The organism is Ruegeria hyattellae, from assembly GCF_041537925.1.
Classification (GTDB): Bacteria; Pseudomonadota; Alphaproteobacteria; order Rhodobacterales; family Rhodobacteraceae; genus Ruegeria_C.
This window is the reverse complement of record NZ_JBGOSH010000002.1, coordinates 57,140-113,811: the sequence shown is the minus strand read 5'-3', so window position 1 is coordinate 113,811 and position 56,672 is coordinate 57,140. Positions and strand designations below refer to the sequence as shown.

The 56,672-nt window shown below is 60.5% G+C and carries 52 protein-coding genes, 1 tRNA gene and 1 pseudogene (2 of these 54 running past the window's edge); 19 read left to right on the top strand and 35 right to left on the bottom strand.

From position 1 onward, the window contains the following. Positions 1-1,545, bottom strand: the 5' portion of a protein-coding gene (locus tag AB1E33_RS04500; RefSeq protein ID WP_372576068.1) for a heparinase II/III domain-containing protein. It extends 615 nt beyond the left edge of the window; the window shows 1,545 of its 2,160 coding nt (coding positions 1-1,545); it begins with the start codon at positions 1,543-1,545; its stop codon lies beyond the left edge, outside the window. A gap of 30 nt (positions 1,546-1,575) precedes the next feature. Between AB1E33_RS04500 and AB1E33_RS04495 the strand changes: the two genes are divergently transcribed. From AB1E33_RS04495 to AB1E33_RS04485, 3 genes are all read left to right on the top strand, one after another. After that, positions 1,576-2,589 (top strand): type 2 periplasmic-binding domain-containing protein, encoded by a 1,014-nt coding sequence (locus tag AB1E33_RS04495; protein ID WP_372576067.1) that lies wholly within the window; start codon positions 1,576-1,578, stop codon positions 2,587-2,589. Positions 2,590-2,664: 75 nt separating this feature from the next. Beyond that, entirely contained in the window at positions 2,665-3,297 is a 633-nt protein-coding gene (locus AB1E33_RS04490; RefSeq protein WP_372576066.1) for a TRAP transporter small permease subunit, read from the top strand. 12 nt (positions 3,298-3,309) lie between these two features. Continuing rightward, entirely contained in the window at positions 3,310-4,710 is a 1,401-nt protein-coding gene (locus tag AB1E33_RS04485) for a TRAP transporter large permease (RefSeq protein ID WP_372576065.1), read from the top strand. Positions 4,711-4,807: 97 nt separating this feature from the next. Here the strand turns inward: AB1E33_RS04485 and AB1E33_RS04480 are convergent, their stop codons facing one another. Further along, complete coding sequence (locus tag AB1E33_RS04480; RefSeq protein ID WP_372576064.1) at positions 4,808-5,350, bottom strand: winged helix-turn-helix transcriptional regulator; 543 nt, start codon at positions 5,348-5,350, stop codon at positions 4,808-4,810. Positions 5,351-5,389: 39 nt separating this feature from the next. Between AB1E33_RS04480 and AB1E33_RS04475 the strand changes: the two genes are divergently transcribed. Continuing rightward, positions 5,390-5,767: a VOC family protein gene (locus AB1E33_RS04475; RefSeq protein WP_372576063.1), complete on the top strand. Its 378-nt coding sequence runs from the start codon at positions 5,390-5,392 to the stop codon at positions 5,765-5,767. A gap of 120 nt (positions 5,768-5,887) precedes the next feature. Here the strand turns inward: AB1E33_RS04475 and tssK are convergent, their stop codons facing one another. From tssK to tssA, 20 genes and pseudogenes are all read right to left on the bottom strand, one after another. Then, positions 5,888-7,228 (bottom strand): type VI secretion system baseplate subunit TssK, encoded by a 1,341-nt coding sequence (gene tssK / locus AB1E33_RS04470; protein WP_372576062.1) that lies wholly within the window; start codon positions 7,226-7,228, stop codon positions 5,888-5,890. Positions 7,229-7,266: 38 nt separating this feature from the next. Continuing rightward, the gene (gene tagH, locus AB1E33_RS04465) at positions 7,267-8,727 is read right to left on the bottom strand and encodes a type VI secretion system-associated FHA domain protein TagH (protein ID WP_372576061.1); all 1,461 of its coding nucleotides are present in this window, start codon (positions 8,725-8,727) and stop codon (positions 7,267-7,269) included. Between the two features lie 10 nt (positions 8,728-8,737). Continuing rightward, entirely contained in the window at positions 8,738-9,040 is a 303-nt protein-coding gene (locus AB1E33_RS04460) for a PAAR domain-containing contractile injection system baseplate protein (RefSeq protein WP_372576060.1), read from the bottom strand. 2 nt (positions 9,041-9,042) lie between these two features. Further along, positions 9,043-9,645, bottom strand: coding sequence for a DUF6931 family protein (locus AB1E33_RS04455; protein ID WP_372576059.1), 603 nt, complete (start codon positions 9,643-9,645; stop codon positions 9,043-9,045). Positions 9,646-9,656: 11 nt separating this feature from the next. Next, positions 9,657-11,816: a type VI secretion system Vgr family protein gene (locus AB1E33_RS04450; protein WP_372576058.1), complete on the bottom strand. Its 2,160-nt coding sequence runs from the start codon at positions 11,814-11,816 to the stop codon at positions 9,657-9,659. Between the two features lie 31 nt (positions 11,817-11,847). Next, entirely contained in the window at positions 11,848-15,399 is a 3,552-nt protein-coding gene (locus AB1E33_RS04445) for a type VI secretion system contractile sheath domain-containing protein (RefSeq protein ID WP_372576614.1), read from the bottom strand. A 1,116-nt stretch (positions 15,400-16,515) separates the two neighbouring features. Beyond that, a pseudogene (gene tssB, locus AB1E33_RS04440) lies at positions 16,516-17,007 on the bottom strand (type VI secretion system contractile sheath small subunit); the annotation flags it as partial. Further along, positions 17,000-17,857 (bottom strand): ion transporter, encoded by an 858-nt coding sequence (locus tag AB1E33_RS04435; protein WP_372576057.1) that lies wholly within the window; start codon positions 17,855-17,857, stop codon positions 17,000-17,002. The gene AB1E33_RS04435 and the pseudogene tssB (AB1E33_RS04440), both read right to left, overlap by 8 nt. A 76-nt stretch (positions 17,858-17,933) precedes the next feature. Next, positions 17,934-19,172 carry a hypothetical protein gene (locus AB1E33_RS04430; RefSeq protein ID WP_372576056.1) on the bottom strand — a complete coding sequence of 413 codons (1,239 nt, stop codon included), beginning with the start codon at positions 19,170-19,172 and terminating at the stop codon, positions 17,934-17,936. A gap of 41 nt (positions 19,173-19,213) precedes the next feature. Continuing rightward, complete coding sequence (locus AB1E33_RS04425; protein WP_372576055.1) at positions 19,214-20,461, bottom strand: hypothetical protein; 1,248 nt, start codon at positions 20,459-20,461, stop codon at positions 19,214-19,216. Between the two features lie 212 nt (positions 20,462-20,673). Further along, on the bottom strand, positions 20,674-22,251 hold the full coding sequence (locus AB1E33_RS04420) for a hypothetical protein (protein WP_372576054.1): 1,578 nt from the start codon (positions 22,249-22,251) through the stop codon (positions 20,674-20,676). Between the two features lie 49 nt (positions 22,252-22,300). Then, positions 22,301-25,042, bottom strand: coding sequence for a type VI secretion system ATPase TssH (tssH, locus tag AB1E33_RS04415; RefSeq protein ID WP_372576053.1), 2,742 nt, complete (start codon positions 25,040-25,042; stop codon positions 22,301-22,303). Between the two features lie 59 nt (positions 25,043-25,101). Next, positions 25,102-26,133, bottom strand: coding sequence for a type VI secretion system baseplate subunit TssG (gene tssG, locus AB1E33_RS04410; protein ID WP_372576052.1), 1,032 nt, complete (start codon positions 26,131-26,133; stop codon positions 25,102-25,104). Next, on the bottom strand, positions 26,097-27,974 hold the full coding sequence (gene tssF, locus AB1E33_RS04405; protein WP_372576051.1) for a type VI secretion system baseplate subunit TssF: 1,878 nt from the start codon (positions 27,972-27,974) through the stop codon (positions 26,097-26,099). The genes tssG and tssF overlap by 37 nt, the downstream gene beginning before the upstream one ends. Positions 27,975-27,976: 2 nt before the next feature. Next, entirely contained in the window at positions 27,977-28,471 is a 495-nt protein-coding gene (gene tssE, locus AB1E33_RS04400) for a type VI secretion system baseplate subunit TssE (RefSeq protein ID WP_372576050.1), read from the bottom strand. Beyond that, complete coding sequence (locus AB1E33_RS04395) at positions 28,464-29,282, bottom strand: type VI secretion system accessory protein TagJ (RefSeq protein ID WP_372576049.1); 819 nt, start codon at positions 29,280-29,282, stop codon at positions 28,464-28,466. The genes tssE and AB1E33_RS04395 overlap by 8 nt, the downstream gene beginning before the upstream one ends. An 87-nt stretch (positions 29,283-29,369) precedes the next feature. Continuing rightward, complete coding sequence (locus AB1E33_RS04390; protein ID WP_372576048.1) at positions 29,370-29,867, bottom strand: Hcp family type VI secretion system effector; 498 nt, start codon at positions 29,865-29,867, stop codon at positions 29,370-29,372. Positions 29,868-29,982: 115 nt separating this feature from the next. Next, on the bottom strand, positions 29,983-31,479 hold the full coding sequence (gene tssC, locus AB1E33_RS04385; RefSeq protein ID WP_372576047.1) for a type VI secretion system contractile sheath large subunit: 1,497 nt from the start codon (positions 31,477-31,479) through the stop codon (positions 29,983-29,985). Between the two features lie 3 nt (positions 31,480-31,482). Continuing rightward, positions 31,483-31,998 (bottom strand): type VI secretion system contractile sheath small subunit, encoded by a 516-nt coding sequence (gene tssB / locus AB1E33_RS04380; RefSeq protein WP_306196183.1) that lies wholly within the window; start codon positions 31,996-31,998, stop codon positions 31,483-31,485. Between the two features lie 65 nt (positions 31,999-32,063). After that, complete coding sequence (gene tssA / locus AB1E33_RS04375) at positions 32,064-33,104, bottom strand: type VI secretion system protein TssA (protein ID WP_372576046.1); 1,041 nt, start codon at positions 33,102-33,104, stop codon at positions 32,064-32,066. Between the two features lie 148 nt (positions 33,105-33,252). Between tssA and AB1E33_RS04370 the strand changes: the two genes are divergently transcribed. From AB1E33_RS04370 to AB1E33_RS04345, 6 genes are all read left to right on the top strand, one after another. Then, positions 33,253-34,275 carry a hypothetical protein gene (locus AB1E33_RS04370; protein WP_372576045.1) on the top strand — a complete coding sequence of 341 codons (1,023 nt, stop codon included), beginning with the start codon at positions 33,253-33,255 and terminating at the stop codon, positions 34,273-34,275. Between the two features lie 27 nt (positions 34,276-34,302). After that, positions 34,303-34,728, top strand: coding sequence for a hypothetical protein (locus tag AB1E33_RS04365; protein WP_372576044.1), 426 nt, complete (start codon positions 34,303-34,305; stop codon positions 34,726-34,728). A gap of 3 nt (positions 34,729-34,731) precedes the next feature. Further along, positions 34,732-35,352 (top strand): MotA/TolQ/ExbB proton channel family protein, encoded by a 621-nt coding sequence (locus AB1E33_RS04360; RefSeq protein WP_372576043.1) that lies wholly within the window; start codon positions 34,732-34,734, stop codon positions 35,350-35,352. Positions 35,353-35,364: 12 nt separating this feature from the next. Continuing rightward, entirely contained in the window at positions 35,365-35,796 is a 432-nt protein-coding gene (locus AB1E33_RS04355; RefSeq protein WP_372576042.1) for an ExbD/TolR family protein, read from the top strand. Then, entirely contained in the window at positions 35,793-36,203 is a 411-nt protein-coding gene (locus AB1E33_RS04350) for an ExbD/TolR family protein (RefSeq protein ID WP_372576041.1), read from the top strand. The genes AB1E33_RS04355 and AB1E33_RS04350 overlap by 4 nt, the downstream gene beginning before the upstream one ends. A gap of 98 nt (positions 36,204-36,301) precedes the next feature. Next, positions 36,302-37,675 carry a DUF4384 domain-containing protein gene (locus AB1E33_RS04345; RefSeq protein WP_372576040.1) on the top strand — a complete coding sequence of 458 codons (1,374 nt, stop codon included), beginning with the start codon at positions 36,302-36,304 and terminating at the stop codon, positions 37,673-37,675. A gap of 761 nt (positions 37,676-38,436) precedes the next feature. On the opposite strand, the gene AB1E33_RS04340 is transcribed toward AB1E33_RS04345, so the two are convergent. The 4 genes from AB1E33_RS04340 to AB1E33_RS04325 all read right to left on the bottom strand — a co-directional run bounded on the left by AB1E33_RS04340 (position 38,437) and on the right by AB1E33_RS04325 (position 40,252). Next, positions 38,437-38,958, bottom strand: a complete 522-nt coding sequence (locus AB1E33_RS04340; RefSeq protein WP_372576039.1) for a GNAT family N-acetyltransferase — start codon at positions 38,956-38,958, stop codon at positions 38,437-38,439. 9 nt (positions 38,959-38,967) lie between these two features. Then, positions 38,968-39,225 carry a YjhX family toxin gene (locus AB1E33_RS04335; RefSeq protein ID WP_372576038.1) on the bottom strand — a complete coding sequence of 86 codons (258 nt, stop codon included), beginning with the start codon at positions 39,223-39,225 and terminating at the stop codon, positions 38,968-38,970. 332 nt (positions 39,226-39,557) lie between these two features. Beyond that, positions 39,558-39,633: transfer RNA gene (locus AB1E33_RS04330), tRNA-Val, on the bottom strand. Between the two features lie 94 nt (positions 39,634-39,727). Continuing rightward, positions 39,728-40,252: a CBS domain-containing protein gene (locus AB1E33_RS04325; RefSeq protein ID WP_372576037.1), complete on the bottom strand. Its 525-nt coding sequence runs from the start codon at positions 40,250-40,252 to the stop codon at positions 39,728-39,730. A 117-nt stretch (positions 40,253-40,369) separates the two neighbouring features. Here AB1E33_RS04325 and AB1E33_RS04320 point away from each other — a divergent pair, with 117 nt between their 5' ends. The 3 genes from AB1E33_RS04320 (at position 40,370) to nqrM (ending at position 41,899) form a co-directional block, all read left to right on the top strand. Beyond that, positions 40,370-40,558: a hypothetical protein gene (locus AB1E33_RS04320; RefSeq protein WP_372576036.1), complete on the top strand. Its 189-nt coding sequence runs from the start codon at positions 40,370-40,372 to the stop codon at positions 40,556-40,558. Positions 40,559-40,624: 66 nt separating this feature from the next. Further along, the gene (locus AB1E33_RS04315; protein ID WP_372576035.1) at positions 40,625-41,650 is read left to right on the top strand and encodes an FAD:protein FMN transferase; all 1,026 of its coding nucleotides are present in this window, start codon (positions 40,625-40,627) and stop codon (positions 41,648-41,650) included. Positions 41,651-41,662: 12 nt separating this feature from the next. Further along, positions 41,663-41,899: a (Na+)-NQR maturation NqrM gene (gene nqrM / locus AB1E33_RS04310; protein WP_372576034.1), complete on the top strand. Its 237-nt coding sequence runs from the start codon at positions 41,663-41,665 to the stop codon at positions 41,897-41,899. Between the two features lie 3 nt (positions 41,900-41,902). On the opposite strand, the gene AB1E33_RS04305 is transcribed toward nqrM, so the two are convergent. The 7 genes from AB1E33_RS04305 to AB1E33_RS04275 form a co-directional block, all read right to left on the bottom strand. After that, positions 41,903-42,244 (bottom strand): hypothetical protein, encoded by a 342-nt coding sequence (locus AB1E33_RS04305; RefSeq protein WP_372576033.1) that lies wholly within the window; start codon positions 42,242-42,244, stop codon positions 41,903-41,905. Next, positions 42,241-43,173 carry a DnaJ C-terminal domain-containing protein gene (locus AB1E33_RS04300; RefSeq protein ID WP_372576032.1) on the bottom strand — a complete coding sequence of 311 codons (933 nt, stop codon included), beginning with the start codon at positions 43,171-43,173 and terminating at the stop codon, positions 42,241-42,243. The genes AB1E33_RS04305 and AB1E33_RS04300 overlap by 4 nt, the downstream gene beginning before the upstream one ends. A gap of 240 nt (positions 43,174-43,413) precedes the next feature. Beyond that, a complete protein-coding gene (locus AB1E33_RS04295; RefSeq protein WP_372576031.1) occupies positions 43,414-43,758 on the bottom strand; it encodes a RidA family protein in 345 nt (114 codons plus the stop codon). 18 nt (positions 43,759-43,776) lie between these two features. Then, complete coding sequence (locus AB1E33_RS04290) at positions 43,777-44,520, bottom strand: SDR family NAD(P)-dependent oxidoreductase (protein ID WP_372576030.1); 744 nt, start codon at positions 44,518-44,520, stop codon at positions 43,777-43,779. 9 nt (positions 44,521-44,529) lie between these two features. Beyond that, positions 44,530-46,176 (bottom strand): hydantoinase B/oxoprolinase family protein, encoded by a 1,647-nt coding sequence (locus AB1E33_RS04285; protein ID WP_372576029.1) that lies wholly within the window; start codon positions 46,174-46,176, stop codon positions 44,530-44,532. Further along, positions 46,173-48,245: a hydantoinase/oxoprolinase family protein gene (locus AB1E33_RS04280; protein ID WP_372576028.1), complete on the bottom strand. Its 2,073-nt coding sequence runs from the start codon at positions 48,243-48,245 to the stop codon at positions 46,173-46,175. Before AB1E33_RS04280 ends, AB1E33_RS04285 begins: the two co-directional genes overlap by 4 nt. Positions 48,246-48,251: 6 nt before the next feature. Beyond that, positions 48,252-49,526, bottom strand: a complete 1,275-nt coding sequence (locus AB1E33_RS04275) for an NAD(P)/FAD-dependent oxidoreductase (RefSeq protein WP_372576027.1) — start codon at positions 49,524-49,526, stop codon at positions 48,252-48,254. A 102-nt stretch (positions 49,527-49,628) separates the two neighbouring features. Between AB1E33_RS04275 and AB1E33_RS04270 the strand changes: the two genes are divergently transcribed. Further along, complete coding sequence (locus tag AB1E33_RS04270) at positions 49,629-50,033, top strand: rhodanese-like domain-containing protein (protein ID WP_372576026.1); 405 nt, start codon at positions 49,629-49,631, stop codon at positions 50,031-50,033. 13 nt (positions 50,034-50,046) lie between these two features. On the opposite strand, the gene AB1E33_RS04265 is transcribed toward AB1E33_RS04270, so the two are convergent. Further along, positions 50,047-50,478 (bottom strand): hypothetical protein, encoded by a 432-nt coding sequence (locus tag AB1E33_RS04265; protein WP_372576025.1) that lies wholly within the window; start codon positions 50,476-50,478, stop codon positions 50,047-50,049. Positions 50,479-50,601: 123 nt separating this feature from the next. Here AB1E33_RS04265 and AB1E33_RS04260 point away from each other — a divergent pair, with 123 nt between their 5' ends. From AB1E33_RS04260 to AB1E33_RS04250, 3 genes are all read left to right on the top strand, one after another. Next, positions 50,602-51,138, top strand: a complete 537-nt coding sequence (locus tag AB1E33_RS04260; RefSeq protein WP_372576024.1) for a gluconate 2-dehydrogenase subunit 3 family protein — start codon at positions 50,602-50,604, stop codon at positions 51,136-51,138. 4 nt (positions 51,139-51,142) lie between these two features. Then, the gene (locus tag AB1E33_RS04255) at positions 51,143-52,723 is read left to right on the top strand and encodes a GMC family oxidoreductase (RefSeq protein WP_372576023.1); all 1,581 of its coding nucleotides are present in this window, start codon (positions 51,143-51,145) and stop codon (positions 52,721-52,723) included. Positions 52,724-52,975: 252 nt separating this feature from the next. Next, complete coding sequence (locus AB1E33_RS04250; protein WP_372576022.1) at positions 52,976-53,752, top strand: hypothetical protein; 777 nt, start codon at positions 52,976-52,978, stop codon at positions 53,750-53,752. Between the two features lie 57 nt (positions 53,753-53,809). Here the strand turns inward: AB1E33_RS04250 and AB1E33_RS04245 are convergent, their stop codons facing one another. Next, on the bottom strand, positions 53,810-54,550 hold the full coding sequence (locus AB1E33_RS04245) for a glutathione S-transferase N-terminal domain-containing protein (RefSeq protein ID WP_372576021.1): 741 nt from the start codon (positions 54,548-54,550) through the stop codon (positions 53,810-53,812). A 159-nt stretch (positions 54,551-54,709) separates the two neighbouring features. Between AB1E33_RS04245 and AB1E33_RS04240 the strand changes: the two genes are divergently transcribed. Together AB1E33_RS04240 and AB1E33_RS04235 are read left to right on the top strand one after the other, a co-directional pair. Then, a complete protein-coding gene (locus AB1E33_RS04240; protein ID WP_372576020.1) occupies positions 54,710-56,377 on the top strand; it encodes an NAD-dependent malic enzyme in 1,668 nt (555 codons plus the stop codon). Next, on the top strand, positions 56,377-56,672 hold the beginning of the coding sequence (locus AB1E33_RS04235) for a hypothetical protein (protein ID WP_372576019.1). The gene runs 952 nt beyond the window's last position; only the first 296 of its 1,248 coding nucleotides appear in the window; it begins with the start codon at positions 56,377-56,379; its stop codon lies beyond the right edge, outside the window. Before AB1E33_RS04240 ends, AB1E33_RS04235 begins: the two co-directional genes overlap by 1 nt.

The window sequence follows — 56,672 nt, the reverse complement described above, 5'->3', positions numbered from 1 at the left end:
AGTGAAGTAGCCCGGCAGGTCGTAATTCCCCAACCCCAGATCAACCGCCCACCGCACCCCTTTCGCATCAATCACAAACGTGCCCGCATCGAGGTTGTTGTGATGGCTTTGCAGCGGCCCGGCCTTGAACCCCACATAGGTTGCGTCGGCGTCATTCCAGGCCGAGCGCATGGCGACCAGACCCCGGCCCCCGAACCACAACGCTTTCGGTTCGCGAACTTGCGGGCTGACACCCGCGCCATAACGCCAGAGCAGGTTGAGCGCGGGATGGGACGAACCCGGCGCGCCGGTCTTGCTCCAGTCGTAATCGGGCCGTCCGAATCGGTGCGACAGCCATGGCAACACCACCGGATCGGTCGCCGTGTCACTGTCCCCATAGTTGAACAGCAGGCCGGTGGGGCCGGTCATATGAATCAGGTAGTCGCCGAAACCCGGCAGGCCAGCGGCCTCGGACAGGTCGAAATCATGGCCCAAAACGCTGTCTAGCGCGGTGACGAGAATCGCGGTGTCGCGCGCCGACAGGGCACCATACATCGGGCCTTCGGGCCATGCACCGTCGGGCGCAAATAGCGCCAGCCCGTTTCGCAGCGACAGCTGCGCGCTTTCGATCACACGCGCAGCCAAATCCGGCTCGGCCCCCGAGACCGCCAACGCCGCGACGATCAACCCGGTGTTACATACGATGTTCCAGTTGAACGAGGCGACTGGCCAGCTGATATCCGCCGTTGCGGTCCCGTCGGGCAATGTGTCGGGCACCTTGACCGGCGGCAACCAGTCATGCGGCCGAACCCAGCCGGTATCGAAATACTGCCGGTCCTTGTCAAAGATGGCTATACCCGGCTTCAGTGCCTTGTCGACAAGCGCTGTGCGGATGATCTCGTGGTCCTGCGCCTCAAGCACGCCGCTCAGCCAGCTATATCCCAGTGCCACTGCCAGTGTGATCCGTGTCAGGCCCAGAAAATGCGCAGGGTACCAGCTGTCTATCTGTGCAAGTCCCAGCAACTCCTGCCTGCCGCGCGCGGCATAGCGCGCCTCTTCAGTCACCCGCCAGGCCATGGCGATCGTCGTCAGACGTTCGACCGCCTCCTCGCTCAGCCCGTGCAGCGCGCTTGGATCGCCCTTGTAGTCGGTGCGGAACTCTTCGGCGATCGTCGGTTCGTTCAGATAGGCCCGCGCTGCTGCAATCAGTACCTCATGATCCTGCGCAATTGCGGGATCGGTCTGGCGCAGCGCCTTTAGCCGCGCCAGCACCTCGTCAGTGAGTATTATCTGCGGAACAATGACGCCATTTCCGGGCGTCGAACTCTGAGACACGGTCTGGGCCCGTAGACGCGATGCCGCTCCTGCAACCGACAGCACATGTATCACGACCAAGAAAGCGATCAAACAGGTGCGAGACATCGGGGGTTCCTTGCTTTGAGCGTCAAAAATACCGGCGGAGGACACCCCGTCAATGCTCCTGCGGATTTCCGCAGGGATCGGCACGCGGAACGCGCGGATTCCTTCATTGCCAAGCCGGAATGTAAAGGCGATGCTTCGTGCCATCGCATTCCAGCGCTTCTGGGAGGAACCATCATGCGCAATTATCTCACCGGGACGGCTGTTGCCGCCCTGACCCTTGCCTTTGCAGGCGAAGCTCTGGCCACCGAGTGGAATGTCTCGCTCTGGGGCAAACGGCGGGCCTTTACCGAGCATGTCGAGAAACTGGCCGAACTGGTCAATGAAAAAACCGGCGGCGAGTTCACGCTGAATATCAGCTATGGCGGGCTGTCCAAAAACAAGGAAAACCTCGACGGGATTGAGATCGGCGCGTTTGAGATGGCGCAGTTCTGTGCCGGATATCACCGCGACAAGAACCCCTCGATCACTGTTCTGGAGTTGCCCTTTCTGGGCGTGAACTCGCTGGAGCAAGAGATCGAGCTGTCGATGGCGGTCTATCAGCATCCCGCTACGGTCGAGGATCTGGGTCGCTGGAACGCGACGCTGCTGATGCCTTCACCCCTGCCGCAATACAATCTGGTCGGTGTCGGTGACGCCCCGGCTTCGCTGGCGGATTTCGAAGGGCTGAACGTGCGGGCCACCGGCGGTATCGGCAAGGCGATGGAAACCGTCGGCGCGGTGCCGACCTCGATGTCGGCCACCGAAGTGCGGCAGGCTATGGATAGCGGTGTTATCAAGGCTGTGGCCTTTGCGCCGCACGCGCATATGTCCTTCGGCACGATTGAAAACGGCGCCTGGTGGACCTCGAACCTGAACCCCGGCACGGTGAACTGCCCGGTGGTGGTAAATACCGACGCGCTGAATGACCTGTCGGATGAACACCGCGAAGCGCTGTTGGGTTCGGTCGAGGAATCTCTGGCCTATTACGTTGACAACTACAACTCGAACACGATGACCGCCTGGGGTCCGGCGTTGGAAGAACGCGGGATCGCGCAGGTGACCTTCTCGGACGGTGACATCGAAGCGTTCAAGGCAGCCGCGGCCGCTCCCGCCGCCGCGGCCTGGATTGAGGAAAACAACGCCCGCGGCCTGCCCGCGCAGGAGCTGTATGACCTCGTGACCGGCATGATTGCGCAGGACAACAGCTAAGCCCGCCACCCCGCGCCCCTCAGCCAGGCGCGGGGCTGTGCCCAGCCAATACTTCAAATGGAAGGAGCGTCCGCCATGGCCGGTTCATCTCTGGTGCTTTCCGATGACAGTCTGCTCAGCCGGGTGGATCAGCGCCTGTACCGTCTTGAGGGGGTGCTGGCCCTGCTCAGCGGTCTGGCGGTGTTTTCGCTGATGCTGCTGGCCGTGGTCTCGGTTGGCGGGCGCAACCTGTTAAACCAGCCGCTGCCGGGCTATGTGGACTGGATCGAACAGGCGATGCCGCTGATTGCGTTCATGGGGATTTCTTACACCCAGCGCGATGGTGGCCATATCCGCATGGACATGATCGTCGGCAAGCTGCGCGGGCGCACGCTGTATCTGGTCGAGTTCATCACCACGCTGGCGATCCTGATTCTGATGGCGCTGCTGGTCTGGGGCAGCTGGGCGCATTTCGCCCGCAGCTTCGATTTCGGCGCGCCCCTATGGAGCCGCGACAGCTCGATGGATATTGCGCTGCCGATCTGGCCCGCCAAGCTGCTGGCGCCGGTGGCGTTTGGGGTGCTCTGCCTGCGGTTGGTGCTGCAACTGATCGCCTATGGCCGGGCGTTCCGCGACAACGAACCCAGACCGGTGGCAGTGCCGCTGGTCGCCGATGCCGCGACGCAAGCCGCGATGGAGGCCGAGCATGTCTCGGCCCACGATAAATAGGGATAGCTGAGCATGGAACCGATTGAAATTGGCCTGATCGTTTCAGGCGGCATGCTGGTGCTGGTCGTGCTGGGAATGCGGGTGGCCTTTGCTGCCGGGCTTGCAGGGCTAGTCGGCCTGATCTGGATCTTCTGGGCCAAGTTTGACTACGACCCCGGACGCTTTGGCAAGGCGGTCACCGTTGCGGTCAAGACCGCAGGCCAGGTCCCGCATTCCAAGATCTCGTCTCAGGCGCTGTCGCTGATCCCGACCTTCATCCTGATCGGATATCTGGCCTATTACGCAGGCCTGACCAAGGCGCTGTTCGAGGCCGCCAAACGCTGGCTGGCCTGGGTACCGGGAGGGTTGGCCGTGTCCACCGTCTTTGCCACCGCAGGCTTTGCGGCAGTGTCCGGCGCCTCGGTCGCGACCTCCGCAGTTTTTGCGCGTATCGCCATTCCGGAGATGCTGAAGATCGGCTATGACAAGCGCTTTGCCGCAGGTGTCGTAGCCGCAGGCGGTACACTCGCCTCGCTGATCCCACCCTCGGCTATTCTGGTGATTTACGCGATCATCGTCGAACAGGATGTGGGCAAACTGCTGCTGGCGGGCTTCATCCCCGGCGCGTTTTCGGCTGTGATCTACGGGCTGCTGATCATCGGCATGGCGCTGATGATCAAAGGCTTCGGCCCGCCGGTCTCGGGCTTTACCTGGCGCGAGCGGTTTGTGTCGCTGCCCCCGGCGCTGCCCATCCTCTTTGTTGTCGTGACCATCATCTTCTTTGTCTACAACCCCTTTGGCGGCGATGCCTGGGGGACCCCCACCGAGGGCGGTGCTATCGGCGCCTTCGTGGTGTTCCTGATGGCGCTCTATCGCGGCATGCGGTGGGCCGAGTTGAAGGACGCGCTGCTGGAAACCGCCAAGCTCAGCGTGATGATCTTCACAATCATCTGGGGCGTGCTGATCTATGTGCGCTTCCTGGGTTTTGCCGATCTACCGGGCGCGTTCTCCGACTGGATCACCTCGCTGACCATGTCTCCAATGCTGATCCTGGTCTGCATCCTGCTGGCCTATGCGGTGCTGGGCATGTTCATGGACGCCATCGGCATGCTGCTCTTGACCCTGCCCGTGGTCTATCCGGCGGTGATGGCATTGAACGGCGGCGAGGCTGTGTCAGCGGTGGACAGCACCTTCGGCATGAGCGGGCCGATGTGCGCGATCTGGTTCGGGATACTGGTGGTGAAAATGGCCGAGTTCTGCCTGATCACCCCGCCGATCGGGCTCAACTGCTTTGTGGTGGCAGGCGTACGCGACGATCTGAGCGTGCAGGACGTGTTCAAGGGCGTAACCCCCTTCTTCATCGCCGACGCGATCACAATCGCCCTGCTGGTGTCCTTCCCGGCCATCGTGCTGTGGCTGCCCAGCCAGGTGTGAGGAGAAACAGGGTCTTTTTTGGTCAGGTTGGCTATGTGTAGGTCCGATATGCGGACAAAGCGACAATTCGCCACTTCTAAACGAACGTCCGGTCTTGCTAGACGAAACTGATTTCTGGTGCAGTTGCCTGACTTATCACTGCGCCAGCATTCACAGCAGCGTAGATTGATCTAGGCGGGCGAGCAGCCTCGTCGACGCTACGGCACACCCAGCTTCTGACTTCCATCGTTTTCAACGATTGCGACAATGCTCGATCCGTAATTGACGGCAAATTCCGCTTGATATCATTGAAGCGGCTAGGTGTGTGAAGCGACGTCAACACTGGCAGCGTCCATGACCGACGGAGCAAGTCTTGATCTTCATCACAGGCTACACTTTGAATTTTGTTGGCAATGGCAGCAGCGGAAATTCCTAACGATGTGAGCCGGAATTCCGGACGCAATGGATGACCATAACCGGGGTTTCGTTCTAGCAACCCCACCGTGATTAAGTGATCCATGCTTTGGGCGAAAGCGGTTCTACTCGCGCCAGTTGCTGCCAATAGAGGTGCCTGCCGTCCAGCAACACCTGCGTGCAGCTTCGATAAAATGGATAATGCCCAAGCTCTTGAAGTGATGTTGACAAATAAATCTATGTTCATAAAGTATAGTTAATATATTTAGAGAAAGAAGGAAAGGCCATGTCTCTTATTTCGCCCGATGAAACCATCAATATTTCTCTGTCCGTCAAGGATCGCCACGTAAGCGCTGAATGGTACGGCAGCATGTTGGGATTTGAGACCATTTATCATGCAGACGACGCAGGTTGGTCAGAACTTCAAACGAATACAGTCGGCGTAACAATTGGCCTTGGCGAGCATACCGAACCTGCACCGGGCAACTGCGTACCCGTCTTTGGGATAGCTAACTTGGACTCTGCGAGGCAGAAATTGGAACAAGCCAAAGTTAGATTCGATGGCGAAACTGATGTAGTCGAAGGTATGGTTAAAACAGCAACTTTTTATGATCCAGATGGGAACGCACTCATGCTCGCAGAAGATTTGACAGGCGGGTCATGAACAATCCCGATAGGCGATAGTTCATATAGCAGTCATTCGAAAATTCCACGGCATCCGTAAAATGGGCTCGAAGCCGCCTTTCGAGACGGAAATTGCCCATTGCGGCTCTGACATACAGAATCACTGGTTGCGGATCGCCCAGAGCTCCATTTTCAGCCCCGGATACTGGCCCGAGACATGCACCGCGATACCGCCCGAAGTGGTCATCTTGTTCCAATAGGGGCTGGCCGCATCCAGTTCGAAATAGACCACGCCCGCGTGATAGGGGATCTGGCGCGGGGCGACGGGCAGCGGGCGCAGGGTGATGCCCGGCAGGGCCGAGTTGACCAGCTGTCGGATTTCCTCGACCGGACCGGTCTTGGCCTGACCGGCGAAGTGGCGGCGGATATCCTCGGCGGGAATGTCGGCATTGACCGCCAGCACGAAACCCGCGTTACCCACCAGCTTACGATCGGCGATGACGCCGACGCTGATGCCGTATTTGCGCTCCTCCAGCGGGATCGACACGGCGGTCTGTTCCAGCACCGAGCTCAGATATTGCCGCAACACCCGGATCACCGGTGCGAAACTGTCGGTCAGGTTGTCATGTGAATAGGCCGGGAATTGAGGTGCGGCCTTGTCAGCGCTCATGAAGGTCGCCAGCTCTCCGGCCAACCCGGCGCAGACACGATAGGCATGTTCAGGATGCACATTCTCGATATGCGCGAAATGCCGCACCAGCGGCAGGTTGCGGTTGATCAACATCAGCAGCAGGAAATCGGATATTTCCGCCGCGCCCTTCGCCGGTCCGCCCTCGCTGAGCCGCCCGGCCAGTGCCTGCATCCGGTGCGACAGCATGCCTTCAAGCTCGTTCAGGAATCCCGATAGCGGTGGCGCGGCGCGCACGTCCAGCGCGGAAGGGATAAAGCCCCGATCCAGCACGATTTCCTTGTCGGGGCGCACCTCGATGATCTTGGCGATGGGGATGGCCAGCCGGTCGGCAAGATCGTCCACTTCCAGGGCGAATTGCAGGCGCAGCTTGCCGACGCCCAGAGTGACCGGCTTCTTCTGCTGGCTCATCACATCGGTGATCTCCAGCTCGGCTGGGCGCAAGCGGCTCAGCGATTGTTCCGCTCCGGTCAGATCGACTTCGGCCGCGCCCTGACGACGCTGCGGCACGGTCAGGTAGACCACGCAATCCTTGATCGTTTCTGGCACTTCCAGCGCGGGTGGGTGGTCATCCGATTGCGGCACCCGGAACACCGTGCCGTCATGGGTCAGCCCGGCGCAGGATTTCAGCGCAAACTGCCCAACCTTGAGCACCTCGTCGTCGATCTCAAGCGCGCTGACGCCCCATGCATAGGGCGTTACCCGGCGCGCCAACCCTGCGACCAGAGCCTCGCCGTAGCGGTCGGCCTGCTGGAAGTGGTGCGGTTGCAGGAACAACCCTTCCGTCCATAGCACCTTGCTGTCCCAGGACATGCCCTGCCCTCCCTTATTCGCACCGTTTGTCTACGGCGTTATTTCAGTTTCTCCAGCTGTTCCTTGTAAGCGCGTGCAAATTCGCGGCTGAACAGGTCGTGGAATTCGTTTTCTGCCTGATCCGAGATCTCGGCATACATCTTTTCATAGACTTCCCAATAGCGCGCCTTCTTTCCCCGGAACAGCGAGCCAAGTGCACCCGAGGTTTCGATCTTGCCCGCCACCTGTTCGGGGTCCAGCCGGGCCAGCACGCCTTTCAGCGCAGCCTCCATGCCTGTAATCATCGCCACCTGATGCGCCTTTATATCATCAAGCGCCTCTTTGGTGGCTTCCTCGGAGCCGAGATAACCGCGCACGCGAGGCTTTACCATCGCCTCGATGGCCTGTTCCGCACTGATCGAGAATTTCAGCGGGTTGTTGCCCCCTGCCCCGATCATAGTCTGGTCGATGCGGAACTCGGACTTGATCGAGGTACGCGTCATCAGGATCTCGCGCAGGCCCGAGATCATCGCCCGCAGCACCCGACCCATCCGGCCCATCGTGGCGGGCAGATCGGCGTCGTCGATCTGAATGTCGTCCAGTTCCAACGCCTCAAGGAAAGCACGCGCGGCGGATGTATCGCCAACAGCCACAGGTGCCGCCGGGGCAGGCTTCGCGCCCGGTGGCAAAACGGGCGGTGTGCGCTCGGGCTCCGGGGCAGTCGAGGGTGGCAGGACGGTCTGTTCTTCGGAAGGCGGCGGCGCGGGCGGCTTTTGTGCGCCCGGTTTCGGCTTGGCCACAGGAGCGGGCTTGGGTGGCTCAGGCTCGGAGGGGCTGAGCAGATCGTCGTCCCAGTCATCGGGAATGAACGACCCCCCATCCGAGGACGGGGCCGCAAACGCATCCGTCGGTGACGGGTTGTGCATCGCATCGCTGGCGCCTTCGCCTTCCATCCCGTCGCTGGGTTTCTGGAAGAACGGGTCGTCATCCTCCATCGGCGGTAAAAGGTCGTCGATTGGATCGGGGATGTCGATCTGGCCTGGCCCCTTCGGCGTTTCGTCACCCAGCAGATCGTCAAGAAAATCTCCCCCCGGCGGGGCATCATCCAGCAGTGCCAGCGGATCGGGCGCGTTGCCCGCGACACCGTGGCTGACGCCACTTTGAGCGGCAGGCGCCGGGATCATCTGTTCGAAACTGGGCAGATCAGCGCCGATCTCGATCACCATCTCATAGCCACCTGCGACCAGAACGTCACCATTGCTGAGCGGGGTCGGGGTGCGACCCAGCGGGATCTTGGAATAGTTCAGGAAGGTGCCATTGGTCGACAGATCGACCACCACCACATTGCCCGCGTTATCCTCGATCACAAAATGACTTTTCGACAGGGTCTTGTCGGGGTCGGGTAGCACCAGATCATTCGCGGGGCCACGCCCAACGGTCAGAGAGCCGCCCTGCATCGAAACAGGACGGCCATCACCGGGCACCATCCCGGTGGATTGGAATTTGAGCGTTACGCCCATGGGTCTTTCTTCATCCTCCGGTCAGGACCGTAAATTCGCCCTTCAGGATCGCGCCGCCGCAGGCACCGAGATCGCCGATCCGGGCGGCAGGCAGTTTCTGGATAAAAACCGTCATCGACCCTTTCACGATCGGGTGCGGCGAGGGCGCCGCCGCGTGCATGTCGGTGACCCGCGCCGCCGGCAGCTTGCCCACTAGCACCGTGGTACAGCAGGGTGGTATGATCGGAATCGGCGCAGGCACCGGAGGCACCGTTGGCGCGGGCACGTTGCACAGTTGCATGTCCGACACTCTGGCCTGTGGCATTCCTGGCATGTTCAGCCCTCCTTCTCGGCCTCGGCTTTGACTCGTCCGTTGCCGCCGCGGGCGATATCCACGGCGCGGTCGACAAGTTCCTGAGTATAGGCTTCAAAATCGCCTTCATACGCGTCCATTGCAATCACATTTACCGCAAAAGCCATCACTTCCGAGCCACCCGGCGGGGCTGGATGGTCGTCCAGCTCGCCCGGCCCCAGCGAGCCTTCAGCATAGATCGCGCTCAGAGCGCATTTGACGGTTTCGTCGTCAGGCTCGGCCATGTCAATCGCCTGCATCAGCTTTTCGCGGTTTTCGGGGCTTGGGCGAAACACCCAGGCCTCGGCCGCCTCAAGCGAGGGCGTGTTGTTATCCGGCGCAGGACCCACGAAATCACGCGCCGCCAGACAGGCCCACCAGACCCGCTCGCGCGGCGGCAACACGATCGACAATACACGCAGCATGTCGATGGGCTTGCCCTTGGCGTCCAGCTCTGCCAGCACCGCATCAGTGGGTGCGCTGGCAGGCGCCTCCAGTTTCAGGCTGAGTTTCGTATTGACCTCAGCCAGCATCCGCGCAGTGGGAAGGGCCGGAATTTTCGTCATTTTTTCAAAACGCTGTGTCATGACGGCCCCCATCAGTTAATCATCACTACGCCGCCCTTGAGGGTCAGCATGCCGCTGCCCTCAACGGTTGTGAGCGGACTTTTCACATCACATTTCGCATCGCCGGTAACAGTGATCATCGGTCCCTTGATGGTCACCCCCTTGGGATCGATCTTGACCGATGAACCGGCCACTTTCAGTTCGATCGACTGCGCAGCGGTCATGGTGATCTTGCCCGCATCGGCATCGACCGTGATGTTGCCCATGCTAACCGTGGTCGCCTTGTTGCCCTGCTTGATCGTTTCGGTATTGTTGCCGGTTACCGTGCGGTCGGATTTGCCCTCGATCGTTTCAGTCTGATCCGTCTTGATATCGACCACCTGACTGCCAGTTGCGATGGTGAAGGTGTGATCGCCTTCCTGAATGGTCTCGGTGACATGTTGGTTGACGGTCCGGGTGATGCTTTTCTCGTCCCCCTTTCCAACCTCGACCGCCGAAGCGTCCAGACCGACTGTTTCCACAATCCGGTCCTTGACCAGTCTCTCGTGGTCTTTCTGCGCCTGGAAACGGACCAGTTCTTCGCCCGCTTTGTCCTCGAACATCAGCTCGTTATATTCGTCGGCCTTACCTTTTTTGGTGCTTTTGGTCTTGAGGCCGGACTGCGTCTTGTTGTCGGGCAGAAGCCATGGATGGACCGGGGCGTTTTCAGTGACTTTTTCGCTCGGGTTTTCGTTATAGAGCATGCCCGTGCAGATCGGCCTGTCGGGGTTGCCCTCTTCGAACTGAACGATGACCTCCTGTCCGATCCGAGGGATATGGATCATCCCCCAGTTCTTGCCGGACCACGGTGTTGCGACCCTGATCCAGCAGGTGGTCTTTTCGTCATTTTTGCCTTCGCGGTCCCAGTGGAACTGCACTTTGATCCGGCCCTGAATGTCAGTGTAGATTTCTTCGCCCGACGGTCCGGTCACAATCGCCGTATGCAGACCCGGGATTTCGGGCCAGGGCGTGTCCATCGGCGCGCGGTACTGGACCGTGGCCGGGATAACGGTGAATTCGACCCGGTAGAGATCCTTGTTGTCCTCTTCGAATTCCAGCGCGCCAGTGTCCAGATCGGTCTCTCGCTTGACGAATTCGTAGCCTGACGTGGTCTGCAGGTAATGCGTCGCGCTGGTGGTCAGATACTCGATATTCATCGCGTCATCGTCATGCTCGGTCAGCTTGAACTTCTCGCCAGTGGCCATTGTGCGAACCGTCGCGCGGCCCCGCAGATCCTGATGTTCGAGCTCCTCGATCTCCATCCTGACCTGGGCACGTTTCTTGCCGTCATTCTTTTCGGAATAATAATGGCCGGGATAGTCGAAGACTTCATAGTCTTTGTGCGAATGCTTGGGCTTCAGGACGGTTTTTTCACGGATTTCATAGGTTTCCGGCTTTGGTTTCAGGAAATCGAAATCGCGCAACACCACATTGCCCGAGACCACCGCCTCGCCGTAACCCCACTCGGTCACACGCTCATCGGTGCGCTGCTTGCCATCTTCGGCGGGCCAGAATTCAAGGGTCGAATTCTCTTTGATGCTTGAATGCGAGCCCTTGTCGTCGGTCAGGACGAGCTTTTCATATTTCTTGTCGGCATCACTGTGGTCGAAATAGAAATAGATCCCCTCCTCTTCGGCCAGACGGCAGACAAAGTCATAATCCGTTTCGCGGTATTGCACGCAATAATCCCGCTTCGGCAAGGTGCCGCGAATGGAGAATTTATAATCCGAAAACCCCAGATCATCGAACACCTTCTTGATGATCTCGTCGGCCTTCATTTCCTGAAAAATGCGGCAATCGGTTGTTTTGGTCAGCATCCAGAACCACGGGCGCAACTCGGCCAGCAATTGCAGGTAGCCATCGCGATAGGCGAGCCGCTCGACCGAGACCACGGTGCCGGTGAACAGCCTCTCGTTGCCCTCACCGGTCTGCATATGCACCGTCATGATCTTGCCCAGCATATCCTCAAGCTTGACCTTGACATCGCGCGACAGGAACTCGACCGATATCTCGGTGAGCTGGCTCAGACCTTCTTTGACGATGGCGCGCCGTATCACCAGCGGATCGACACTATCGCCTTCGACCACCGCCGGCTTGAGGCCGAAGGTGTTTGTCTGCCAAAGCACCTGTTTTTCATGCATCTTGGGAGGCATCAGTTAATTCCTTTTTCCTCTGCCGACGCCATCACAGGTCCGCCAGCAGCGCGGCAAGTTCCGCATCCATTTCGTCATCATCCCCGTCTGAATCATCGTCGTCACTGTCATCGCCGAACCCGGCCAGCAGCGCGTCCAGATCGTCATCCCCGTTGTCGTCATCATCCCCGCCAAAATCCATATCGAGGTCCAGATCGTCCCCGTCATCACCCTCCTCGTCCGCCGCAGGCGGTTCGGGCTGTGGTGGCGAGGGCTCGGGCGCTGGAACGCCCGTCCATGGCCCCAGAACCTCGTTTCCCGCAAGCGCGTTGAACGTGCCCAGCCGGATTTCGTCGCGCCCCTTGGGTGACAAGATCGGCATATAGCCGCGCTGCACCGTCTGTTCATGCTGCGCCATGGTCAGGTTGCGCTCGGTGCAGGGCAAGGCCACCTGATCACCATGGCGGTCGTTGACAAAATGGAACGGCATGCCGCCCAGCGACATCACGCTGCCCAGCCCCATCGAGCGGCCATTTTTGCGGAATGATTGCGCCAGCAGGATCGTCACCAACACGACCGGATTGGCCCATAGCATGCTGCGCAGCCCTTCGGCCATTGTGAATTCCTCGAAGTCGAACTCATAAATCGGCTCGGATTTCACGCCATAAGGCCGCCGCAGCAGGAACCGGGGGGAAGCGAGCCCCAGATGCCCAGCCTCGGGCATGGCGCGCAGCGTGTCCCAGGCCTCGGCCACCAACGGGTGGCGGTCCTTCTTGGCCACATCCAGATAGGAGGGCGTGATCGCGCTGAAGAACGGCGCGTCCACATGCGCCGCAACCCGCGCAATCCGGCCAAGAATCTCGGCGTGGGGCGGTGTTTCCTCGAAAGTGTACATGCCGATCAGAGCGGAGTAGCCGCCACGCCCGTTTTCCTCGTTCAACGGTTCTTCGGTCAGCAGCCGTACCAGACCCGTTTTGGCCAGATCTTCTTCGGCCGCCAGATCAGCGGCGATTTCCTCGGCGCTGACATCATAGAGCATGATCTCCAGAGTATCGTCGACCTCGACGCTGCGCGCGATCAGATCCAGACTGCGCCATTGCGCCTCGATCGACTGGAATTCCGGGTGGTGCAGCACCATCCGCATCGCCGCACTCAACGCCTCATCGACAGCATTTTGCATGGCGGCAGTGTCAGCGTCGGGCAGCTTGCGGATATGCGGGCCAACGATACGTTTGAGCAGATCGTCCAGCGGCGAGGCCTGCGCGAGTTCGCCACCCGTATCCCCGATCAGCTTCTGGAAATCGCTCAGCTTCAAATCGGCACGCACAGTGTTGCCGGATGAGGTCCGACGCGGCGGCACCACGGCCTGACCAAACTCCTCACCCCAGCCGATCAGCTGTTTTGCGGCGTTTTCGGCAGTGGCCCCGGCGCTCAACTGGCTTTTTAGACCGGCGAGCCCTTCGAACAACGCAACCTTTTCAAACAGCTCGTCGGGATGCAGATCGTCAAGTTCCTTCAGCTCCACCTCGATCCCGGCCCCCTCCTTGCCGATGGGTAGGACAAGTTTCGTCGCGAAACCTTCGATGATCTCTTCGACTGTATCAGGGTCCAGCAGTGTTGCCTTGCGGCTGGCCAGACCCTCACCGGTTTCGACCAGCCCACGCGCCGAACGACCCGAGAAATCGCCAAACATCGCGATCCGGAACCGCTTGCGGTCCAGCCGCTGCGGTTCGGGTCGTTCGGCGCTGATCGTGCCAAAGGCCAGTTCGGGATCATCGCTCATTTCTGCGTCTGCCTCAGCTTGAGTCTCGGTTTCCGCGCTTTCACTCTCTGAATCGTCATCAAGACCCGCCAACAGTGCGTCCAGGTCATCGCCGTCGTCGTCAGCATCATCGTCGCTCAGCAGCGCATCCAGATCGGCGGGTTCATCGCTTTCCAGATCCGAGAGCAAGGCGTCAAGATCGTCCTCTTCCCCGCCATCCGCCTCTCCGGCCTCATAGTCGGTGTCGAGACCGGCCAGCAGGGCATCCAGATCGTCCAGCCCGTCACTCTCATCTTCATCCTCTTCGGCGTCCAGATCGGCCAGCAGGTCGTCAAGCTCATCGCCGCTATCGTCGCTCTCGAGATCGGCCAGAAGGGCGTCCAGATCGGTGTCATCCTCTTCCTCTCCGGCCTCAGCCACTGCGTCGCCCATGTCCGACAGATCGTTCAGCAGCGCATCCAGATCATCATCCGCAGTTTCCTCTTCCGCATCTGCGGCAAGGGTAACTTCGTCTGCGTCCAGATCGCCAAGCAACGCGTCGAGATCATCCTCCGTACCCGCCCCGACATCCGAGTCCTCAATACCCGCCAGCAGATCATCAAGCTCGCCGCTATCCGCGTCACCGCCGGAAACCTCATCTCCGACATCCGACGCGTCTAGTTCGCTTAGCAGTTCGTCCAGATCATCGCTTTCGGCATCGGAGCTGTCATCGGACAAATCGTCAAGCAGCGCATCCAAATCGGAATTGTCCGCGCCAGCATCGTCGGGATCGTCGGTTACCTCCCCTTCACCGGGCTCATCTTCCCCAAGATCCGCCAGCAGCGCGTCGAGGTCGTCGTCGACCGTATCCTCGTCAGACTCAGACGTGTCATCAGACAGGTCCGATAGCAAGGCATCCAATTCGGTATCATCCGCATCGGCGCTGTCGGGAACATCGGGTAGGTCAGCCTCCGCAGGCTCATCTGCCCCAAGATCGGCCAGCAGCGCATCAAGGTCGTCATCATCCGCATCCTCGTCGGCCTCCGACATATCATCGGACAGGTCCGCAAGCAGTTCGTCCACGTCAGTATCGTCCGCGTCTACCACCTCGGGGCTTTCCAACCCATCCAGAACGTCCGCGACCGAGACGTCCTCCGTACCCGATGGTTCCTCGGACAGGTCAGCGTCCGCCAGATCATTCAGAATTTCTCCGGAAGTCTCGGGGTCCGCCACCTCTACTGGCGCGTCCTCGGCCAGGTCGGCCAGCAGCGCGTCCAGATCGCCGTCATCTTCCTCGGCGACTTCCGTTTCGGACAGACCAGCCAATGCATCATCCGCGCTGGTATCTTCAACCTCGTCCGGCAGGTCTTCGGCCAGATCAGCAAGCAGCGCATCAACATCGTCATCGGGCGCATCCTGCTCGGGTTCATCCGTGGCGAGGCTGCTCAACACGTCATCAGTGCCATCCTCTTCGCCTCTCTCGTCCGCCTCGGGGAGCGAGGCCAAGGCATCCTCCAGCGTATCATCTGGGCCTTCTTCCGGCGCCTCGTCCGCAAAATCGGCCAACAGCGCGTCCAGATCTTCGTTGTCGGTGTCTTCAACCGGGGCCACGTCGGCAAGCTCGCCCAGAACATCCTCGCCACCGTCGTCGGTCGACTCAACAGGCGCTTCCGGCAGAGTGGAGAGCGCATCGTCCAGCGCGGTATCCTCAGCATCATCCTCGTCAGGGGCCGCGCCGGCGAGATCGGCGAGCAGGTTGTCCAGATCATCCTCTGACGCCTCGTCGCTGGGCGCGGCCTCGGCCAGATCGTCGAGAATGTCTGCAGTTCTGTCCTCGTCACCCGCATCGTCGGTCTCGGGCACCGAGGCGAGCGTGTCGCTGACGCTGCTATCAACCCCCACCAGATCACCGGGCGCTGCTGCCGCCAGATCATCCAGCACGTCCGGGGCGGTATCGAGCTCATCCGGCACTTCCGCTTCGGGGATCGAGGCCAGCGCATCGGCAACTGCCGTGTCATCCTCGTCCTCGGGGGCTGACTCTGGCAACGACGCCAAGGCATCGGACAAGCTGCTGTCCGCCTCGGGTTCGTCGGGTTGTTCGGTGGCAAGATCGCTGAGTATATCGGCGCTGTCATCTTTATCGGGCTCGGTGTCGGCCTCGGGGAGCGAGGCCAGTGCATCGGTGAGCGCGCTGTCCTGCGGGGCGCCATCTTCAGAGGATTCGGGTAGAGAGGCGAGCGCATCGGATACCGATGAATCATCGGCCTCGATATCGGGTGCTGTGACCGCTAGCCCGCTGAGCACATCATCGGATGCATCTTCCTCGACCGTGGCGGTGGTCTCGGGCAAAGAGGCAAGCGCGTCAGCAACCTCGCTATCGTCTTCGGCCTCGTCCGGTTGCGTTGCGGCTAAATCGCTCAGTACCCCGGCTGTGCTGTCATCTTCGACTTGGACCTCGGCCTCGGGGATCGATGCCAGCGCGTCAGCGACAGAACTGTCGTCCTCTATCTCTTCGGGCGCTTCTGCGGCAAGACCGGTCAGGATATCGTCAGATGTTTCAGTCTCTTCGCGGTCCTCGACCTCGGGCAACGACCCAAGCGCATCGGCAAGCGCGCTGTCTTCTGCAGGCGCTTCGGGAGCAATGCTGGCCAGATCATCGAGGACACTGGCGGCGCTATCTTCTTCTTCGGGGTGCTCGGTTTCGGGTAGGGACGCCAGAGCATCCGCGAACGAGCTATCAGGCGCCTCTGTCTCCGCCGGGGCGGCGGCGGCCAGATCGCTGAGGACATCCCCCGATTTGTCGTCTTCAACCGGTATGTCGGCCTCGGGCAGCGAGGCCAGCGCATCGGCGACCGTGTTGTCGTCGGGTGCGTCCTCGGGGGCCGCGGCGCGCAGTGCGTCCAGTATCCCGGTATCATCCTCGTCTTGTGTTTCGGTGACTTCGACAGCGCGCAGGGACTCGAGCGCCGAATCCGTGTCACCGGAAAGTTCGGAGGTGGCCACCGCCGAAAGCAGGGTCGGATCTGCGAGGATCTTTTCGATCAGCGTCTCGGCCCCGGTTTTGCCATCCATATAGGCCATCAGATTGTCGAGCTGGGTCCGCGCCTCAAGCAGGGCGCGCAGCGGTTCGATCTTGGCGGCGATGGCGGCGGGATTGAAATCGCTCATCTTCTCGAAGGTCAAATCGACCGGCAAGTTGCCTTCGCCCGTCACCGTGTTGGGGACGCTGAATTCGACGCGCGGGGCCATCGCTTTCATCCGGTCATCGAAATTGTCGACGTCAATCTCAAGAAACTTGCGGTCTTCAATACCGGGCTGCGCCACATTGGACTTGCCCGCCAGATCGCTCATCACTCCCATCACGAAGGGCAATTGCACCTTCTTCTCGGCCCCATAAAGCTCCACATCATATTCGATCTGGACCCTTGGCGCGCGGTTGCGGGCGATGAATTTCTGTGAGCTATCAGCCATCGCGCCCTGCCTTCAATTCTGCCACTTCCTTGCGCAGGGCGCGCAATTCCTCGTGCAGGGCCAGCACGTGTTCGTCCACGACATCCGTCTCGGTCCGCACCAATTCGCGCAGTTTCTCGAACTCAAGCTCGGATTCGTCTTCCACCGCCGATTGCATGGTGTTGACCAGCAGACCGATGAAGAGGTTCAGAACCGAAAACGCTGTGATGACGATGAAGGGGACGAAGAAGGCCCAGGCGGTGGGGTATTCCTCCATCACCGGTCGGACAATGCCCATGGACCAACTTTCCAGCGTCATGATCTGGAACAGCGAATATAGCGATCGACCCAGCGTACCGAACCAGACATCGAAGGCGGGGCCATACATCAGCGTGGCCATTACGGCGAAAACGTAGAACACGATCGAGATCATGATGATCACCGCGCCCATGCCAGGCAGCGCATCCAGCAGTGCCTGCACAACCGCGCGCATCTGTGGAATAACGGAAAGCAACCGCATCGCCCGGATCACCCGCAGCCCCCGTAGCGCCGACAACCCGTCGCGATCCGGCAGCAGGCCAAGGCCGACAACGATCAGATCGAATACGTTCCAGGCATTGGTGAAGAACCGCAAACGGTACGCGTAGAACTTGATCAGAAGCTCGATCACAAAGATGCCCAGCACCACCCGGTCGAACACCGCCAACAGATCGCCAACCTGGGCCTGAACCGCCGCAGAGGTCGACAGGCCCAGCGTGATCGCGTTGACAATGATGACTCCCAGGATCGCATTCTGGATCGACCGGCGCTCGATGAACTCGCGCGCGCGCTCTTGCATCGTCATGGCTCCTTCTGCGCTGCTGCTGTCCATCGGATCTTTCCTTTGCGGGTCTTGAATGCGCCGGGCACGGCATCTGCGCCGCGCCCGGTGACGTGATTAAGGGCCGTCAGGCGGCGATATCGCTGATCTCATCCACCAGTTTGTAGATGCCAGAGACCGAGGTCACCATGCTCTTGGCCTCCTTCAGCACGGTTTTCTTGTCCAGCGCCTTGATCTTGTCGACGATCGTGGTGTCGTCGACCTTCATGCCATTGCCCTCCATCAGGGTCTGCATCTCGCCTAGAAATTTCTGGCGCTCCTCCAGCTTGGCAGACAATGCGCTGGCCTCGCGCTTGAGGGTCATGCATTCGGCCCCCAGCTTGATCCCTTGCTTGAGGGTTTTCTGCGCTTTCGCCGCCTTCATCAGCTTGTCTGCTGCCACGCCCAGTGAATCGACCTTCTGCCGCGTCTTGGTGGTGTGTTCGCGATATTGCTGCCGCTTCTTGTCAGCGTCCTTGTTGTAGACGGCGATACCTTTGATGGTGAAGTCCAGCAACTCCTTCGCGATCTTCTTAGGGTCGCGCCCCTTGGTGACCTCGTCGCCCATCGCGACGGCCTTGCCGGTCAGCTTCTTGATCGCCTCCATCGGTTTCTTAACCGATATGCCGGACGTGTCGGTGATGCCCTGACGTTCCGCTGCCTGCATGATCGTGGTGCCGCGCAGAGTGATGTATTTCTGGATTGCACCATAGAGATCCTTGCGCAGCTTTTCCTCACCCTTGAGCTGCTGCTGGATTTCCTTGCCCAGGTTATAGACCTGCTTGACGATGGTCTTGTAGGCCATCACATCCGCACCAGAAGAGCCCACCAGACGCGCCACGGCCGTCCCGATCTTGATCACGCCCATGCTGACCTTGAGCGTGGTCTTGACCCGCGCCTCTTTCAGCAGCTTGTCCTTGTTGGCCTCGACCTTGAGCTGTTTCTGGATCGCAACCTGTGCCGCGCCCTCGGCCGATGCCATGGCGTTCTTGATCGACTGGTTGGTGCCCTGGATCAGCTTTTCGGCAGCCGCCTGGCCCTTTTCGCCGGGATTTTTCTTGAGGATTTCAGCGACCTTGGCATCAAGCTTAACAGCCTCTTCGGTGATGACTGTCTCATAGCGCTCAAGCTCTTTCATCCCCGCCGCTTCGAGCCGCTTCAGCGCGGTCGAAGGCACCGGGTCGGGCTTTTTCAGCTTACCGGATGTGGTGATCTCGAACTTGACATCGACCTTGTATTTGGGAAGTTCGATATATTGCAGCTTGGGCTTCGACCGGATCAGGTCGACGACGCCAAACTTATGCGGGGTAACGGTGGTTTTTGCCATATTGGACTGCTCCAAGTTCTATTATTACGAGTTTTCTCAGGTCACGCCGCGTCGAAGACTGTGCCGTCGAGCGCTTTGCTGGTGATCTTGTCATAAGCGTATCCACCCGCCGCACCGCCAACGCCAAGCGCCAGATCCTTGGCCCCGGTCGCGATCGAGTTTCCATCGATGGGTGCGGTGGCCAGAGCCGCAAATTTCAGCGCTTCGCGGAACACTTTCAGACCCTTGGGATCTTTCAGCTTCAGTTCGCTGACACGCTTCATCAGGTCCTTGATCGTATTGGCCCATTTCCGCGTATCGGCATACATCATCTGAACCTTGGTGATGCCGTTATCGACCGCCTTGTAGTTGTCGGCAAGCGCTGTATCGAGCGCCTTGCTAATCATGGTCAGCTGCGCCTTCTTGTCCTTGACGGGGTGCTTCTTTAGCTTGTTGCCCACCTCTTTCAAGAACTGCGCCTTCAACTTGTCCTGCTCTTTGAGGATCTTGTTCAGCGTCTTGGACAGGTCATGCACCTTGACGATCATCTGGGCATATTTCGCCTTCAATGTATCCGCTGCGTCATCCACGGATTTGATCGAGGGTTGCGCGATCCCGATGAACTCGTTCAGCACGGCCGCCGTCACTTCGTTGGCGGCATAAAGCCCTTTGTTTTGGGCCGCCTTTTCAACAACCTTCAATTCCACAACCAGATGTTTCTTTGACGTGTCGATATCAGAAGCCAGCTTGCCGATATCCTTGGCCAGCGATACGCCCGATTTGATCAGGCCCAGAATGCCAAAGGCCGCACCAGCTCCGCCTGAAAACGGCGAAGTCGCCATAGCGGCGATGGACACCGCCAGCCCGGCGAGCGTGCCCGCAATCGAGACACCGACCTTGATCTTGAACTTTTTCCATTCCTTCTTCTTGGCCTGCAGTTTGGTCCAGGCCTTTTGCGCTGCAAGCTCCGCCGCCTTCTGCGCAACCGCCATGTCCTGCTTGACCGCGTTGTTCAGCCCCTTGAGTTGCTTTTCCATGTCTTTTTCGGAGGCACCCTTGTTGACCATCCCGACAAACAGCTTGTCGAACACCTTGCACTTCTGTTCGATGGTGGCTTTGGTCTGGTCCAGCACCTCGCTTGCCGCGGTCTGGAATTCCTGCTGGAGAAGTGGGTCCTTCTCGACCCCTTTCTCCATCTTTTTGTCCAGTTCGACCACAACCTTGAACGACAGTTTCGGCGGATCGACCATTTCGAGGCCAGTCTTGTTGATCGGGACATTCTTCATGTCCATGACGACGTGCTTGACCATTGTGTTATCCCCTATGCGTTTGTGGTGGTGCTCATATCAAACACACAGTCGAGAGCCTCATCTGTGAATTTGTTTCCAGAGCAGTCGAAAAAGTTACCCAAGGTCACAAGTACATGGAACAGAACGTGCGGCGAACCCGGTGGCGCATTTGGTACGACCAGATGGCCGGAGGTTTTATGGGTCAAGCACCTCCTTCGTCGGGATGCGTCCCATCAGATTTTCTCGGCGGCGAAATCTGCCGCTTCCAGACCCAGATCGGCAACCAGACCGACGCCGGTGCTCACCCAGTCCGCGACCGAGCTGGAATCGGCAGCGCCAGTGCCAAAGCCCACACCGGTCAGCGTCAGGCTGACGACCGTGGGGAACACTTTGTCGAAATACTTGTTGAAATCGGTGTTTTTGTCCTCGAGCACTTTCATCATCTGCTTGAGCTTCGGCATGTTCTTGTCGAGCTTGGTCATCCGCGCCCCGAGATCCGAGCATTTGTCCAACGCCTTGGACAGCGCCGCACGAGTTTTGACCAGCTTGTCAAAAGCCTTGCGCACCTTGGCAGCCTTGACGCCCTTGAGTTGCTTTTCCAGATCCTCGGCCTCTTTCATGGCCTTCAGGATCGATTTCGACAATTTGCGCGTTGCGACCGCTATACCGGCAGTCTTGTTGCCCAACAGTTCGATATTGTCCCGGCATTTCGGAATAGTGGCCAGAAACGGCGCATCGGTTCCAAGAAGGCCCTTTAGCGTCGTCGCACCCGTTTCGGCCGCGACTTTCTTGACCGCGCTCTTGTACCGGTTCTGAAGGGTATTAAGATCACTCTTCAGAACCTTTTCAACCTTCTCGGCGCTGCGGCTGAGGTCGACAAGCTGCTTGGTCATCGCGGCACAGGACCGCAACGTGCCAGCAAGGCCGGCAACCAGACCCGGGATCGCAAGAGCCAGCGAGCCGCCCATCGTGGGCACCGCGCCCGCCGCCGCCGCAACGCCCAGCCCAAGCCCGCCAAGGCCCGCAACGATGCCGAAGGTTCCGGTGGTCAGCTTGACGCCCGTCTTGACCTTGTACTTGGTGTATTGCTTTTTCTGCGCCTTGAACTTCTTCCAGCGCGCCTCGGGTAGTTTCTCAAGCTTGCCCTTGGCAACTTCCATCTTCGATTTCAGCACTTTCAGCAGCAGCGCCTCGATCTTCTTGGTGTCCGCCTGCTTGCCTGATTTAATCAAGGCGTCGATCTGTTTAAGATCTTTGGTGACTTCCGAGATCACCATCTGGCCAATCGCTTCGGAATCGTCGACGATCTGCTGAGGGGTGACGTAGTCGCCCTCTTTCTCGAACACATCGAGAATGTCGTCATTCAGCTTTTGTTCCAGCACAAATCCGTCAATGCCATCAAGCCATTGCAGCTTGATCTTCTTGAAGACTTCCTTGCCGATATCGCGCTTCCAAATAACGACATCCTTGCCCATCTTCTGGACCGGAACCGCCGCTGGCGCGGCAGCGGCCTTTTTCTGCTCATCGGTGATCTTCTTTTTAAGATCGTCATCGGCTTTCTTGATGACGGTGTCGTATTTGCTAAGAACCTCCTTGGTAGTCTTCTGGGTTTTGTCACTGCATTTCTTGGTCGCAACATCGACCTTTTTTCGGACGTCGATCAGCGCCTTGCGCGCCGCTTCATAGTCAAACTTATCCAGTGCGATGGCGTAATCCTTGAGTGCATTGCCAAGCCCGGTTTTTCCCAGAAATGTAGGTTTGTTCTTGGACCACCATTTATGGTCCAGTTGCGGTGTCATTCCTTTTTTCATCAGTCATAACTCCCAGAATTTGGCGCCGCGACGTGCAGCGACTGCCGCTTTAGTCAAACCCGTAGGTGAACTCGCCGTCTGTAACGTCGATCACAACCTTAGATATATCATCCCCTTCCATCATTCGCTTGAGGAATTCGGCCGAAATATCGGGCAGCATCGTGTTGGTGACGATGGCGTCGATCATGCGCCCGCCGCTGTCGAGCTCCTGACAGCGGTTGACGATTTCCTCGACCACGGCGTCGGAATATTCGAACGGCACGCCATGGGCCTCCTGCACCCGTTTCTGGATCCGACCCAGCTGCAGCTTGGTGATCTCAGCGATCATATGCGGGCTGAGCGGATAATACGGGATCGTCACAAGACGGCCCAGCAGCGCGGGCGGGAACACCTTGAGCATCGGGTCGCGCAGGGATTTGGCCAGCCCCTCGGGATCGGGCATCAGATCGGGGTCGGCGCACATGTCCATGATCATCTCGGTGCCGACATTCGAAGTCAGCAGTATCAGCGTGTTTTTGAAGTCGATCACGCGGCCTTCGCCATCCTCCATCACGCCCTTGTCGAAGACCTGGAAGAAGATCTCATGCACGTCCGGGTGGGCCTTTTCAACCTCATCGAGCAGCACGACCGAGTAGGGCTTGCGCCGTACCGCCTCGGTCAGCACACCGCCTTCGCCATAACCGACATAGCCCGGAGGTGCGCCTTTAAGGCTGCTGACGGTATGGGCCTCCTGATATTCGGACATGTTGATGGTGATGACGTTCTGTTCGCCGCCATATAGCACCTCGGCCAACGCCAGCGCGGTTTCTGTCTTGCCGACACCCGAGGTACCGGCCAGCATGAACACCCCTATGGGTTTGGAGGGGTTATCCAATCCTGCCCGGCTGGTCTGGATGCGCTTGGCGATCATCTTCATGGCGTGATCCTGTCCGATCACACGTTTTGACAGATGTTCTTCGAGGGTCAGGATCGTCTCGATCTCGTCCTTGACCATGCGGCCCACAGGAATCCCAGTCCAATCGCCCACAACGCTGGCAACCGCCTGATGGTCGACGATGGGCAGGATCAACGGATTGTCGCCCTGCACTTCTTCCAACTCGGCATTCTTGGCCTTGAGCTCGGCCATCAGCGCCTCGCGGTCGATTGTCGCCGCGTCGCCCTCGGGCAGTGCCTCGGCTTCGACGGCTTCCTCGGTGGCGGCAGCACCTTCGGCTGTACCGGTGCCTTCGACCTCCTGCCCGCCTTCGCGCAGCTTGGCGCGCAGGTCGAGGATGGATTCCACGACCGACCGTTCCGCGTCCCAGCGCTCGGTCAGACCGTTCAGGCGTTCCTCTTCGGCTTCCTTGGCGGCTGTCACCGCTTCCCGGCGGTCGCCCACATCATAACCTGCGGTCTCATCACGGCCGATGATCTCAAGCTCGGTGGTCAGCGCTTCGATCCGGCGGCGGCTGTCATCGACCTCGGCCGGAACCGCATGCTGGCTGACCGCCACGCGAGCGCAGGCGGTATCGAGCAGGCTCACCGATTTGTCCGGCAACTGCCGCGCAGGGATGTAACGGGCCGAGAGCGTCACCGCCGCCTCGATCCCCTCGTCCAGCACCTGCACCCGGTGGTGCCCTTCCAGCATCGAGGCGATGCCGCGCATCATCAACACCGCCTTGGGGATGTCAGGCTCATCGACCTGCACCACTTGGAAACGGCGGGTCAAGGCGGGGTCTTTTTCGATGTATTTCTTGTATTCGGCCCAAGTGGTGGCCCCGATTGTGCGCAGTGTCCCGCGCGCCAACGCCGGTTTCAGCAGGTTGGCGGCATCACCTGTGCCCGCCGCGCCCCCTGCCCCCACCAACGTATGGGTCTCATCGACAAACATCACGATGGGGGTCGGGCTGGCCTGCACTTCGTCAATCACCTGACGCAGGCGGTTTTCGAATTCACCCTTCATCGAGGCACCGGCCTGCAATAGACCCACATCCAGCACCAAGAGGCGCACATCCTTGAGCGCAGGCGGTACGTCACCGCGCGCGATGCGCAGCGCAAAGCCTTCAACCACTGCCGTTTTGCCCACGCCAGCCTCACCGGTCAGGATCGGGTTGTTCTGCCGGCGCCGCATCAGCACGTCGACGATCTGACGGATTTCCTCGTCCCGACCCACGATCGGGTCGATCTCGCCATTGCGGGCCTGTTCGGTGAGATCCGTGCAGAACTGCTCCAATGCCTCGCCCTTGCCCATCGCGCCGGGCGCCATCGAGCCGCTGGCCTCGCCGGGTTCAGCCCCGCCACCGACCTGGCTGCCATCCTGCGCGCCCAAAGTCTCTTCGGGCGAGCCATCGGTGGCGTCGTTGAAGTTATCAGCCAGATCATCGGCCCCGATCGAGCCTAGCTCGGGCGACATGGTCTGCAGGATATTGCGCAGGGCGGGTGTCTTGAGCATTCCCAAAATCAGGTAACCGGAGCGCACCTTACTGTCGGAATAAAGCAGCGATCCCCAGACCCAACCGCGTTCCATGGAATCCATCAGATGATCGGAAAGGTCCGAAATGGTCGAGGCCCCGCGCGGCAGCATGTCCAGCGAGCGGGTCAGTTCCGTCGCGATCTTGCCGGGGTCCAGATCGTAATGCTGGATGATGCGGTGAATATCGCTGTCCTGCCCGTTCAGGATCTGGTGCAGCCAGTGCTGAATTTCCACATAGGGGTTGCCTCGCATCTTGCAAAAGACGGTCGCCCCTTCGATGGCTTGATAGCCCAGTTTGTTCAGCTTGCCGAACAGCGCCACGCGGCTGATCTCAGTCATTTTGATATCCTTTCGTCCCTGTCGGCTTTTCTTGCAAACCGTGTCTCAAATCTTGTGTCTCAGGCGGCGGAATAGGCCGGGTAGAGGATCAGATCCTCGGCATCCGGTCTGCCCGCGTCATCCTCATCGCGGGTGCGCACCCAGCTTGTGTGCCCCAGCCGCGTCGTCCCGCCGAGCGAAGCACGCGGCACCTCGTCTCCAGCCAGCACCAGGTTGACCTCCCAATCCAGCGCGTCGCCCACATGGGTCCGCACGATGCTCTCTAAGCGGTCCTGCGAGGTCCCGCCCGGCAACAAGCGCTCGTAATCCTCCAGCGAGAGCGGCCCGATGCGAATGCGGAACTTGGCCGAGCGCGACCACACCCGGTTGCCGATGCTAGTGGACCGTCCCAGCCCCACCATACCGCCCAATTGCCACGTGTCATCCGGTTCCAGTTCCAACCACGACCCGACAAAGTCCTGCAGGCTGACCGGGACATGGAAGAACTGCGACAGCATCGCCACCAGACCCTCGGCGGTTTTCGGACCAGATGACAGATGCCCGGTAAAGAACCGGCGCGTCCTGTCCGGCATCGCATCACGTTCGGCGTGGCCCTTGCCCTTGAAGCCTGCCAGCGCCGCGACGCGCTGTTCGAACGGGTCATCGCCCCGGTCGAAACTGGGCGCGGGCCGCGCCGCCGCCCAGGCACGATAGAGCAGCCCCATCAGCCGATGCGTAAGCATGTCGGCAAAAGCCACGAAGGTGGGGTCGCGATGGTTGCGCAGCCGGTCGCGTGCGTATTCGCTCAGATGTAGCGGCAGCGGGCCGTGCGGGCCGAAAAAGCCGAACCAGTGATTGCTGATCCGCGCCGGTTTTGCACCCGTCGCGGGCGTAAACCCGGTGATGGTCGAGGGCGGAAAGGCCAGGCTGACTTCCTGGGTCAGGCGCACTTTGTCCTCGCGCGGGCGGCGCGATTCGCCCAGCCGCGGCGCATCATGGTAATGCGCCTCCAACACGCGAAGCGCCTGAAAAACATGATGTTTTTCAGGGTGTTTCGCAAGCTCTGCCAGCAAGCTCAGATGATCCGGCCGAGGCCGGTCGCCGGTCTCCATCTGGCAATTTCTCCTCGTCTGTCGGTTGTCAGCACCGTTTCGGTGAAGCTGTTAATATTTGTGTATTTGCGGAAGAACCGCTCAAGCACCGCCCCCAGAACATAGACGCTGGTGCCCTCGTAAAAGCTCTCGTCAAAGGCGATAGTGATCTCCAGCCCGCGCACCGCGGTGCTGAGCACCTCGTCGCTCATCCGGCGCACGATCGGGCGGCTGGACACTGCGGTGATGCCTTCGAGCTGTTTTTCGGTCACCCGGTCGCCCAGCGGGGCATAGATGCCCAGCAATTCGCGCAGCGCCGCCGAGCCGCCGTTGTGCCCGTCGCCGTCGATGGACAGGTAATTCAGGCTGAGATGACTGATCAGCTTCCACGCCGCATCCCCCTGCGCCAGTTTGGAATGCGGACGGGTCGGCGGAACTGGGGTGCGGATCGACTTGACCGGGCCGCTTTCGGCCAGAAAGAACACGTTATCGCCGCCGGTAGAGAGCAGCATCGGCAGATCGCGGTTGGAACACAGCGCCTCGACCGCCAACTGGTTGAGCGAGGACGAGTATGGCGCCTGTGCCCGATCCACCAACGTCAGGAACAGCTCGGACCCCAGATAGGACGTGCGCACCCCGCGCAGCCGTTCTTTTTCGTTGCGCTGCCGCATGCGGCGCGAGATCGTATAATAGGCCTGATGATGATCCCCGGCCGAGGTCAGATCGGTGTCGGAATAGAACGGGCGGAACTCGATATCGCCCTCTTCGTCGCTGCGGATGCCGCGCACCTTCTCGATCGAGAAGATCTCGTAATCCAGCCCGGCGGTTCGGCTGGGCACGATATGGTGTTCGGTGTCCTTGGTGGTAACATGCACCCGGTCGCAACGGCGGTGGAACAGGTTGATCGCGGGCACCGCGTTCAGCGTGAAGGCCGTGGGTGTGACCGCAGGAGCCACATCCTTTGCACCCTCGCGCAACAGCACGTAGATGTCGACCTCATCGCCTTCGGCGCGTTTGAGCGCTGGGTTCAGACCGATGAGTTCCACAAACAGGAACCGCTGCGGCATGGCGAAATATTCCTGCAGCAAGCGATAGCCATCGAAGCTTTGCGGTGGCGTCGGCAGTAGCGCCTCGTCACGGTCAAAGCCACGCGCCTCGGTTCCGCTTCCGGGCAGCGCAAGCGTCCAGTCGGCGCGCCTGTTGGTGGACCGGCCTGTCAGACCCTGGCACTGGGTGCAGAGCAATTCGTGCAGGCTCCAGGCCGCGCCACTTTGCGGGTCCAGATGCAGCACCAACCGGTCCATCGGCAATTCAGCCAGCGGCCCGCCATCCGAGCGTTTCAGGCGCAGCCGGATACCGGCGCGGGCATCGACATCGCGGGCCAGCCCGGCAGCGACCAGTTCGCCGCGCCCGTCGATATATTCCGCCTCGCTAATCTCCATCGGCCACATGGTCACATCGGCGCCGGTGCGAAACTCGCAGGGCGTCTGCTCGCCCTCCATCAGGCGGGACTGTAGCGTCGATCCGCGCGGGATCAAAAAACCTTCGGCTAGCGCGGAATTGCCCGGGTCCGGCTGAAGCTCGGCAATCATCATCGACGGTGTGGGTGCAAGGTAATGCGGATAAACAATCTCAAGCAGGTTCGAGGTGAAGGCCGGGAACTGCATGGCCAGTTCCAGCTGTACGCGCGCGGCCAGAAAGGCGCTGCCTTCCAGCAGCCGTTCGACATAGGGGTCGATGACCTCAATCCCCTCCATGCCCAGGCGGGCGGCGATCTTGGGATAGGCCTGCGCGAATTCCGCGCCCATCTCACGCAGGAAGGCCAGTTCGGTTTCGTAATGTTTGAGAAGCCGTGTATCCATTGTCAGCTCCGCTCGATGGCGACTTCGCCAGTAGTCACATCGACCCGGCTGCGCAGGTAGAGTTCCAGCGGCATCGGCTGGGCCCACATCACCGCGCGGATGTCGAAATCGATCTGCATCTCGCCCGAGCGCTCCTCCGAGCGCAACTCGACCATGACCGATCCGTCGACGATGCGCGGCTCGAACACCGCTACTGCGTCAGCGATCGAGCGTTGGATCAACCGGGCGCGTTCCATAGTAGAAAACGCGCCCGAGGTTTCGCGGATGCCGTAATTTACCACCGATTTGGTCGCGTGCGGAAAGGTCTTGGCGTCGATCAGGTCAGAATGATCGGTGGTGTTCAACAACATGGACAGGTCACGCTGAATGATCTCGCGCAGGCGGGACACGTCGATGACCCGCGCGTCGCGCCCTTCTTTCTGCGTTTCTGGCGCATCATCGGTCAGCCGGTCGAGCAGCGACGGCTGAAGCCGCTCTGCCAGTGTCCGTTCAGCCATCTGAGACCTGTTCTTCGGCGGGGCTGACATCCAGCACAAGCTCGCGCAGATCCAGCAGGGCGACATCCGACTGATCGGTGGCCAGCAGCCGCTGGCCGACGCCCACAAAGGTCTCGGCCCCGCCATCTACCCATTCGGTGGCGCGGGCCAGTTTCGCGGCATCGTCGCCTTGCGCGATAGTATTGGGATAGCGGGTCGGGATCAGCGCCGCGACCTCGCCACCACTGGCGACAGTCAGCGTGCCAGCAGTCCAGACCGCGTCGCGCAAATCGCTGGGTTCCTCGCAGGTCAATTTCACGATCTGCGAGAAGGGCAGCCAGAAATAGCGTCCGTTTACAATGACTTCCAACACCGGACCCAACCGCATGTCAGCATCGGCAATCCATTCGAACGCCTCGCCGTTCACGGTGCCGGAGGTGGCGGGAGCGGCATCGAACGCCTTGGCGCGCAACTCGGCAGCCTCAGCGGAGTGGCCGCCCGCAAAAAGCTTCTGTGCCTCGATCAGATGTGCCAGCCATTCCTCTGGCTCGCCAAAGATCAGCGGGGTCTTTTCACCGGCAAAGACCTTTTCGCGGTAGACCTCGCAGATGATTGCCTCGCGATATGTCTTGGCCATCATCGTGGCCAGCTCGTCCATTTCAGCGCTGAGTTTCAGCTGCGTGATGGCGCGTTTCCAGTCCCCAAGCACGCACAGGAGCTGAAACAGGAAAATCCGCAGAGCGGGGTCTGCGGGGTTGGCCCGGATCTTGTCCTGCAGGCTGGACAGAGTGGCGGTCAGGTCGCCCGATTTCAAATGTTCTTCCGGCGTCATGGTATCCTCGCCCGCTCAAATCCCAGAATGCAGAATAGAAAAAAGGCCCGGGCGGTTGATACCGCCGGGGCCGGTCGCGTGTTGGGATCAGCTTACGTCGCCGGTCTCCAGGTTCCACAAGAACGAGTTGCAGTCGCTGAGTGCGCCGGTGTCGAAATCGGCGATCTTGTATTTGATCTCGATGCCGCGATAGGCAATCGTCCAGCTTTCCTCGGGGATCTGCTCTTCGCCGCCCGACACCGAATAGCTGTCGATGATGGCATGGCGCAGGGTCCAGACCAGATAGGGCTCCATGCCCTTCTTCTCGGTATCACCGGCCCGGCACATGTGGATGATCAGTTCCTTCGAGGCCTTGCCCGAAGCGACATAGGTCATCAGTTTGGCCGAGGCCTTGCTGAGTTCGGTGGTGACAGAGATCTTGCCGAAATTGGTGTTGGCATAGCCGCGCTGGGTGGTCCCCAGATCGGTCATGTCCAGCGTGCGTTCGACATTCCATTCGATAGATTTGACCGCGATCCAGTCCTTGTGCTGCTTTTCACGTGCTTCACCGGGGATCTGGTCGATTTTGATATATACGTTTTCCATTCTCGTCTCCTTCGAGGTGCGGAGGTATCATTGCCGCGTTGTTCGTTTCGATGACACTTCGTTTCGATGACAAAGGGATAACTCAGAAAGAATCATCAATCTGCGAACTTTTTCACTAAGCGCCCTTTTCTGACGGAAGCTTCGAAACAAGCCGCAGCGAGACCGAAAGCCCTTCAAGCTGATAATGCGGACGCAGGAAGAATTTCGAGGTGTAATACCCCGGATTTCCCTCCACATCCTCGACAACGACCTCGGCCGAAGCGAGCGGTTTGCGCGCCTTCTCGGACTCGGCCGAAATATCGGCGTTGAAGTCGACATACTGGTTAATCCAGTCCTGCAGCCAGGACTGCATGTCGTCGCGACTTTTGAAGGAACCGACTTTGTCGCGCACCATACACTTGAGGTAATGCGCGAATCGGCAAGTCGCGAAGAGATAGGGCAACCGCGCCGCCAGATTGGCGTTTGCGGTGGCGTCCGGGTCGTCATATTCCGCCGGTTTGTGCAGCGACTGCGCACCGATGAAGGCCGCCGTGTCGGTGTTCTTTCGGTGGATCAGAGGCATCATACCGTTTTTGGCCAGTTCTGCCTCGCGCCGGTCGGAGATTGCGATCTCGGTAGGGCATTTCATATCCACGCCGCCATCGTCGGTCGGGAATGTATGCGCCGGCAGGTTTTCCAGCGCGCCACCTGATTCCACGCCACGGATGCGTGAGCACCAGCCGTATTCCTTGAAGGACCGGTTGATGTTCACCGCCATGCCATAGGCCGCGTTCACCCAGCCATACTTGCTGCTGTCGGACCCGTCCGTCTCTTCCTCAAAGGCGAATTCCTCGACCGGTTCGGTCTTGGCACCATAGGGCAGACGGCCCAGGAAGCGGGGCATTGCAAGGCCCACATATTTGGCGTCCTCGCTGTCGCGCAGGCTGCGCCAAGCGGCATATTCGGGGGTCTGGAAGATCTTGGTAAGATCACGCGGGTTGGCCAGTTCCGACCAGCTGTCCATTTGGAACAGGGTCGGCTTGGCGCCGGTGATCAGCGGCGCATGAGCCGCGGCGGCAATCTTGGACATTTCTCCCAGCAGCTCGATATCCTGCGGGCTGTGGTCGAAATGGTAATCGGCAATCAGCGTGCCATATGGCTCGCCACCCATCTGGCCGAATTCCTCTTCGTATAGCTTCTTGAAGATCGGCGACTGATCCCAGGCGGTGCCTTTGAACTTGCGCAGTGTCTTGTGCATGTCCTTCTTGGAGCAGTTCAAGACACGGATCTTGAGCATCTCGTCGGTTTCGGTGTTGTTCACCAGATAATGCAGACCTCGCCACGCGCTTTCCATCTGCTGGAAATCCTCGTGGTGCAGGATCAGGTTGACCTGCTCGGTCAGCTTCTGGTCGATCTCGGCGATGATGCCTTCGATCGAGCGCAGCGCATCATCCGAGATCAGCGCGGTATTGGCCAGCGCCTGTTCGGCCAATGTCTTGACCGCGCTTTCAACGGCAGTCTTGGCCTGATCGGATTTCGGGCGGAACTCTTTGGTCAGCAGCGCTTCGAATTCGGATGATCCAAACGCGGTTGCGCCTTCGGCGGCTTCGACCTGGGCTTCTTCGTCGGCCATCTTTTACTCCTCCTCGGCTGCGTCATCGCCCGGCTTGGGCTGGGCGGCCAGTGTCTTGAGCAGGCTTGGGTCCTGCATGATCTTGGAAATCAGGTCCTCGGCCCCGGTCTTGCCATCCATATAGGTCATCAGGTTGGAAAGCTGGGTGCGGGCATCCAGCAACTCCTTGAGCGGCTCGACCTTGGCGGCAATCGCCGCCGGGCTGAAATCATCCATCGATTCAAAGGTGATATCGACGGCCATGTTGCCCTCGCCGGTCAGCGTGTTGGGCACGGTGAAGGCGGCGCGGGGCGCCAGTGCCTTCATCCGGTCATCGAAATTGTCGACGTCTATTTCAAGGAACTTGCGGTCGGCCACGGCGGGCTGTTCCACTTCGGACTTGCCGGCAAGATCGCTCATCACGCCCATCACGAAGGGCAGCTGAACTTTCTTCTCGGCGCCGTAAAGCTCCACATCATATTCGATCTGAACCCTGGGCGCCCTGTTTCTGGCTATGAATTTCTGTGAACTACCGGCCATGTCTGAGCCTCCTCAATTCTTCATCCGTTCTGTTCCACTGTCCGGAGCGGGCGCGGCCCGACCGGTCAATAATCGTAGTCGTCGCTGCCTTTAATGCCGCCAATGCGGCGCACTTCGGACAGGCCCTCTTTGGCCATGTCCTCGATGATGGTCAGGAAATCGGCGCTGACCAACCGCTTGGCGCGATCCAGCAGGATCGGCACCGGGCTGGAAGGTTCAGTGCGCGCATAATAATCCATGATGCGGTCAAGCATCATGGTCACATCCGTTGGCGAGTTGATCGCCCCACCACCGCCGCCACCCGATGGCGCTGGGGCCGCGCCACCGCCCGCTGCCGGCGCATCACCCGCGCCCTCCGGTTCATCTGCCGGAACCTCGGCGCCAGAATGTTTGGCCAGCGCGCGCTGCAGTTTCTTCAGAGTATCCTTGAGCGGGTCTAGCGTCGGCCCCTCGCCGGGCGTGTTTTCCACGAAGACGCTGTCGATGGCATCGACATCCTCAAGCGCTGCGTTCACTGCCGCCAGGCTGTCCGCGAGCGCCTCGTCATCTGTGTCTTGAAACGCTGCCGAGACCGATGCCGCGTCCGGCACGTCGTCCAAATCAGACGGCATGTTGGCGGTGCCCTCGGCCACTTCGATATGGCGCAGCGTGATGCGCCCGAACATGCGGCTGTCGGTCAGTGCGGTGCGGCGCAGAGCGCGCAGAACCCTGTCTGAGGCGCCCAGCCCCGCCACCGCGTTAATCCGCATCGTGGCGTCGCCATCATCCTCATCCAGCTCAGGGTGGCAGGTGTCCCAGTAATCCTCGAGCAGGGCGCGCAGGTAATTGGTAGTGCCGGCAAATTCGGTCAGACCCTTGGTATTCAGCGCTGCCTCGGCCAGAAATACGCCGGCCCGGATGTCATGGCTTTGCTCCATGACGGCCAGCGCCTTGGCCTTTACGTCACCCCAGTCTTGCTCTTGCGCTTCCTTGACCTCGTCGCCCATCTGCTGTTCTTCGCCGGGCTGTGCGGCCAGTTCCAGGTCTGTGAAGGCCGGGTCATATTCAAGATTGTCGCCGCTTGGCGGATTTGTATCCCGTGGTTCGAGATAGGCAGCCAGATCCATTTTAGCTCCGCTGGATTCTTTGTTCTTCGCGGCAACAGTTGCCCCTTCGGGTTGCATCCGAATTGGCCCCTGACCTCCTGTCTTGACGAACAGTCAGCCTTATAGTCTGGTCAAAGTCAAACTGATAATTTCGGCGGGACCCATTGCGATGGCGACACAGGCGACTGACGGCGCGGCACTGCGCCAGATGGTGAATCTTGCCAGGAAGCAGAGCATCAGCTTTGCATTCTGCCCTGGCAGCAAGAATGACGACGTCCTGTTGCTGGACAAGCGGCAGCCCCCTGCGGGTTTGGCCAAGGACGCAAAAAAGATCGGTTCATCGCCGAAAACCGCCTTTGGCCGCATGAGGGCGGATGCCAAGACGATCCAGCTGGAGTGCGAAAGCACTCTGCCCAATCTTGCCAAGAGCATCCGGAAATACCTGAAGGACAACGGTGTTTCCACAGATGTGCAGCTGGTTGACGGCGCCGCGCCCGTGCAACATGAGCAGGAAAAGGGCGGCGACACTGTCCCGCAAGATACCAGCGCCGCGAGTGAACCGAAACCGGGTGTTGACAAGGCCGCGCAAAGGGCACTCTCCACTCAGTTGAAAGACGCCCTGATGAAGGCCGCGCGCATCGGGCCCGACGCGCAGCGTCTCGCGACGGCCGCAACCAAGCAGATAGCAGCGCAGATCAAGCGCAATGAGCTGGAGGCAGCTACGAAATCGCTCTCAGAGCTTGCCGAGCGCCTTCGTGGCGCGCAGGCCACATCAGCCAAACAACCCCCGCCGGATCAAGCAGCGCCCGATCTGGCCGGCGCGCGGCGCGACTGGGCACGGGCGCGCAAATCGGCGGCAGGTGACGTCCGCACACTGATCGCAGGGGTGGCAAAGGTAACCGGCGAAACCGAGGGGCTTGGCCACGCGCAGCGCGAGATCGCCAAGCTGGTGCAACCGATCCGTCAGTTGGATACACGGCTGGACACGCTGCTGGCGCAGATCGAAAAGGCGGGCTCCGCGAGCGAACGGCAGAAATTGATAAAGGCGGCGCAGCGCCAGATCGGCAACCATGTCGGGCTGATGAACACCGCATTTTTCAAGGCGGTGGATCAGAGCGGGTTTGCCGATACCAAGATCCGCGCAACGGTTCTGGGATCGCTGCGCAAGGTGAACAAGGCGATCGGGGCCTAGACCCCGCACCGCCAGAGGGAGGGAAACATGAACAAGAACTGGCTGCGGACCGCGCTTTGTGCGACCACTATGCTATGCGCCGGGATGGTGCAGGCTGACGAGGGCAAGCTGACGGTACAGCTCAACAAATTCGAGCCAACTGAGGGTGGCGGTTGCCGTGCGTTTTTCCTGTTCCGAAACCAGACCGACAACAGTTTCGAAGGGTTCGAAATGTCGCTTGCCATTCTCGATGGCAACGGCGTGATCGACCGACTGCTGAGCATCGACGCCGCCCCCCTTCCGGTCAGCCGCACGGTGCTGAAATTGTTCGAGATCCCGGAAATCAGCTGCGACAATATCTCGGAGATCCTGCTGCATGACCTGCCGGTCTGCAAACCGCAGAACGCTGAACCGATCGACTGTTTCCCGATCCTCGCGCTGGACAGCAAGACCAGCGCCACATTGGCGCAATAAACCGTGCCGGGTCTGGACAATCTCAGCACGGGCGGGCCGATCATCGCGCTGCTGGCGGTGATGTCGCTGTTCTCTCTGGCCGTGATCGCGGTCAAGACCCTGCGCTTGCTGCCTGTCACCTCGGGCGGAACGGCACGGGATCAGGCGCTGGCGGATTGGGCCAAGGGCGACAAGACGCAGGCACAAACGCAAGTCGCCTCGGGCCGCGCCCCTGCCGACCGAGTCTGCGCCTATGCGATGCAATCACTGATCGACGGGTTCAAGGGACCGGCGCTCATGGCCGAGCTGATCCGGCGTGGCAATGAGGAATTTGCCACCATGAACGCAATGATCCGGATGCTGGAGCTGATCGCCATGATTGCGCCCTTGCTGGGGCTTCTGGGCACCGTGACCGGAATGATCCAATCCTTTCAGGAGCTGGAACTGGCCGAGGGATCGGCCAATGCATCCGTTCTGGCAGGCGGGATCTGGCAAGCGCTGCTGACCACCGCCGCCGGGCTGTTGGTCGCCATTCCGGCCGCCGTCGGTGCCTCGCTCCTGTCGGGACGCGCCGAGCGCGGCGCGCAGGCCATCGAAAACGCCGTCGGTCGCTTGATGGTCATCGAGGAACGCGCCACAGGCTGAGGAGAACACGCCATGTCGGGTGATCTGAGCCTTCGACGGCCGAAACCGCCCCGCGCACTGATCTCGCTGGTGCCGATGATCGACGTGATGCTGATCCTGCTGGTCTTTTTCATGGTCACCTCGACCTATCTGAACCTCGACATGATCCCGGCCTTGGCACAACGCGATGCGCCCGCCCCGGCGCAAGCGGCTTCAGATACCCCGGCAGAGGTATTGCTGATCCGCCTCGGTGCGGATGGCCAGCCAGTGCTGCGCGGCAAGACATTCGAGACCGCCGCTTTGGCGGACCTCTTGCGCGTCCGGCTGGATGAGGCGCCCGGATTGCAGGTCATCATCCTGCCCACCGGGTCGGCCCGGATGCAGGCGTTGGTCTCGCTGATGGATCTGGTCACTCAATCGGGCGTCACCGAAATGCGCGTCGTCCGGCTGGAGGCGGTGGAATGAGGATCACGCGCCCCGCTCCACGCACCCCGCCCGAGACGATTATCGCCCTGATTGACGTGGTTTTCTTCCTGCTTGTCTTCTTCATGCTGATCGGCCGGATGGACGCCACGGCACCGTTTGACGTGACGCCCCCCACCGGCACCACCGGCAGCGACATGCCTGCCGGCGGTGTCACCCTGTCAGTCAGTGCCACGGGCGATCTGGCGCTCGATGGCGTGCCGCTCGATATTGCGCTGGCAGAGCAACAGGTCGCGGACCGGCTGGCCGATCAGCCCGACAGCCTGATCCGCATCAACGCCCATCGAGACGCCGAACTGCGCCGGGTGCTGCCGCTGATCGCGCGCTTCGAGGCGATGGGCGCGCGCGAAGTCGTGTTGGTCGTGACCCCACCAAAGGCCAGCCCGTGACGCGCAACCCGCTCATTTGGCTGGCAGGCATCGCAGCCTCTTTGGCCGCGCACCTGGCCGCTGGAGCAGTGCTGCTTTGGTCGCTTGAGCCAGAGCTCATGCCAGACCAACCAGTACCGGAAAGCCAAATGCAGCTCTCGGCCTACCAAGTCGAACGCAGCGAGGCCCAGCCTGCGACCCCGGAAAGCGAGAGCGCCGCCGCCGAAGACGCCAGTGGCGCGCGGCTTGGTCAGGGTGCGATCCCGCGATCGCGGGCCGAGTCAGTCGCGTTGCCTGTTGTGTCCGCGCCGATTGCTGAGGCCCCTGCCACCGCCCTCTCGGCACGTGAGGCGCGCGGGCAAACCGTACACGCAACTGAGGCGGATGTAGCGACCCTGTCTGCCACGCCCGCGCCCGCTGCCGCACTCACCACCGCCGAACCACAAGTGGAACGTCTTGCAAGCGCCACACCAACGGATCAGAGCGAGGCCGTAGTACTGGCCGCCCTGCCTGCCGCCCTATCCCTGACCGGCAGCCCGGCAGAGCCCGAACCTCTGACCCTCGCCGCGCCCGACGCCACGCCGCTTATCGACGCTCCGGCAGCGGCTCAGCCGCTCGCTCAGGCCCAGCCGAATTCAGTCGCCCTGACCCAGACTGCGCCGGAGGTGACCCGCGCCAAGGCAGCGCTAGCATTCAGTGGATCGGGGGATGGACCGGTCGATCCGGTCTCGCTGGCGGCCTTCCAGAGCTTCATGGCACCAGAGGATGCGGGCGATACGGCGGCAGAGCTGCGCGACGGGATCAGCGGTATTCTGGCGCAAATTCCCTGCGCTCGGATGCAGGTGCAGTTCGAGCCGGCGACCAATACGCTGCAACTGGTGGGCCATGTACCGGACGCGGACATGCGCGCGCCTGTGTTGCAGGCGCTGCAGGCGCAGATGGGTGCGGATATCGCCGTGGCAGACACATTGCTGATCCTTCCCCGCCCGCAATGCGACGCGCTGACCGGGATCGCCGGTGTCGGGCTGCCGCAATCCACCGACCAGATCACCAACCCGCTGTTGGTCGGCGAGGACACCCATGCACGCGAGTTTCGTTACACCGACGGCCAGCAACTGATCCTAGACCTGACCGCGCCGGATTATGACGCCTATGTCTATGTCGACTATTTCGACGCCAAAGGACAGGTCATCCACCTGTCACCCAATGACAGCGCGCCGCTGACGCTGGCCAAGGCCAAGTCCGCCCTGCGCGTTGGCGCCGAGCGCCCCGGAGACCCCGGTCTCTACATCACCATCGGCCCACCTTACGGTCAGGAAATTGCCGTGGCCTTCGCCGCCTCGCAACCGCTTTATGACGACACCCGGCCACTGGTGGAAGCAGCTGAACCGTATCTGAACTGGATGCAGGCGCGGGTGGCCGAAGCCCGTGCGGAGAACCAGGAATTCAAGGGTGAATGGGTCTACTTCTTCGTCTCGACCGCTGCGCAATAGGGCATCTCTCTCTTAAGCAGACTCATAGGCGATGCTCTATTTACTTGATTTAAGGCGCAACTTAATCCGAAAACCGGTTCCCACTTTTCTGATTGCGTTCCAGCCCCCTTGCCCTGATCCGAAGCAATGGTAGGGTCCCCATGGTCAACAGCATGGAGATTGCCGTGGCTCGTTTCGCTTTCCTGGTCGCTTTGATACCCACAATTGCCGGCTGCGCAGTACTGCCGCCTCCCGGTGAAGACGGAACACCCGCGATCTCCCAGGCCAGTGCAGTTGCTCAGAACGGGACGATCGACGTTTCAGACGGGACCACCCAATGCCGCGGAGAGTACGACCCTGCTGACACGTCCAAAACCCTGCAGGTTGCGCTTAAATGTGATGATGGCCGAACCGGAACCGTATCAATGACCAGAAGCGCAGATCAGACCTCCGGCGCCGGAACCGTGTCCTTGAGCGATGGCGCGCAATGGGAACTCCTGTTCGGCCGCGCGACAGAGCTGATCTGACGCCGTCGATGCAAGACGCTCGCACAGTGCAATGCTGTGCAAATGCGAGTAGCCCTGCTTCTCTAAATTTCTGAGGAAACATGGCGTGCATTCATGTCGCGAATAGCCTGTTGACATGCCTCATGGAAAACTCAAACCATCGGCATCCGAGGCACTTCTGAATCCGGCAAACATCGGCTTTGCGGACAATCCAGACGTTCATCCTGAAATTATAAATGTCTGGTTCGCCCTGTGGTTATTGGGTAATAGGTGGCGTCACCCCCGACCTGATGTGTCCCAAAAATGTGGCTGCATGAATGGCTCTACCGCAATCGTTTTACCGCTCAGCGGTATTGCCGATTTAGCTTTCAACGCAAGTTCCATCCACGGCTCCGGCATCGTCAAAAGATCCGGGAACGGTGTTTGTTTTTCTGTCGCAACAAACCCGAACCTTGGATAGAAGGTCGGCACGCCCAACACGAACACAGCATCTGTTCCGATGGATTTGAGGTGTTCGATACTGGTTTCCATCACTTCTTTTCCAACACCATATCCCTGATACTCGGGCAACACACCAAGAGGTGCCAACAGGTAGCATTTTGCGTCTGGGTGATCCTGAAAGACAAACGGTGTGAACAGCACGTTACCAACGATCTTACCAGCGCGCTTGGCACTAATTGAAATTGTGTCAGGTAGCGCGAGAAAGCTCTCAGCAAGCTTAGCGATTTCAGGTCCTTCTGCATCGCCAAATGCCAACCTATGGACGTTCGTGATAGGCTCTATTTCTGCGTGGTTCATTGTTTTTTCCTATCTTTGGTTCATTTGTGCGCGCACGGATTTGACCCCCAACGCGGATGCGCGGTAGGGACCGCCGTTTTTCGAGCGGATAAAACGCCGCTTCAAAAGGCGCTGGAATACGCTGATGGTACAGTCGGTCAGCACATGACCGTTGCGTGTGTAACAGGTGATGTCGTGTATTTTGCCGTTTTCGAGGCGCTCATGATGGATAGACCCACCAAGAGCGAGTTCATGCAAAACACGCTGCTCGTGCTTTGAGATATTCATTGGGATGTCTCGATCTTACGAAAGTACATAAACAGGATCACTCAGCATCGCGCGTGAGTGTGCCTATCAATGTCGGTATTCCTGAATTTGAGTCGCCAGGAACGGGCGTTAGGCCCGGGTCTCTTTCATAAAATCTCCATTGCGCGAGGCGGCATGCCTCAAGCGACCGCTGAGCTAGTCGTCAATTAGAGAGGTGTCAAGCCAATTCAAAAGCTGCGCTGGAGAGGACAAAGCCGACCTTCGCGGCTGCGCATTGCCATAGTTCATTGACATGATGCCATGGCGAAACGCGACGAATACTTGCTGATGTCTGGTTCTGGTTATGTGCGGGATGGTGGGTGATGAGAGACTCGAACTCCCGACATCTTCGGTGTAAACGAAGCGCTCTACCAACTGAGCTAATCACCCGCTGCGGGCGGATGTAGCTAAGGTCTGGGCCATGTGCAAGAGGCTTTGCGCGGATTTCCCCGAACAAGCATCGCGCCTGCCCGGGGCCAGAGGATCAGCCGACGATCATCTGCTTCATCCGCAGCGCCTCGTATTCCAGTTCCTTGAGCCGGAAATTCACCACATCGCCTATGGTGATCATGCCGCAAAGATTATCGCCAGCGATCACTGGCATGTGGCGGAAACGTCCCTCGGTCATGCGCTTGAGTATGTCCATCAGGGCATCATCCGGCGTGCAGGTCACTACGTCGCTAGTCATCAGCGCCGAGACCTCCTGCGGCAGAGTTTGACCCGGCGTCTCGGCCATACGGCGTACGATATCGCGTTCCGACAGAATGCCCTGCAACTTACCATTCTGATCGGTGACGACCAGTGCACCGATATGTTTGTCCTTCAGTATCTCGACAGCATGGCTGATCGTGTCATTGGGGCGCAGGGAAAAAACTGCGTCCCCCTTGCCCTCCAGCAGTTTGGCCACGGTGGTCAGCGAATGCGACAAATTCGACTCCACCGATTGGCTATGGGTCTTTTTATCGGTCTTGTCGCCACGGCTGGGCGCTTGGTAAGAGCTTGGGGCCATAGGCTGAATTCCTTCTGCGGATACGACTCTGTTCACCTGTCACTTTAGCGCGGGTTGACGATCCCGGAAGGGGGAAATTGGACGCGGCACGGCAAACAGCGGCATCGGAGCAAAAAAATGGGCGAAGAACTGTATCTCACACCGGTTACCGGGGCGCTGATCGTCTTTGCCGTCGTGATTTGCGGCCATCGGTTCCGGCTGGCCTGGAAGGACCAGACACCCGGCTGGCAGCGGCGTGCCTGGCTGTTCGGCATTCCGGCAGCGCTCGGTCTGCTGGCGCTGGGATTTCTGCCACTCAAGGTCTGAGCATTGTTTGACTCCGCAAGACCCCGCTGGCATATGCCGCCCATGACATTCGACCGGAGTTTTCCCATGCTGCGATGGTTCCCTCTGCTCCTGCCTTCCGCGCTGGCGGGCTGCTTGTTCGACGAGGACCCCGAGGTTCTGCGCCTGTCGGGCGAAACAATGGGCACAACCTATAACATCACAGTCGTGGGCACGGATCTGGATGGTGATGCGATGGCTCTGGCGGTCACCGACAGCCTGGCCTCGATCAATGCCAAGATGTCGAACTGGGACCCAAGCTCTGAGGTTTCGAAGTTTTCCGCCTCTGGTGACACCCAACCCGTTACTATCTCGACCGAATTTGCCAAGGTCATTGCGGCCGCAAATGACGTACACGCGCAAAGCGACGGACGGTTCGACGTCACACTCGGGCCGCTGATCGAACTGTGGGGCTTTGGCCCTCGCAAGCCCGAAGACCCGGTGCCGGATGATGCGGCCATCGCTGCGGCGCTTGCGTATGTGGGTCAGGACCGGTTGCTGATGCTCGACGCCGAGGCCGGCACACTGGCCAAGTCTGATGCGGCTGTTGGCATCAACCTGTCCGCCATCGCCAAAGGCTATGGCGTTGACGCGGTTGCGGCAACGATCGAGGGATTTGGCGTCGAGAATTACATGGTCGAGATCGGCGGCGATCTGGTCACACGTGGCGAGAATGACAAGGGCGAGACCTGGCGCATCGGGATCGAACGCCCGGACGCATCGGTGCAAACGGTGAAACTGATCGTTCCGGTCAGCGATCACGGTCTGGCCACCTCGGGCGATTACCGCAATTTCTTTGAGCAGGATGGCGTGCGCTATTCCCATATCATCGACCCGACCACCGGGCATCCGATCACACACCGGACAACCTCGGTCACCGTGGTGGCGGACGATGCGATGATGGCCGATGCCTGGGCCACCGCGCTGCTGGTCCTGGGCGCCGAAGAGGGTCTAAAACTCGCCGAAGAAAAAGAACTTGCCGCCTTCTTCATCAGCCGGGCTGCACAGGACGGCGTGGAGCCCTATATTGTGCAGCAAAGCAGCGACTTCGCTGCGATTCTCGCCAGCCAGTGACGGAGACCGATCATGAGCACCTTCATCCTCGCCTTTGTCCTGCTGGCGCTGGTCATGGTTGGCATGTCGCTGGGCGTGATCCTGATGGGCAAGACGATCAAGGGCAGCTGCGGCGGGCTGAACGCGATCTCGGGTGCCGATAAATGCGTGGTCTGCCAGAAGGATGTCGACCCTGACAGTCCCTTGCGCGACAAGCTGCAATGCAAGCGCGCCCGCAAGATGATCGAAGAGATGGAGCGCACGGGCTAATCCCTAGCGCTTGAACCGCGCCACGCCGATCGCCTCGATCAGGGTTCGGCGCACCGGGTCAGGCTGCGCCTCGACCGCGCCCAGAACCTCGCGCAACTCCGCACGCAACCCGTGCATCTGGTCGATGAGCGAGATCATCATCGACAGTGCATCCGGCTCCATCTCGTACTGTTCGTGCAACTCACAGGCCAGTTCCAGCCGCGCCACATCGAGGCTTTGATAGATCAGCCCCTGATCGGACTGGGTCGGGATGACGATCTCGGCTGCGAGGTATTCGGTCAGCCGGTCGGGCGTGAGCCGGGTGATCGTCGCGACGAGTTGCGTTTCTGTATAGGTGCGGCTCATGACGGCATCCCCGCGCGTGGATCATAGCCGTGGGCGTCGCGCCACGTCTCCATGAACTGTTTCAGGTCCCCGTCGATCTCTTTCGGCATGACCACCGTCAGCTCGACCAGTTGATCGCCCCGATCCGTGCTGCCGCGTTTTTTGACCCCCTTGCCCCGCAATCGCAGCGTGCGTCCGCTGCTGGTGCCGGGTGGCACCGTGACATTCACCTTGCCGTCGATCGTGGGCGCGGGAACCTTGCCGCCCAGGATCGCTTCGTCAAGCGAGATCGGCAGGGTGATGCGAATATCATGCCCCTCGCGCTGGAACAGCGGATGGGGCGCGACGCTGACTGTGACCAACGCATCACCCGGCGCGCCCTCACCCATCCCGGAATCGCCCTTGCCGCGCAACCGGATTGTCTGGCCATCGGTGATCCCGGCGGGGATTTTCACTTCGACACGATCGCCATCGGGCAGGGTCAGTTTCTGACTGGCGCCATATACCGCGTCCAGAAACGAGATCTGCAGCGTGTAATTGCGATTGCGGCCCGGCGCATGGAACTCATAGGCCTCGCGCTGCCCGAACCCGCCTTGCCCGCGCCCGCGCATGAATTCCGAGAAAATGTCGGACATATCCGGCTGATCGCCGAAATTGGGACCCGCGCGATAAGGGTTGCCCGCCACCTCGGCATGGTCGCGATAATACTGCTGCTGCGGCTTTTCCTGCCCCGAGGCATCGATCTCGCCCCGGTCAAATCGCGCCCGCTTCTCAGCATCCTTGAGAAGGTCATAGGCGGCCGCAGCTGCCTTGAACCTCTCCTCCGCCTCGGCGTCGCCGGGTTTCAAATCCGGATGGCATTCCTTGGCGATTCGCCGATAGGCTTTCTTGATGTCGGCATCCGAGGCGTCTTTCGAGACGCCCAGCACGGAATAGGGATCTTTGCTCATCCTCGCCTCGCTCTGTCATGGCCGTCGGCGGGTCACCGGACCACCCTTACGCAAGTTTTATCACGCGATTCCAACCGGTCAAACCAGAACTGCCCTCCCTAAGGAACCCAACGATGTAGCCGATGAGTGGTGCGGGATTGATCATCTGGGCTTCGGCTGATTTGTTTCCCAGTCTACAAAAATCCCTCCTACATGGCTAAACTGCGCCGTGTGTTCCGCAAACGAGACCTGCCCAAGCTTTCATGGCTTGAGTGCGGCGGTGACTATGATCTCAACCTTCAGAGCGTCGCGGGCCAACCGCGCCTCGCCACAAGCGCGCGCGGGGGCGTGACCCGTGGGCACCCAGGCATCCCAGACCGCGTTCATCTCGGCGAAATCGGCCATATCACGCAGCCAGACAATGGCTTGCAGGATATGCTCGCGACCCGAGCCCGCCTCCTCCAGCAGTGCGTCGATCCGGGACAGGCAATCGCTTGTCTGATCGGTCACCGTCTCGCCCGCGCCGACCTGGCCACACAGATAAATGACACCGCTATGGGCGACGATCTTGCTCATGCGGGCAGAAGTGTGTTTACGCTCAATCATGTCAGACGTCCCTTGGTTTCAGCAGGTATAGTTAAGGCCAAGCCGCCCACCATCCACATAGATGGTCTCGCCTGTCACATAGCTGGATTTTTTCGAGCACAGGAACGCGACGACATCGGCGATCTCGCGGGCGGTCCCTGGCCGCTTCAGTGGGGTGCGTGACAACACCGTCTTCATCGCTTCGGGGTTGGCGTTCACGCCGGCCATCATCTCGGTGTCTATCGAGCCGGGGCCAACGGCGTTCACCCGGATATTGTGCTGCGCCAGCGCCAGCGCCGCCACCTTGGTCAGCTGCATCACCCCGCCTTTTGAGGCGCAATAAGCCGGGATCGCCGGGATCGCCACCTGCGCGTTGATCGATGACATGTTGACGATGGCACCCTCGATCCCCTTGTCGACCATGCTCCTGGCGGCACGCTGCGTCGCCAGAAAAACGCCGCGCAGGTTGATATCGATCACCCGCTCGAAGGTCTCCAGTTCATAGCTCAGGAAATCACCCGGCGAGGCGATGCCCGCATTGTTAACCAGCGCGGTGACCGGGCCATGGTCGGACTCGAGCGCGTCGAACATCGCCGCAATCGCGGCGACGTCGCCCATGTCGCAGATCATGCCGACGCCGCCCAGCTTTTCTGCGGCGGCATGCACGCTGTCCTGAACATCGGCCAGAACCACAAAATAGCCATCCTCGGTCAGCGCCTCAGCGCAGGCCTGGCCGATTCCCTGGGCCGCTCCGGTTACAAGTGCAATGGGTTTGTCTGTCATCGCCTGATCTCAATCCTTGTCCTTATAGACCGCGCGGGCCTCGTCTTCTGATATGAACCCTGCCGAGAGGTCATTGGCAACCGCGGCGGGGTCTCGTGTTGCGGGATCGCCATAGCCACCACCACCGGGCAGGCTCAGCTTCAGCCGCTGTCCGTTGCGGATCAACTGCCGTCCCTTGCTGCGCAGCTCGGTGCCATCGGCCAGCTCAACCCGCCCCGGCGCGCCGGGCAGACCGCCCTCGCGCCCTCTGGCAGGGTTCTTAACCCGGTCGAACATGGCATTGAAATAGAAGTCATAGCCGTCGCGGGCGGAAATCTCGATGGTTTGACCCAGACCGCCGCGCAAGGCCCCGGCCCCACCCGAGCCTTCACGCAGGTCCTTGCGCCAGACGGTGATCGGCCCGACATGCTCGGTCGCCTCGACGCTCATCGTGGACACACCAGAAGGGAAGGCGGTGGCGCTCAACCCGTCGCAACACGGTCGTGCCCCGGTGCCACCCGAGTTGAACATCAGCACTTCGCTGTTCGGCAAGCCGCTGTCAGGATCGCGGGCCCGCGCCGAAATCTGGATATTCCAGAGAGCGCTTGCCCCTTCTGCCGGAACCACTCCCGGCATCGCCTGATGCAGCGCACCCAGCACCAGATCGGGCACCAGATGCCCCATGACATGGCGCACCGAGACTGGCGCGGGGCGGCGGGCGGCAAGTATGCAGCCCTCGGGCGCGGTGATCTCGAAAGGTTCCAGCGAGCCGGTATTGTTCGGCACTTGCGGCGCGATCGCGCATTTCAGCGCGTAACAGGCATAGGCGCGCGTATAAACTTCGGGGCAATTCACGCCGAACTTGCTCTGAACCGAGGTACCCGCGAAATCCGCCACCAGCCTCTCGCCTTCGACCCGCAAGGCGACCTCCATATGCACCGGCGCGTCATAGCCATCGACCTGCATCGTGTGGCGGTAGCTGCCCGAGGGTACCTTGGCGATGGCCTCATGTGTGGCCTTACGACTGGCCTCAATGACAAACTCCGACAGGCCCTGCAGATCGTCGATGCCGAACTCGTCCATCATCGCCTGCAAGCGCCGGTCTCCGGCCTCGTTGCAGGCAGCCAGCGAATACATGTCGCCCACAGTCTGATCCGGCGTGCGCACATTGGCGCGGATCAGTTCGATCAGCAGCGACTGCACCTCGCCGCGTTCGGCAAATTTGGTGATCGGGATCAGCAGACCTTCCTCATAGACCTCGTTGCCATCCGGTCCGAAGCCGCGCCCGCCGATATCGACCACATGGGCGGTGCAGGCGAAGTAACCGATATGTGCGCCCTTGCGGAACACCGGCGTCACCACGGTGATATCGTGCAGATGTCCGGTGCCCAGCCAGGGGTCATTGGTGATGAAGACATCGCCCTCAAACGTGTACTGCGGCCCGATCCTTGCGGCGAAATGAGTGACACTTTCGGCCATCGCGTTCACATGGCCCGGCGTGCCGGTCACGGCTTGGGCGATCATCCGTCCCTGCCGGTCAAACAGCCCCGCCGACAAATCGCCCGCCTCGCGCACCGAGGTGGAAAAGGCGGTGCGGATTAGCGTGGTTGCCTGTTCCTCGACCACCGCGATCAGGCGGTTCCACATGATCTGATAGTCAATAGATGTCGGGGTCATGCCTGCCCCTCCTTTCTGAGCAGCAGCAGGCTGCCATCGCCCTGCCCAATGGCGCGGTAGCCCGAGGTGACGATGGTCGTGGTCTCGGCCTCGGTGATGATCGCTGGTCCTTCAACCATCCGACCGGGTGTCATGGCGGTGCGCGCGACCTCCTGCGCATCCACCGTCTGGCGCAGCCCAGCATCAAAGAACTGCCGCCTGCGCTGCGTGTCTGCCTGCAAGCCCGCGCGATGAATGACCGCCTTTTGCACAGGCGGCAAAACGGTTGAGACGGTGAGCAGCCAATTAGTGATCTCGACCGGCAGCCCGTCGATGATCCGACCAAAGAGCTTGCGATAGGCGGCCTCGAACGCTGCGTGGATTTCCGTGCGGCCTTCGGTGTCGAAGGGACGGTGCGGCAATTGCACGGGGATCTCCCAGCCCTGCCCGGAATAGCGCATCAACGCGGTCAAGCGGGTTGTCGTCTCAACCCCCGCCGCGCCTTCATTCACGAAGCTGCGCGCCTCCTGCTCCATCTCGACCAGCGCGGCGTTGACTTGGTCAGGATCGAACGCATCGAGCTTCTGGAACAGGCCCCGCGTCGCCTCGAAACTGAAGGGCGCTTTAAGGAAGCCGATGGCCGAGCCGACCCCTGCCCCCGGTGGAATGATTAGCGCCACGATGCCCAGTTTCTCGCTCAGGCGGCAGGCATGCAGCGGCGCGCCGCCGCCAAAGGCGATCATGGTAAAATGTTCGATATCGCGCCCGTTCTCGACCGTGTGCACGCGCGCGGCATTGGCCATGTTCTCATCAACCATCTCCGTGATGCCGAACCCCGCCTCCTGCGGCGACAGATCGAGTTTCTCTGTCGCCTGCATCGCCTTCTCCGGCAGAAGCGGGATCGCGCCACCGCCGAAATTCTCCGGATCCAGACGCCCCAATAGCAGGTTGGCATCGGTCACGGTCGGCTCAGCCCCGCCACGCCCATAACAGGCCGGGCCGGGTTCTGATCCGGCCGAGCGCGGGCCGACCTGCAAACGCCCCAGACTATCAATCGACGCGATCGAACCGCCGCCCGCGCCGATCTCGACCATCTCGACCACCGGGGTGGATACGGTCATGCCCGAGCCTTTCTTGAAGCGGTAGGTGCGCGCCACCTCGAAGGTGTTGGCGGTCTTTGGCGCACCCTCTTCGATCAGACAAATCTTGGCGGTGGTGCCGCCCATGTCAAAGCTCAGCACCTTGTCCAGCCCATGCGCGCGCGCGTAATCTGCCGCAAATATCGCGCCACCAGCAGGACCGGATTCCAATAAGCGCACGGGCTGTTCCGCCGCAGTCTCGACCGAGATCAGACCGCCGCCCGAATGCAGCATGAAAACCGGCGCGGTGACCTCCATCTGACGTAACCGTGTGACCAGACGGCCGAGATAATCGGCCACTTGCGGCTGCACATATGCATTGGCGATCACCGTGTTGAAGCGCGGCAGTTCCCGCATCTGCGGCGAGATCACCGAGGAAATCGAGATCGACAGACCGGGCGCGGCGGCCCGCAGCGCCTCGGCCATCATCTCCTCATGGGCGTCGTTGGCATAGGCATGCATCAACCCTATTGCGACGGCGTCATAGCCCCCGTCCAGCACACGAGCGGCCATTGTCTGCACCTCTGCCGGATCAAGTGGAAGCAGCACCTCGCCATTGGGCCCCATCCGCTCGTTCAGGGTGAAACGGTGCTGGCGAGGCACCAGCGGTTTCGGCAGTTCCAGGTTCAGGTCATATTGCTCGAACCGGTTTTCCGAGCGCATTTCGATCACGTCCCGGAACCCTTCGGTGGTGATGAAGGCGGTCTTTGCCCCGTGTCTCTGGATCAGCGCGTTGGTCACCAGCGTGGTGCCGTGAATGACCTGCCCGATCTGGCCCGGCGCGATCCCGGCGGCCTCAGCGGCTTGGCCAATCCCGTCGAGGATCGCCTGTTCGGGCCGGGCATAGTCGGTCAGGACCTTGCAGGTCGAAAACCCTTGTGGTGTCTGCAGGGCCACGTCCGTAAACGTCCCCCCGATATCGACGCCAACGCGGATGTCATCTGTGGTCATGTCGTTTCAGAAGCTCTTGATAAACTGGTTTGCAGTGAAGGCGGCGTCATAGGCCCGCGAGATGATCGACCCACCCCTGACAGGTTTGGGATCGGTGACCGGCAGCGGCAGCTCCGCCCGAGGCTTGCCCGCAATCAGATCGGCCAATGCCCGACCAAACAGCGTGCCCGTCGTGATGCCCCGCCCGTTATACCCGATAGGTGTAAAGAGGTTCTCGGCCAGCTCAAGGATGCGCGGCAGGTGATCGGGGGTCATGGCGATCTGACCATGCCAGGCCTCTTCGAACGTAACACCGGCCAGTTCGGGAAACATCTGCACAAGCCGCTTGCGCGCCCAGCGACGCGACAGACCTTTGTCTGCGGTGCCGATCACCCGGCCCATGCTACCAATCAGCAGCCGGTCACCCGCGTCGCGGCGCAGACTGGACATGATCTGCCCAGTATCCCAAAGACCTTGCCTGCCCGGCAGAATATGCGCGGCCTCAGATCCCAGCGGTGCGGTTGCCAGCTGGAAATAATTGATCGTAGTGAACACCCGGTTCAGTTCGGGCCACAACCCGTCGGTATAGGCATTGGTGCCCAGCACCACATAACGCGCCCGCACGAGGCCCTGTTCGGTCTCGACGATCCAGCGCGTACCATCCCGGCGCAAAGCAGTCGCACGCGCGCCGGTACCGATCCGGGCCCCCGCCGCAACCACGGCCCGTGCCAAACCCCGGCAATAGCCCATCGGGTTGATCGTGCCCGCGCGCCGGTCCAGCAACCCACCATGAAACATCTCCGTCCCGGTCAGCCCGGCAATTTCGGCGCGTGACAGCAGCTCGACGGGTTCGCCCAAACGCTGCCAATCCGCATGACGCTCCTGCAGGTCTCGCAGCCCGCTTGTCGCATGGGCGGCGTGGATGGTGCCGGTCTGGGTGGCCTCACAGCGGATCTGATGCTTTTCGATAAGCGAAAAGACATAAGACGGGCCGTTGCTGAACAACTCTACAAAACCCGGTCCGTGACTCGGCCCCAAAGCCTCGGCCACCTGACGCGGCGGCATCCAAAGCCCCGCATTGACCAGCCCGACATTGCGCCCCGACCCGCCATGCCCGATCTGCCGTGCCTCGATCACCTGTGCCGACAGGCCTGCCTCGGCCGCGTGCAGCGCGGTCGAGAGCCCGGTGTACCCGGCCCCGACAATCGCCACATCAACCGCGGCATCGCCGACGAAAGGCTGGTCCATCTCCGGCTCCTGCGCGGAGGTCTCCCAAAGCGAGATCGGTGTATCGACACTCATGCTGGCCACGCTCCATCCGGCACCCGGAATCACGTTGCAGGTCGCCGTTGCGAGTGTCAATTTACGATATCGCTGTTCAGCCCAACGAGACACGGAGCCATCATGACCCAGCTCAAACTTTCTTCCGCCCAGATGGTAGCCAAGGCCCGCACCCGGATCGAGGAAATCGAAACACCGGACCTGATCGCGATGGTGGATAACCCAGATGTGGTCATTGTCGATATTCGCGACCCGCGCGAACGCCAGCGCAGCGGCTTCATCCCCGGCAGCTTTCACGCCCCGCGCGGGATGATCGAGTTCTGGGTCGATCCCGACAGCCCCTATCACAAGGATGTCTTCGCCCAGCCCGGCAAGAAGTATGTGTTCCACTGCGCCTCGGGCTGGCGGTCTGCCCTCACGGTGGCAACGCTACAGGATATGGGGTTCGAGGCTGCCCACCTGCGAGAGGGGTTCTCGACCTGGGAGAAGCAGGGCGGCCCAGTCGCATTTCCGGCCAAGCCGGATTGAGAGTTCAGACTCGCTAAGTCGCGCGCCAGCGATAATGCGGCGCCCGTTCGCCGCGCAGATAGCGCGCCACATCCGCCGCATCGATCACCAACGACACCGTGTTGAAACCAATCAGCACGACCACCCACCAATAGAGCGCCGTGTCGGTCTGCAGGTCGGGCAGGGACGAGGCGAACCAGATCAGCATCGGTATCCAGAACACATGCCCGATACCCAGCAGCCTCACGAAGCCCAGCCTGGTATAGATCACCATCATCACCGCGATCCCTGCCAACGCCGCCAGCAAGGCAACCCGGCCATAAAATGTATCGAGAAAAAACAGCGCACCCAGATTGACCGCGATCAGACAAATCGCCCAGATCCTCGGCAGTGGCGCAAAGCGAAACAGCACGATCCACAGGATCTCGAAGACATACATACCATGACCTTCCTGTTGTCCGGTCATTGGACGGGACCATACACGATCCGGCAAGGCCTTTGATGCGTTGGGGTAGCCCCGGATTGGACCGACGACCCTGAAATCGCTTAAACTGGGTTGCACAACCGTCGCAACGGGGGCGCTGACAGGATGAAACGCAGACGCTTCATCGCCAATACACTCCGCACCGCCGCGCTACTCGGTGCGGTGCCACGCGTGGTAGTTGGCAAAAGCCAGGAAGGGGACAGACCCATGTCACTCACCGAACCCGAGGCCGAGACCTTGTCAAAATGGTGCGATCTACTGGCCCCCGGTGCGGCGCGGGCCGGGGTGGCGCGCTTTGTCGACCAGAACATCTCGGGGAGTTTCAGCGAGTCCATGCTGCTGCTGCGCTATCTCGACAGCGATGCGATGTTGCCCTTCTATCGTGGCGGCATCGCCGGGATCGAGCAGGAAAGCCAGCATCGCTTCGCCATGGGGTTCGCCCGGCTGGACATGCAGCAAAGCGGTGAGATCGTGGCGGCTGCAGCCCAGTCGAAAACCGAAGCATGGACAACCCCCGACCCCAATTTCTTCTATTTCATTTCCCGCAGCGACGCAGTGGATATGGTCTATGGAACCGAGGCCGGGTTCGCCCAGCTGGACATTCCCTATCTGGCCCATATCGCCCCGCCCAAGCCATGGTGACGCGATGACCGATCACACCTATGACGCCGTTGATGTGGTTGTTGCCGGATCGGGCATCGCGGGCAGCACCATGGCCGCCGAACTGGCTGAGGCTGGCTTTTCGGTTCTGGTGCTGGAAGCCGGACCCGAGCGCAAACTTTCCGAGATGGTCAGCTCGCAAATCTGGTCGCGGCGACTGCGTTGGGCGGGCCCTGAGGTGATCGAGGCCGGTGATCTGGTGGGCGCCGCAAACTTCGCCATGGGCTGGGGCACGGGCGGGGCGGGGCTGCACTGGTATGCCAACTGGTACCGACTGCACCCGGATGATTTCCGGGTCAACACGCTGCATGGCAAAAGCCTGGACTGGCCGGTCACCTATGACGATCTGCGTCCCTGGTACGACCATGCACAGGCCTATTTTGGCGTCTCTGGCGATGCCAAGGCCGACCAATGGTCACCGCAGAGCGATCCCTACCCGATGCCGTCCCTGCCGCTCTCGCGCCAGTCACAGGCGCTGAAGAAAGGGTTCGACGCGGTGGGGCTGTCGCTGGTGTCGAACTCGCTGGCGGTCAACAGCCAGAGCTATGACGGGAGGGCGGGCTGCATTCTGGACGGCTGGTGCGATGCGGGCTGCCCGATCGGCGCGCTGGCCAATCCGCTGGTGCTGCAATGGCCCAAGGCGTTCAAGGCCGGGGCCAAGTTGCGCCACCATGCCTATGTCAGCAAGATCACCACTGACCCGTCGGGCAAACGCGCGACCGGTGTCGAATATCTCGACGAACAGGGCGCGCGGCATTTTCAACCTGCCGCGATCGTGATCCCGGCCTGTCACACGATCTGGAACGCGAGGTTGCTGCTGCTCTCGGCCAGTGATCACCACCCGGACGGGCTGGGCAATGGCAGCGGTCTGTTGGGCCGCCACTTCACCTCGCACGCGCTGACCACGATCCACGGGTTGTTCCCCGACGAGACCGAGCCGTATCGCGGCGTGACCGGGGCCAATACGCTGTGTCTAGAGGGCTATGACGACAAGACGCCCGCGAAGGGCGCCTTTGGCAGCCGCGCGTGGTTGGCGGCGCAAGCCACAAAACCCAACGATCTTCTGGGGTTGGCGTTGGCCCGGCCCGAGCTTTATGGCGCGGGGCTGGACGACTATATGCGGCGCGCAGCCCGGCACTACGGCAACATGACCGTGCTCTGCGAAGAGACCAGCATCCCGGAAAACCGGATCGAGCTGGACAGCCAGAAAGACCGCTTTGGACTACCCGCAGCGAAAGTCACGAACACCCTGCCCAAGGACAACTCCGCGCGCTCCGATCTTGCCAAAGCCGAGGGGTTGAAGATCTTCAAGGCGGCGGGCGTCAGCGAGCCCTGGGCCGGGCAACGCGCGCCAATGCACATGATGGGCGGCACGATCATGGGGGGCGATCCGGCGACATCGGTGACCAATTCCTTTGGCCAGACCCATGATGTCGAGAACCTGTTCGTGGCGGGCGCGAGCCTGTTTCCCACCCCCGGCGCCGTGAACCCCACCGCCACGCTGGCCGCTTTGGTGTTCCGCACCGCCAAGCATATCAGCGACAACCGCGCAGCGCTGCTCAGGTGAGCTTCGAATGCCCGCATGGTTTGAAACCTCCGATCATTGTTTTGATGCGCATTGCCGAACGGGTTGATTTCGGATGATCACACCGAAAGTCGCCGCTCTGGACGTGCAGAGCAAAAATCTGGCTCAGAGCCCAAACAAACATGTGCTGCAGCTTGAACGTGTGACCGACCTAACCTGCATAAAGCTCTGTTGAACAATGTAAAGACGACAGCCATTCTCTCCAAGGCACAGCCAAATAGTTCGGAGATGACGTTGAGCCCAAAATCGTTTCGAGTTCGCTGGTATCCTGCATTGATAGTATTGTCGTGCTTACCTATCGGGTTGAAAGCAGAAGTTGAGCAATACCTGCCCGCTCCGGCACATGACCCGTCACAAGCATGGTGTGAGGGTGATCTGTTTTTCTCACCCGGAGCAGGTCGCTTTCCCCCAGAAGGGGGATTGGTCGAAATCGGCGGCATTGTCGTCCGTGTTTGTCAGGCGCCGCCACCTACGCGCGGCCCCGACGAAAGGGTGATGCGTCTCCTGGTTAATCCGAGACGAGTTCCTGGGTTGGCGTACAACAAAACGGCTTCTGGAATTATTATCTCAAGTCTGGGAAGTTACGATCTTCATCTTAAAAATATTGTCGAACAAAAGAAAAAAGTAGGCGGCACCAAATTCGGTGAAACGGGCTATGATATCTACAAGTATTTCGACGAAAGTACATCCAGATTTATCGAGGCATCCGACTTTGTGTATATGGATCGCCCCGATAATACGGATGGAATTCCACCTCATATTATCAGCTGCAACAAAAAATTCACCCGCCATCCGGACGTTTTGGCGTTTTGCCGCGTCTTCATTGACTACAAAGATATTCGGGTTCAATTGCTCTTCGCTGGTGGTGGTCCGGTTGCCTCGCCGCTTCCGCTCCAGTTGTTTCCCGAGTTTGCAAAAGATCTGGTTCGCGTGATGGAAGCCGTTGATGTCACCGACGACGTAGAACACTTGCGGAAAAGCCTGCCTTATTGGGACCAACACGAGCAGTGAGGGATTAGTTTCATTTGGATTGCGTCTGTAACCGTGCGTGAAGCGATTTCGTCTGGTCTATCTGGCAAGGCACGTCAGCGGTGGCAGGTCCCAATGGGCGCGTGGCGACTGCGCCCTGCCCATGCCGTCAAATGCATCCAATAGCGCGTCGAACCAGCGCTCCAGCGCGGAGCCTTGCGGCCAGAAGTGTCGCCGACTGACCACCCGCGCCCACTGAAACGTACCAAACAGGATATAGTCCCCATAATCAGGCGCATCTCCACCCAGATATGGCGCGACCGACAGGGCATCCTCCACCGGGGCCAGCGCGGTGCGGACCTGCGCTGCGGCGGGTTCGGGGTGTGCGCCGATCTCCTCGACGCTCTGGCCAAACTTGGCCAATGTCCGCTCCCGGTAATACGCCTTGTCGATCTCGGCGGTCAGCGGGAACTGCTCGGCGATCACCGCGCGAAACAGCCCCGGATGCAGCGCACTGTCGGCCCAGCTGTTCAGGAATCGGCAGCGCGACAGGGCGGCTGGACCGGGTATCAGCGGAAACTCGGAATAGGTCTCATCAAGATAGAGTGCGATCTGCCAGCTGTCGCGCAACCACCGCCCGCCATCAACCAGCACCGGCGCAGTGATGCCACCCGAGTCGGTGATGCGGTCCTTTTCGGTGATGTGCCAAGGCCGGGGGGCATAACCCAGGCCCTTATGGGCCAATGCCATCCGACTCCGCCAGCAATAGGGGCTGAGCCTGCAATCCAGGTCTTCGCCGATCACCTCGAAAAACCTGCGGGCTCTTGCTTGCCCGGTCATCGCACCGCTCCTTCCTGTTCCGCGTGGGCCATGGCGCGCAGCCCCATCACAGCTAAACCCGTAAAATAGCTGGTTTTTGGGCGCATTCCAAGCTTCCCCAAAGCGCCCGTGATGTGCATGCTTGTCACACGCAAGGCGATGTTCACGTCAGGAGACCCCATGATGACACAGACCGGCCCCGCCAATCTGCACTATCTGGCCAACCCCGTGCTGAACAAGGGAACCGCCTTTTCGCAGGCGGAACGCGACCAGCTTGGCCTCACCGGTCTGCTGCCACCTCATATCGAGACGCTGGACGAACAGATCACCCGCGCCTATGCCGCTTTCCGGTCCCAGGCCTCGCCGATCGAACAGCATATATTCCTGCGCAACTTGCAGGACGACAACGAGGTGCTGTTCTATGCCTTGCTGATCCGCCACCTGCCCGAGATGATGCCAATCATCTACACGCCCACCGTCGGAGATGCCTGCAAGCAATTCAGCGAAATCTACCGCCATCCGCGCGGGCTGATCATCCCCTACCCCGAGCGTGACCAGATCGAACAGATCCTCGACAATGCCATCAACACGGATGTGCAGGCGATCGTGGTCACCGATGGCGAGCGCATTCTGGGCCTTGGCGATCAGGGCGCGGGCGGCATGGGCATTCCGATCGGCAAGCTCTCGCTCTATTCCGGTGCGGGCGGGGTCGACCCCGCGGTAACCCTGCCGATCCTGCTCGATCCCGGCACCAACAATCAGGAGCGGCTACACGATCCGATGTATATCGGCTGGCGGCATGAGCGGATATCGGGCGAGGCGTATTTCGAATTCGTCGATCTCTTCGTACAGGCGGTGAAACGGAAGTGGCCACATGTGCTGCTGCAGTTCGAGGATTTCGCCCAGCAGCACGCCGCCCCCTTGTTGGCCAAGTACCGCGATCAGCTTTGTACCTTCAACGACGACATTCAGGGCACCGCAGCCGTCACCGCAGGCACGCTGCTGGCGGCGGCCAATGTGACCGGCGTGCCCCTCAAGGACTCGCGCATCGCCTTTCTGGGCGCGGGATCGGCCGGGGCGGGTATTGCCGAGGAATTGATCAAGCTGATGGTCAAGCAAGGACTGGCGGAGGCCGAGGCCCGCGGCCGGGTCTATATGGTCGACCGGCACGGGCTAATCACCGACGCGATGGAAGGGCTCCTGCCGTTCCAGCAAGCGCTGGTGCAGGCTACTGACAAGGTGAACGGCTGGGCAGAGGGTGACATCTCGCTGCTCGACGTGATCACCCATGCCAAACCGAACATTCTTGTCGGTGTCAGCGGTCAGGCGGGGCTTTTTACTGAAGAGATCATCCGCACCATGGCTGCAGACAGCGAACATCCCATAATACTGCCCCTTTCGAACCCGACCTCGCGGATCGAAGCAACGCCGGAACAGATCATCCACTGGTCCGATGGCAAGGCCATCGTCGCCACCGGCAGCCCCTTCGATCCGGTCAGTTACAAAGGTGACAGCCATCATATCGCCCAGTGCAACAACTCGTATATTTTTCCCGGCATGGGGTTGGGCGTGCTCGCCGCACGCGCAACACGCGTAACCGAGACCATGTTCATTTCCGCCGCCGAGGCGCTGGCCGCGCTCTCGCCCGCGCTGGCCGACCGCCGCGCCAGCCTGTTGCCGGATGTCTCGAATATCCGTGATGTCAGCCGCCAGATCGCGCTGGCCGTAGGACTGACAGCGCAGGACGAAGGCGTCGCCCCGAAGACAACCAAAGACGAGCTGGAGGCAGCGATCGCGGCCAAATTCTGGACCCCGCATTACACAGACTTCGCAACCGGAGACGCATGATGACAGTCGACCTGAAAAGCTATCAGCCCCGTGGAGACAAGAAAAACTCGGAGTTTTTCACCGAATATCTGCCCCGCATCTATGAGCGCCGCCAATCCTCCGGCATTGCCGATCAGGTCGGCAATATGCGCGCCGTGGTGCAACAGGTCGAACCTGACGCGATGCTGGACACCATCGTCGAACTCTATGTGATGACGCCGTACCGGCACACCGCCAGCTATCTGGGCCGCACGCACCGGTTCGCGGTTCTGCACTCCCATCCCGACTACCCGGCCATGATCCTGATGGCACCGCT

What these genes read in the sequence shown, in the direction of transcription:
- AB1E33_RS04430 (WP_372576056.1), bottom strand. Translation starts at nt 19,172, where the DNA reads ATGGCAAAAACCACCGTTACCCCGCATAAGTTTGGCGTCGTCGACCTG.
- AB1E33_RS04255 (WP_372576023.1), top strand. Translation starts at nt 51,143, where the DNA reads ATGACCGATCACACCTATGACGCCGTTGATGTGGTTGTTGCCGGATCG.
- AB1E33_RS04370 (WP_372576045.1), top strand. Translation starts at nt 33,253, where the DNA reads ATGGCGACACAGGCGACTGACGGCGCGGCACTGCGCCAGATGGTGAAT.
- tssE (WP_372576050.1), bottom strand. Translation starts at nt 28,471, where the DNA reads ATGGCTGAACGGACACTGGCAGAGCGGCTTCAGCCGTCGCTGCTCGAC.
- AB1E33_RS04295 (WP_372576031.1), bottom strand. Translation starts at nt 43,758, where the DNA reads ATGATTGAGCGTAAACACACTTCTGCCCGCATGAGCAAGATCGTCGCC.
- AB1E33_RS04455 (WP_372576059.1), bottom strand. Translation starts at nt 9,645, where the DNA reads ATGACACAGCGTTTTGAAAAAATGACGAAAATTCCGGCCCTTCCCACT.
- AB1E33_RS04435 (WP_372576057.1), bottom strand. Translation starts at nt 17,857, where the DNA reads ATGGACAGCAGCAGCGCAGAAGGAGCCATGACGATGCAAGAGCGCGCG.
- AB1E33_RS04425 (WP_372576055.1), bottom strand. Translation starts at nt 20,461, where the DNA reads ATGGTCAAGCACGTCGTCATGGACATGAAGAATGTCCCGATCAACAAG.
- AB1E33_RS04240 (WP_372576020.1), top strand. Translation starts at nt 54,710, where the DNA reads ATGATGACACAGACCGGCCCCGCCAATCTGCACTATCTGGCCAACCCC.
- AB1E33_RS04305 (WP_372576033.1), bottom strand. Translation starts at nt 42,244, where the DNA reads ATGAGCCGCACCTATACAGAAACGCAACTCGTCGCGACGATCACCCGG.
- AB1E33_RS04495 (WP_372576067.1), top strand. Translation starts at nt 1,576, where the DNA reads ATGCGCAATTATCTCACCGGGACGGCTGTTGCCGCCCTGACCCTTGCC.
- AB1E33_RS04395 (WP_372576049.1), bottom strand. Translation starts at nt 29,282, where the DNA reads ATGACGCCGGAAGAACATTTGAAATCGGGCGACCTGACCGCCACTCTG.
- tssH (WP_372576053.1), bottom strand. Translation starts at nt 25,042, where the DNA reads ATGACTGAGATCAGCCGCGTGGCGCTGTTCGGCAAGCTGAACAAACTG.
- AB1E33_RS04275 (WP_372576027.1), bottom strand. Translation starts at nt 49,526, where the DNA reads ATGAGTGTCGATACACCGATCTCGCTTTGGGAGACCTCCGCGCAGGAG.
- tssF (WP_372576051.1), bottom strand. Translation starts at nt 27,974, where the DNA reads ATGGATACACGGCTTCTCAAACATTACGAAACCGAACTGGCCTTCCTG.
- AB1E33_RS04315 (WP_372576035.1), top strand. Translation starts at nt 40,625, where the DNA reads ATGCTGCGATGGTTCCCTCTGCTCCTGCCTTCCGCGCTGGCGGGCTGC.
- tssC (WP_372576047.1), bottom strand. Translation starts at nt 31,479, where the DNA reads ATGGCCGACGAAGAAGCCCAGGTCGAAGCCGCCGAAGGCGCAACCGCG.
- AB1E33_RS04325 (WP_372576037.1), bottom strand. Translation starts at nt 40,252, where the DNA reads ATGGCCCCAAGCTCTTACCAAGCGCCCAGCCGTGGCGACAAGACCGAT.
- AB1E33_RS04340 (WP_372576039.1), bottom strand. Translation starts at nt 38,958, where the DNA reads ATGAACCACGCAGAAATAGAGCCTATCACGAACGTCCATAGGTTGGCA.
- AB1E33_RS04420 (WP_372576054.1), bottom strand. Translation starts at nt 22,251, where the DNA reads ATGAAAAAAGGAATGACACCGCAACTGGACCATAAATGGTGGTCCAAG.
- AB1E33_RS04480 (WP_372576064.1), bottom strand. Translation starts at nt 5,350, where the DNA reads ATGAACATAGATTTATTTGTCAACATCACTTCAAGAGCTTGGGCATTA.
- AB1E33_RS04280 (WP_372576028.1), bottom strand. Translation starts at nt 48,245, where the DNA reads ATGACCACAGATGACATCCGCGTTGGCGTCGATATCGGGGGGACGTTT.
- AB1E33_RS04345 (WP_372576040.1), top strand. Translation starts at nt 36,302, where the DNA reads ATGCCAGACCAACCAGTACCGGAAAGCCAAATGCAGCTCTCGGCCTAC.
- AB1E33_RS04350 (WP_372576041.1), top strand. Translation starts at nt 35,793, where the DNA reads ATGAGGATCACGCGCCCCGCTCCACGCACCCCGCCCGAGACGATTATC.
- AB1E33_RS04365 (WP_372576044.1), top strand. Translation starts at nt 34,303, where the DNA reads ATGAACAAGAACTGGCTGCGGACCGCGCTTTGTGCGACCACTATGCTA.
- AB1E33_RS04265 (WP_372576025.1), bottom strand. Translation starts at nt 50,478, where the DNA reads ATGACCGGACAACAGGAAGGTCATGGTATGTATGTCTTCGAGATCCTG.
- AB1E33_RS04300 (WP_372576032.1), bottom strand. Translation starts at nt 43,173, where the DNA reads ATGAGCAAAGATCCCTATTCCGTGCTGGGCGTCTCGAAAGACGCCTCG.
- AB1E33_RS04390 (WP_372576048.1), bottom strand. Translation starts at nt 29,867, where the DNA reads ATGGAAAACGTATATATCAAAATCGACCAGATCCCCGGTGAAGCACGT.
- tssK (WP_372576062.1), bottom strand. Translation starts at nt 7,228, where the DNA reads ATGTCCTGGGACAGCAAGGTGCTATGGACGGAAGGGTTGTTCCTGCAA.
- AB1E33_RS04260 (WP_372576024.1), top strand. Translation starts at nt 50,602, where the DNA reads ATGAAACGCAGACGCTTCATCGCCAATACACTCCGCACCGCCGCGCTA.
- nqrM (WP_372576034.1), top strand. Translation starts at nt 41,663, where the DNA reads ATGAGCACCTTCATCCTCGCCTTTGTCCTGCTGGCGCTGGTCATGGTT.
- tssA (WP_372576046.1), bottom strand. Translation starts at nt 33,104, where the DNA reads ATGGATCTGGCTGCCTATCTCGAACCACGGGATACAAATCCGCCAAGC.
- AB1E33_RS04485 (WP_372576065.1), top strand. Translation starts at nt 3,310, where the DNA reads ATGGAACCGATTGAAATTGGCCTGATCGTTTCAGGCGGCATGCTGGTG.
- AB1E33_RS04320 (WP_372576036.1), top strand. Translation starts at nt 40,370, where the DNA reads ATGGGCGAAGAACTGTATCTCACACCGGTTACCGGGGCGCTGATCGTC.
- tssG (WP_372576052.1), bottom strand. Translation starts at nt 26,133, where the DNA reads ATGGAGACCGGCGACCGGCCTCGGCCGGATCATCTGAGCTTGCTGGCA.
- AB1E33_RS04490 (WP_372576066.1), top strand. Translation starts at nt 2,665, where the DNA reads ATGGCCGGTTCATCTCTGGTGCTTTCCGATGACAGTCTGCTCAGCCGG.
- AB1E33_RS04355 (WP_372576042.1), top strand. Translation starts at nt 35,365, where the DNA reads ATGTCGGGTGATCTGAGCCTTCGACGGCCGAAACCGCCCCGCGCACTG.
- AB1E33_RS04475 (WP_372576063.1), top strand. Translation starts at nt 5,390, where the DNA reads ATGTCTCTTATTTCGCCCGATGAAACCATCAATATTTCTCTGTCCGTC.
- AB1E33_RS04290 (WP_372576030.1), bottom strand. Translation starts at nt 44,520, where the DNA reads ATGACAGACAAACCCATTGCACTTGTAACCGGAGCGGCCCAGGGAATC.
- AB1E33_RS04335 (WP_372576038.1), bottom strand. Translation starts at nt 39,225, where the DNA reads ATGAATATCTCAAAGCACGAGCAGCGTGTTTTGCATGAACTCGCTCTT.
- tagH (WP_372576061.1), bottom strand. Translation starts at nt 8,727, where the DNA reads ATGGGCGTAACGCTCAAATTCCAATCCACCGGGATGGTGCCCGGTGAT.
- AB1E33_RS04245 (WP_372576021.1), bottom strand. Translation starts at nt 54,550, where the DNA reads ATGACCGGGCAAGCAAGAGCCCGCAGGTTTTTCGAGGTGATCGGCGAA.
- AB1E33_RS04450 (WP_372576058.1), bottom strand. Translation starts at nt 11,816, where the DNA reads ATGCCTCCCAAGATGCATGAAAAACAGGTGCTTTGGCAGACAAACACC.
- AB1E33_RS04270 (WP_372576026.1), top strand. Translation starts at nt 49,629, where the DNA reads ATGACCCAGCTCAAACTTTCTTCCGCCCAGATGGTAGCCAAGGCCCGC.
- tssB (WP_306196183.1), bottom strand. Translation starts at nt 31,998, where the DNA reads ATGGCCGGTAGTTCACAGAAATTCATAGCCAGAAACAGGGCGCCCAGG.
- AB1E33_RS04285 (WP_372576029.1), bottom strand. Translation starts at nt 46,176, where the DNA reads ATGACCCCGACATCTATTGACTATCAGATCATGTGGAACCGCCTGATC.
- AB1E33_RS04460 (WP_372576060.1), bottom strand. Translation starts at nt 9,040, where the DNA reads ATGCCAGGAATGCCACAGGCCAGAGTGTCGGACATGCAACTGTGCAAC.